The organism is Arthrobacter sp. Dra40, assembly GCF_059091905.1.
The window spans coordinates 166,049-220,864 of the sequence record NZ_JBNHHB010000001.1 but is presented as its reverse complement, the minus strand read 5'-3'; the positions used below and the strand labels follow the sequence as shown (position 1 = coordinate 220,864).

The 54,816-nt window shown below is 65.9% G+C and carries 58 protein-coding genes (1 of these 58 running past the window's edge); 33 read left to right on the top strand and 25 right to left on the bottom strand.

The features are described 5' to 3' along the window. Positions 1-45 precede the first annotated feature (45 nt). Positions 46-1,473 carry a TrkH family potassium uptake protein gene (locus tag AC5RWT_RS01145; protein ID WP_494078781.1) on the top strand — a complete coding sequence of 476 codons (1,428 nt, stop codon included), beginning with the start codon at positions 46-48 and terminating at the stop codon, positions 1,471-1,473. A 52-nt stretch (positions 1,474-1,525) separates the two neighbouring features. Continuing rightward, positions 1,526-2,164, top strand: coding sequence for a potassium channel family protein (locus AC5RWT_RS01140; protein WP_494044886.1), 639 nt, complete (start codon positions 1,526-1,528; stop codon positions 2,162-2,164). Here AC5RWT_RS01140 and AC5RWT_RS01135 read toward each other — a convergent pair. Both AC5RWT_RS01135 and AC5RWT_RS01130 read right to left on the bottom strand, forming a co-directional pair. After that, the gene (locus AC5RWT_RS01135; protein ID WP_494078780.1) at positions 2,161-2,565 is read right to left on the bottom strand and encodes a hypothetical protein; all 405 of its coding nucleotides are present in this window, start codon (positions 2,563-2,565) and stop codon (positions 2,161-2,163) included. The genes AC5RWT_RS01140 and AC5RWT_RS01135 overlap by 4 nt on opposite strands. Positions 2,566-2,666: 101 nt before the next feature. Next, positions 2,667-3,422 (bottom strand): TetR/AcrR family transcriptional regulator, encoded by a 756-nt coding sequence (locus AC5RWT_RS01130; RefSeq protein ID WP_494078779.1) that lies wholly within the window; start codon positions 3,420-3,422, stop codon positions 2,667-2,669. A 144-nt stretch (positions 3,423-3,566) separates the two neighbouring features. On the opposite strand from AC5RWT_RS01130, the gene AC5RWT_RS01125 reads away from it, so the two are divergent. Continuing rightward, on the top strand, positions 3,567-4,526 hold the full coding sequence (locus tag AC5RWT_RS01125) for an NAD-dependent epimerase/dehydratase family protein (protein WP_494078778.1): 960 nt from the start codon (positions 3,567-3,569) through the stop codon (positions 4,524-4,526). Between the two features lie 398 nt (positions 4,527-4,924). Next, positions 4,925-6,529 carry a stealth conserved region 3 domain-containing protein gene (locus AC5RWT_RS01120; RefSeq protein WP_494078777.1) on the top strand — a complete coding sequence of 535 codons (1,605 nt, stop codon included), beginning with the start codon at positions 4,925-4,927 and terminating at the stop codon, positions 6,527-6,529. A gap of 58 nt (positions 6,530-6,587) precedes the next feature. On the opposite strand, the gene AC5RWT_RS01115 is transcribed toward AC5RWT_RS01120, so the two are convergent. Continuing rightward, entirely contained in the window at positions 6,588-7,502 is a 915-nt protein-coding gene (locus AC5RWT_RS01115) for a phosphodiesterase (protein WP_494044885.1), read from the bottom strand. Between the two features lie 113 nt (positions 7,503-7,615). Then, positions 7,616-8,275, bottom strand: a complete 660-nt coding sequence (locus AC5RWT_RS01110) for a pentapeptide repeat-containing protein (RefSeq protein WP_494078776.1) — start codon at positions 8,273-8,275, stop codon at positions 7,616-7,618. 165 nt (positions 8,276-8,440) lie between these two features. On the opposite strand from AC5RWT_RS01110, the gene AC5RWT_RS01105 reads away from it, so the two are divergent. Continuing rightward, a complete protein-coding gene (locus AC5RWT_RS01105; protein WP_494078775.1) occupies positions 8,441-9,448 on the top strand; it encodes an NAD-dependent epimerase/dehydratase family protein in 1,008 nt (335 codons plus the stop codon). Between the two features lie 406 nt (positions 9,449-9,854). Next, positions 9,855-10,580, top strand: a complete 726-nt coding sequence (locus AC5RWT_RS01100; RefSeq protein WP_494078774.1) for a FadR/GntR family transcriptional regulator — start codon at positions 9,855-9,857, stop codon at positions 10,578-10,580. A 90-nt stretch (positions 10,581-10,670) separates the two neighbouring features. Here AC5RWT_RS01100 and AC5RWT_RS01095 read toward each other — a convergent pair whose 3' ends face one another. The 4 genes from AC5RWT_RS01095 to AC5RWT_RS01080 all read right to left on the bottom strand — a co-directional run bounded on the left by AC5RWT_RS01095 (position 10,671) and on the right by AC5RWT_RS01080 (position 14,652). Then, positions 10,671-11,726, bottom strand: coding sequence for an L-idonate 5-dehydrogenase (locus AC5RWT_RS01095; RefSeq protein ID WP_494078773.1), 1,056 nt, complete (start codon positions 11,724-11,726; stop codon positions 10,671-10,673). A gap of 104 nt (positions 11,727-11,830) precedes the next feature. Further along, complete coding sequence (locus AC5RWT_RS01090; RefSeq protein WP_494078772.1) at positions 11,831-12,604, bottom strand: SDR family oxidoreductase; 774 nt, start codon at positions 12,602-12,604, stop codon at positions 11,831-11,833. A 62-nt stretch (positions 12,605-12,666) separates the two neighbouring features. Continuing rightward, complete coding sequence (locus AC5RWT_RS01085; protein ID WP_494044484.1) at positions 12,667-14,073, bottom strand: GntP family permease; 1,407 nt, start codon at positions 14,071-14,073, stop codon at positions 12,667-12,669. A gap of 48 nt (positions 14,074-14,121) precedes the next feature. After that, positions 14,122-14,652 (bottom strand): gluconokinase, encoded by a 531-nt coding sequence (locus AC5RWT_RS01080; RefSeq protein WP_494044483.1) that lies wholly within the window; start codon positions 14,650-14,652, stop codon positions 14,122-14,124. A gap of 271 nt (positions 14,653-14,923) precedes the next feature. Between AC5RWT_RS01080 and AC5RWT_RS01075 the strand changes: the two genes are divergently transcribed. Then, entirely contained in the window at positions 14,924-15,202 is a 279-nt protein-coding gene (locus AC5RWT_RS01075) for a DUF3040 domain-containing protein (protein ID WP_494044482.1), read from the top strand. Between the two features lie 480 nt (positions 15,203-15,682). Beyond that, on the top strand, positions 15,683-17,365 hold the full coding sequence (locus AC5RWT_RS01070; RefSeq protein WP_494078771.1) for a thiamine pyrophosphate-dependent enzyme: 1,683 nt from the start codon (positions 15,683-15,685) through the stop codon (positions 17,363-17,365). Between the two features lie 98 nt (positions 17,366-17,463). Here the strand turns inward: AC5RWT_RS01070 and AC5RWT_RS01065 are convergent, their stop codons facing one another. Next, positions 17,464-19,056: an HNH endonuclease gene (locus tag AC5RWT_RS01065; protein WP_494078770.1), complete on the bottom strand. Its 1,593-nt coding sequence runs from the start codon at positions 19,054-19,056 to the stop codon at positions 17,464-17,466. A gap of 628 nt (positions 19,057-19,684) precedes the next feature. Here AC5RWT_RS01065 and AC5RWT_RS01060 point away from each other — a divergent pair. The 10 genes from AC5RWT_RS01060 (at position 19,685) to AC5RWT_RS01015 (ending at position 30,596) form a co-directional block, all read left to right on the top strand. Next, positions 19,685-20,278 carry a hypothetical protein gene (locus tag AC5RWT_RS01060; protein ID WP_494078769.1) on the top strand — a complete coding sequence of 198 codons (594 nt, stop codon included), beginning with the start codon at positions 19,685-19,687 and terminating at the stop codon, positions 20,276-20,278. 83 nt (positions 20,279-20,361) lie between these two features. After that, complete coding sequence (locus AC5RWT_RS01055) at positions 20,362-20,904, top strand: RNA polymerase sigma factor (protein WP_494078768.1); 543 nt, start codon at positions 20,362-20,364, stop codon at positions 20,902-20,904. Then, complete coding sequence (locus AC5RWT_RS01050) at positions 20,901-21,713, top strand: hypothetical protein (RefSeq protein ID WP_494078767.1); 813 nt, start codon at positions 20,901-20,903, stop codon at positions 21,711-21,713. The genes AC5RWT_RS01055 and AC5RWT_RS01050 overlap by 4 nt, the downstream gene beginning before the upstream one ends. Positions 21,714-21,813: 100 nt before the next feature. Beyond that, positions 21,814-23,493 (top strand): DUF7800 domain-containing protein, encoded by a 1,680-nt coding sequence (locus tag AC5RWT_RS01045; RefSeq protein ID WP_494078766.1) that lies wholly within the window; start codon positions 21,814-21,816, stop codon positions 23,491-23,493. A gap of 50 nt (positions 23,494-23,543) precedes the next feature. Then, on the top strand, positions 23,544-25,181 hold the full coding sequence (locus tag AC5RWT_RS01040) for an ABC-F family ATP-binding cassette domain-containing protein (RefSeq protein WP_494078765.1): 1,638 nt from the start codon (positions 23,544-23,546) through the stop codon (positions 25,179-25,181). Positions 25,182-25,950: 769 nt separating this feature from the next. Further along, positions 25,951-26,253 (top strand): ArsR/SmtB family transcription factor, encoded by a 303-nt coding sequence (locus tag AC5RWT_RS01035; RefSeq protein ID WP_494078834.1) that lies wholly within the window; start codon positions 25,951-25,953, stop codon positions 26,251-26,253. After that, positions 26,250-26,735 carry an SRPBCC family protein gene (locus AC5RWT_RS01030; RefSeq protein WP_494078764.1) on the top strand — a complete coding sequence of 162 codons (486 nt, stop codon included), beginning with the start codon at positions 26,250-26,252 and terminating at the stop codon, positions 26,733-26,735. Before AC5RWT_RS01035 ends, AC5RWT_RS01030 begins: the two co-directional genes overlap by 4 nt. Positions 26,736-26,907: 172 nt before the next feature. Beyond that, entirely contained in the window at positions 26,908-27,396 is a 489-nt protein-coding gene (locus AC5RWT_RS01025; protein WP_494044473.1) for a pyridoxamine 5'-phosphate oxidase family protein, read from the top strand. Between the two features lie 47 nt (positions 27,397-27,443). Then, positions 27,444-27,983, top strand: coding sequence for a hypothetical protein (locus AC5RWT_RS01020; protein ID WP_494044472.1), 540 nt, complete (start codon positions 27,444-27,446; stop codon positions 27,981-27,983). Positions 27,984-28,232: 249 nt separating this feature from the next. Then, a complete protein-coding gene (locus AC5RWT_RS01015; protein ID WP_494078763.1) occupies positions 28,233-30,596 on the top strand; it encodes a putative bifunctional diguanylate cyclase/phosphodiesterase in 2,364 nt (787 codons plus the stop codon). Between the two features lie 22 nt (positions 30,597-30,618). On the opposite strand, the gene idi is transcribed toward AC5RWT_RS01015, so the two are convergent. Beyond that, the gene (idi, locus tag AC5RWT_RS01010; protein WP_494078762.1) at positions 30,619-31,152 is read right to left on the bottom strand and encodes an isopentenyl-diphosphate Delta-isomerase; all 534 of its coding nucleotides are present in this window, start codon (positions 31,150-31,152) and stop codon (positions 30,619-30,621) included. Positions 31,153-31,342: 190 nt separating this feature from the next. Next, positions 31,343-31,837 (bottom strand): winged helix-turn-helix transcriptional regulator, encoded by a 495-nt coding sequence (locus tag AC5RWT_RS01005; RefSeq protein WP_494044469.1) that lies wholly within the window; start codon positions 31,835-31,837, stop codon positions 31,343-31,345. Between the two features lie 72 nt (positions 31,838-31,909). Here AC5RWT_RS01005 and AC5RWT_RS01000 point away from each other — a divergent pair, with 72 nt between their 5' ends. The 3 genes from AC5RWT_RS01000 (at position 31,910) to AC5RWT_RS00990 (ending at position 34,629) form a co-directional block, all read left to right on the top strand. Further along, entirely contained in the window at positions 31,910-33,247 is a 1,338-nt protein-coding gene (locus AC5RWT_RS01000) for an MFS transporter (RefSeq protein ID WP_494044468.1), read from the top strand. Between the two features lie 96 nt (positions 33,248-33,343). Next, positions 33,344-33,721 (top strand): ArsR/SmtB family transcription factor, encoded by a 378-nt coding sequence (locus AC5RWT_RS00995; protein ID WP_494078761.1) that lies wholly within the window; start codon positions 33,344-33,346, stop codon positions 33,719-33,721. Continuing rightward, entirely contained in the window at positions 33,718-34,629 is a 912-nt protein-coding gene (locus tag AC5RWT_RS00990) for a cation diffusion facilitator family transporter (RefSeq protein ID WP_494078760.1), read from the top strand. Before AC5RWT_RS00995 ends, AC5RWT_RS00990 begins: the two co-directional genes overlap by 4 nt. A gap of 26 nt (positions 34,630-34,655) precedes the next feature. Here the strand turns inward: AC5RWT_RS00990 and AC5RWT_RS00985 are convergent, their stop codons facing one another. Then, on the bottom strand, positions 34,656-35,111 hold the full coding sequence (locus AC5RWT_RS00985; protein ID WP_494078759.1) for an Lrp/AsnC family transcriptional regulator: 456 nt from the start codon (positions 35,109-35,111) through the stop codon (positions 34,656-34,658). A gap of 116 nt (positions 35,112-35,227) precedes the next feature. Here AC5RWT_RS00985 and AC5RWT_RS00980 point away from each other — a divergent pair, with 116 nt between their 5' ends. The 4 genes from AC5RWT_RS00980 to AC5RWT_RS00965 all read left to right on the top strand — a co-directional run bounded on the left by AC5RWT_RS00980 (position 35,228) and on the right by AC5RWT_RS00965 (position 39,798). Then, positions 35,228-35,851, top strand: a complete 624-nt coding sequence (locus tag AC5RWT_RS00980; RefSeq protein ID WP_494078758.1) for a LysE family translocator — start codon at positions 35,228-35,230, stop codon at positions 35,849-35,851. 429 nt (positions 35,852-36,280) lie between these two features. Next, entirely contained in the window at positions 36,281-37,705 is a 1,425-nt protein-coding gene (locus tag AC5RWT_RS00975) for a trimethylamine monooxygenase (protein ID WP_494078757.1), read from the top strand. Positions 37,706-37,921: 216 nt separating this feature from the next. Next, a complete protein-coding gene (locus AC5RWT_RS00970) occupies positions 37,922-39,031 on the top strand; it encodes a CapA family protein (protein WP_494078756.1) in 1,110 nt (369 codons plus the stop codon). A gap of 125 nt (positions 39,032-39,156) precedes the next feature. Beyond that, the gene (locus tag AC5RWT_RS00965) at positions 39,157-39,798 is read left to right on the top strand and encodes a class I SAM-dependent methyltransferase (RefSeq protein WP_494078755.1); all 642 of its coding nucleotides are present in this window, start codon (positions 39,157-39,159) and stop codon (positions 39,796-39,798) included. Between the two features lie 37 nt (positions 39,799-39,835). Here the strand turns inward: AC5RWT_RS00965 and AC5RWT_RS00960 are convergent, their stop codons facing one another. After that, entirely contained in the window at positions 39,836-39,997 is a 162-nt protein-coding gene (locus AC5RWT_RS00960; protein ID WP_494078754.1) for a hypothetical protein, read from the bottom strand. A gap of 2 nt (positions 39,998-39,999) precedes the next feature. Further along, positions 40,000-40,224 (bottom strand): hypothetical protein, encoded by a 225-nt coding sequence (locus AC5RWT_RS00955; RefSeq protein WP_494044459.1) that lies wholly within the window; start codon positions 40,222-40,224, stop codon positions 40,000-40,002. A gap of 151 nt (positions 40,225-40,375) precedes the next feature. Here AC5RWT_RS00955 and AC5RWT_RS00950 point away from each other — a divergent pair, with 151 nt between their 5' ends. Next, positions 40,376-40,579, top strand: coding sequence for a YegP family protein (locus tag AC5RWT_RS00950; protein ID WP_494078753.1), 204 nt, complete (start codon positions 40,376-40,378; stop codon positions 40,577-40,579). A gap of 4 nt (positions 40,580-40,583) precedes the next feature. Here the strand turns inward: AC5RWT_RS00950 and AC5RWT_RS00945 are convergent, their stop codons facing one another. The 4 genes from AC5RWT_RS00945 to AC5RWT_RS00930 form a co-directional block, all read right to left on the bottom strand. Further along, the gene (locus AC5RWT_RS00945; protein ID WP_494078752.1) at positions 40,584-41,132 is read right to left on the bottom strand and encodes a dihydrofolate reductase family protein; all 549 of its coding nucleotides are present in this window, start codon (positions 41,130-41,132) and stop codon (positions 40,584-40,586) included. Between the two features lie 54 nt (positions 41,133-41,186). After that, positions 41,187-41,582, bottom strand: a complete 396-nt coding sequence (locus AC5RWT_RS00940; RefSeq protein WP_494044456.1) for a hypothetical protein — start codon at positions 41,580-41,582, stop codon at positions 41,187-41,189. Positions 41,583-41,592: 10 nt separating this feature from the next. Beyond that, positions 41,593-42,138: a J domain-containing protein gene (locus AC5RWT_RS00935; RefSeq protein ID WP_494078751.1), complete on the bottom strand. Its 546-nt coding sequence runs from the start codon at positions 42,136-42,138 to the stop codon at positions 41,593-41,595. A gap of 153 nt (positions 42,139-42,291) precedes the next feature. After that, the gene (locus tag AC5RWT_RS00930; RefSeq protein WP_494078750.1) at positions 42,292-42,714 is read right to left on the bottom strand and encodes an Hsp20/alpha crystallin family protein; all 423 of its coding nucleotides are present in this window, start codon (positions 42,712-42,714) and stop codon (positions 42,292-42,294) included. Positions 42,715-42,829: 115 nt separating this feature from the next. Between AC5RWT_RS00930 and AC5RWT_RS00925 the strand changes: the two genes are divergently transcribed. From AC5RWT_RS00925 to AC5RWT_RS00895, 7 genes are all read left to right on the top strand, one after another. Continuing rightward, positions 42,830-43,162 carry a MerR family transcriptional regulator gene (locus tag AC5RWT_RS00925; protein ID WP_494078749.1) on the top strand — a complete coding sequence of 111 codons (333 nt, stop codon included), beginning with the start codon at positions 42,830-42,832 and terminating at the stop codon, positions 43,160-43,162. Between the two features lie 135 nt (positions 43,163-43,297). Next, entirely contained in the window at positions 43,298-43,813 is a 516-nt protein-coding gene (locus tag AC5RWT_RS00920) for an HtaA domain-containing protein (RefSeq protein ID WP_494078748.1), read from the top strand. A 129-nt stretch (positions 43,814-43,942) separates the two neighbouring features. Next, positions 43,943-45,283: an MFS transporter gene (locus AC5RWT_RS00915; protein WP_494078747.1), complete on the top strand. Its 1,341-nt coding sequence runs from the start codon at positions 43,943-43,945 to the stop codon at positions 45,281-45,283. 33 nt (positions 45,284-45,316) lie between these two features. Further along, a complete protein-coding gene (locus AC5RWT_RS00910; RefSeq protein WP_494078746.1) occupies positions 45,317-46,435 on the top strand; it encodes a maleylacetate reductase in 1,119 nt (372 codons plus the stop codon). Positions 46,436-46,448: 13 nt separating this feature from the next. Next, positions 46,449-47,372, top strand: coding sequence for an intradiol ring-cleavage dioxygenase (locus AC5RWT_RS00905; RefSeq protein ID WP_494078745.1), 924 nt, complete (start codon positions 46,449-46,451; stop codon positions 47,370-47,372). Between the two features lie 58 nt (positions 47,373-47,430). After that, entirely contained in the window at positions 47,431-47,829 is a 399-nt protein-coding gene (locus AC5RWT_RS00900; protein WP_494078744.1) for a carboxymuconolactone decarboxylase family protein, read from the top strand. After that, positions 47,822-48,718, top strand: coding sequence for an NAD(P)-dependent oxidoreductase (locus tag AC5RWT_RS00895; RefSeq protein ID WP_494078743.1), 897 nt, complete (start codon positions 47,822-47,824; stop codon positions 48,716-48,718). The genes AC5RWT_RS00900 and AC5RWT_RS00895 overlap by 8 nt, the downstream gene beginning before the upstream one ends. A gap of 441 nt (positions 48,719-49,159) precedes the next feature. Here AC5RWT_RS00895 and AC5RWT_RS00890 read toward each other — a convergent pair whose 3' ends face one another. The 7 genes in view from AC5RWT_RS00890 to AC5RWT_RS00860 are tightly spaced (at most 27 nt apart) and all read right to left on the bottom strand, a layout consistent with a single transcriptional unit that may run on beyond the window. Beyond that, positions 49,160-49,531, bottom strand: coding sequence for an FmdB family zinc ribbon protein (locus AC5RWT_RS00890; RefSeq protein ID WP_494078742.1), 372 nt, complete (start codon positions 49,529-49,531; stop codon positions 49,160-49,162). Next, positions 49,531-50,358: an N-acyl homoserine lactonase family protein gene (locus AC5RWT_RS00885; protein WP_494078741.1), complete on the bottom strand. Its 828-nt coding sequence runs from the start codon at positions 50,356-50,358 to the stop codon at positions 49,531-49,533. Before AC5RWT_RS00885 ends, AC5RWT_RS00890 begins: the two co-directional genes overlap by 1 nt. Positions 50,359-50,367: 9 nt before the next feature. Next, a complete protein-coding gene (locus AC5RWT_RS00880; RefSeq protein ID WP_494078740.1) occupies positions 50,368-51,327 on the bottom strand; it encodes an alpha/beta fold hydrolase in 960 nt (319 codons plus the stop codon). 7 nt (positions 51,328-51,334) lie between these two features. Continuing rightward, complete coding sequence (locus AC5RWT_RS00875) at positions 51,335-52,534, bottom strand: cytochrome P450 (protein ID WP_494078739.1); 1,200 nt, start codon at positions 52,532-52,534, stop codon at positions 51,335-51,337. A gap of 27 nt (positions 52,535-52,561) precedes the next feature. Then, positions 52,562-53,422, bottom strand: coding sequence for an SDR family NAD(P)-dependent oxidoreductase (locus AC5RWT_RS00870; protein ID WP_494078738.1), 861 nt, complete (start codon positions 53,420-53,422; stop codon positions 52,562-52,564). Next, positions 53,416-54,624, bottom strand: coding sequence for an FAD-dependent oxidoreductase (locus tag AC5RWT_RS00865; RefSeq protein WP_494078737.1), 1,209 nt, complete (start codon positions 54,622-54,624; stop codon positions 53,416-53,418). Before AC5RWT_RS00865 ends, AC5RWT_RS00870 begins: the two co-directional genes overlap by 7 nt. A 19-nt stretch (positions 54,625-54,643) precedes the next feature. After that, on the bottom strand, positions 54,644-54,816 hold the 3' portion of the coding sequence (locus AC5RWT_RS00860; protein WP_494078736.1) for a PDR/VanB family oxidoreductase. The gene runs 811 nt beyond the window's last position; the window shows 173 of its 984 coding nt (coding positions 812-984); the start codon falls outside the window, past its right edge; it ends in the stop codon at positions 54,644-54,646.

Here is a 54,816-nt window from a genome sequence, read left to right as displayed (position 1 = left end):
ACATGAAAACGAAGCTTGGGCGCAAGCGGTGCTAATCTGGCCGCTATGCAAGCCGGGGCCGGTTGGCCGCAGAGGGTGACTTCGTCCATCCGGCACACCGTCAAGCGCGTGCCGGAAACGGCCGCATCTGCCCTCCGGCGGCTTCGGTGGGCGCCAAAGCACCCGGCGCAAGTGATCGTGCTCGGCTTCGTCGGGGCCATCCTGGCCGGTACCGGCATCCTGATGCTTCCGCTGGCCAAGCAAGGAGCAGGCGGAGCCGGATTCCTAGAGGCCCTGTTCACGGCCACGTCAGCGGTCTGCGTGACCGGGTTGGCCGTGGTCGACACCTCGGTGTTCTGGACCCCGTTCGGCCAAGTGGCCATCATGGTGCTGATCCAGTTGGGCGGCTTCGGTGTCATGTCCTTCGGCGCTCTGCTCGGCGTCCTGCTGGCCGGCAGGCTGGGACTCAGATCCCGCATTTCCGCCGCGGCGGAAACCAAAAGCGCCGGGTTCGGCGATGTCCGAGCCGTGCTGCTCGGCGTCCTGCGCATTTCCCTGCTGACCGAGGCCGCTTTGGCCGTCATCCTGATGTTCCGCTTCATCATCGGCTACGGCTACTCCCCCGGACACGCCCTCTGGGAAGGCGTTTTCCATGCGGTGTCGTCTTTCAACAACGCCGGCTTCGCCTTGTACTCGGACAACCTGATGGGGTTCGCGGGCGACCCGTGGGTCTGCCTGCCGATCGCCGCGGCGGTCATCATCGGCGGCATGGGTTTTCCCGTGCTGGTGGAGGTGTCCCGCCACTACCGCCGCCCCATCCACTGGAGCATGAACACCAAACTGGTTCTCAGCGGCACCGCCGTGCTGCTGGTGCTCGGCACGGTTTTCATCACCGCGGTCGAGTGGGGCAACCGGGCGACCCTAGGCTCCATGCCTCCCGGCGAGCGGATTCTGGCAGGCTTTTTCCAGTCGGTCATCACCCGCACCGCCGGATTCAACAGCGTGGACATCGCCGAACTCCACCCGGTGACTTGGATGGGCATGGACATCCTGATGTTCATCGGCGGCGGCCCGGCCGGGACCGCGGGCGGGCTGAAGATCACCACCTTCGCCGTGCTGTTCTTTATTCTGTACACCGAGGTACGCGGCGGCGCCGCGGTCAATATCTTCGGCAAGCGCCTCTCCCGCTCGGTGCATCGCCAGGCCATCACGGTGGTGTTGCTGGCCATCGCCGTGGTGGTCGCCGCCACCATGGCCCTGATGTTTCTGGCCCCCTTTGGCCAGGAGCGGCTGCTGTTTGAGGTGGTCTCGGCTTTCGGCACCGTGGGGCTCTCCACCGGCATCACCGCCGCCCTTCCGCCGGCCGGCCAGGGCATCCTGATCGCGCTGATGTTCATCGGCCGGCTTGGTCCGGTGACGCTGGCGTCTGCCCTCGCCCTGCGGCAACGCCCCATCCTGTACGAATACCCCAAGGAAAGGCCGCTCATTGGCTAGGACCCACTCCCTCTTCCCGCGCCCCAACGAGCGCAGCCGTGAAGTGCAGGCGATGGCCGTTATTGGGCTCGGCCGCTTCGGCGGAGCCGTGGCCCGTGAACTCGAAAGCCAAGGCACCCAGGTCCTCGGCATCGACAACGACGAGGACAAGGTGCAGGCTTTCAACGGTCTGCTCACGCATGTGGTCCGCGCCGACTCGACCAAGGAAGAAGTCCTGCGTCAGCTCTCCGTACATGAATTCGACCGGGTGGTGGTGGGCATCGGCACGGACATCGAGGCCAGCATCCTGACCGCCTCCAGATTGCTGAAGTTCGTCACGCCCATCATCTGGGCCAAGGCGATCAGCGAGCCACACGCGGAGATCCTCGAGCAACTCGGCGTCCAGCACGTGGTCCGTCCGGAAAACGATATGGGCAGGCGCATCGCGCATCTGGTCCGCGGCGCCATGCTGGACTACGTGGAGTTCGAAGACAACTTCGTGATGATCCGCACCTCGCCACCGTCCATCGCCCAAGACCGGCCGCTCGAGGTGCTGCAGTTGCGCTCGAAGTTCAACATCACCGTGGTGGCGGTCAAGCGCCGCGGCGGCGTGTGGGAGCACACCACCGGGCAGACCGTGCTGTACGACGACGACCAGATCATCGTGCAGGGCAGCAAGGACAAGGCGGAGGCTTTCAGCGCCCTCGTCTAGCCGGCAAGCACCATGGCAAGCAACCCGACCACGGCGGACAGGACGCCAACCGCAGTAAGGATCTTGCCCAGCAGCAGCACAATCCTGCCCGGCGGCTCCGGTTCGGACACCTGCCACCGGTCGGGCCGGCGAGCGTCGTAATAGACCAGCACGTCCGATCCGGCCGCCACGTCGGCGCTTGTTCCGGCAGGGAAAACACCTTCCAGGAACCCGTGGCGGGTATCGAACCAGCGCACGCCCCGGCGGCGTCCGTCGTCGAACGCCACGCCGTCGGCGCTGTGCCACCGGATCCCGGCCAGCCGCAGCACCGCGGCCACCAACAGCAGCAGCACGCCCGGAACCAGCGCAGCCCACGTCAGCACTTCGGTGACCAATCCGACGGACGTGGCAAGATCTGGCATGGACAGATCGTATGCCACGCTGCGGATTCTCCGGGGAAAATTTTGCTGAACATTGCACGGCCTTCAGCCCCTCACGACGACGGCGGAGCTGTCGCCGAGACCTATGGCAAACCGAGGATGCCGGCGAACACATCCAGATGGTGCTCAAACAGCAACCCGGGATCGGTGTAGGTTTCCCGCCCGTATTGGCCGAACACCTCGAAGTTCACGGCACCGAAGAGCGATGTCCAGACCAGCGTGCCGCGGGCCACCAGCGCGTCGGGAGCCGCCAGGCCAAACTCGCGCCGGATGGCGGCCAGATCACGGTGGAGCGGCCGGGGCAAAGCCGTTTCATGCTCCGCGGAGTCTTGCGGCCGCGGCTCCTGCGGCACCGACTGTTGTCCGGTGCCCTCCCGATCCGCCGTGAGCGCACCCGCGCGGTAAGCATCGTCGATAAGCCGCACCAGCGCGACGACCACCCGGATGCCGGGACCGGTGGTGCGCTCGGCCGGGGCCTGGTAACCGGGTACCGGGGACCCGAACAACAGGGCGTAGCGGGCCGGTTCGCGCAGGCCCCACTCCCGCACCGCCCTGCACAAGGCTCGGAACCTGGCGCCGGCGTCGCGGTCCCCCGCAGCCGCGACCGCCTGCTCCACGGCCTCGCCCAGTTCGTTGTATGCCTCCACCACCAGCAGGGTCAGCAACTCGTCCCGGCTGCCGACGTAGCGATAGACCGCCGAGGACACCACGCCAAGTTCGCGGGCCACGGCGCGCAGCGACAACGCCGCGGCGCCGACCTGGCTCAACTGTTCCCTGCCGATCCGGACAATGTCGTTGATGGTTTGCTCGCGGGCGCGTTCGCGCGGGGTGCCTGCCATGCTCCGATCCTGCCGCACGGGCGAGAGCAGCGTCAACTTTCGAGAGCACTGCTCTTGACAGCAGGGCACGCCGCGGTCCACAGTAGTTTCCGAGAGCAGTGCTCTCGCAATGTTGAGACAACCGACTACGGACAGGAAATCACCATGAGCAACCTCTACATCGTCACCGGAGCCGGTCCGGTAGGCACCACCATCGCCGAGCAACTGGCCCGGCAGGGCCACCGCGTGCGGATCCTGACCCGTTCCGGCAGCGGGCCGGACCACCCGCTGGTGGAGCGCCGGTCCGTTGATGTGTCCCGGCCGGAGAAGTTGGACGAACTCTTCGCCGGCGCTGCCGCGGTCTTCCACTGCATCCACGGCAGCGCCTACAGCGCCGCGGCGTGGCAGGCCGAACTGCCGGCGGCCGAGCAGACTGTGCTGGCCGCGGCCGGACGGGCCGGAGCGGTTGTGGTCTTCCCGGAAAGCCTCTACTCCTACGACCGGCCGGATCAGGTGATGACCGAAGACAGCCCGCGCCGGGCCGACCGCGGCAAACGGGGCGTGCGCACCGCGCTGCTGGCCGGCCGGGCTTCGTCGGCCACGCCGACCGTGAGCGTGGTGGCCTCGGACTTCTTCGGCCCGCATGTGTTCAAGGCGCACGCCGGCGAGCGCATGGTGCCGCTGGTGCTGTCCGGGAAGAAGATCCGGGTGCTGGGCAATCCGGACCTGCCGCACTCCTTCACCTACGTTCCGGACCTGGCCGCGGCGATGATTGCCGCCGCCAGCAATCGGAAGGTATGGAATACGGTGCTGCATGCCCCGACCCTTCCGGCCGTCACGCAGCGCGGCATCGTCGAGGCCTATGCCCGGGCCGCCGGGACTCCGGCTCCCAAGGTCGGCTCCATTCCGGGTTGGCTGCTGCGCGGCCTGGGCCCCGTTTCCGCCGGGATGCGCGAACTGGCGGAGATGACGTACCAGTTCGAGCGACCGTTCGTGATGTCCTCGGCGCAGAGCGAAGAACGGCTGGGGCTCCGGCCGACTCCGCTGGCGGTGGCAGCAGCGGAAACCGTGAGCTGGTGGCGGGACCGCCTGGCGTCCCGGCAGGATGCCGTATCTGCCGCCTGAGCCGGCCCTCCGCCGTCGTGCTTTCAGCGGGTGGAGATGGTCCGCAGGTCCAGTTGCCGCAGCACGCGGTCAACGACTTCCGTGGGAGCTTGTGGCCAGCCCGTGCCGGTGAGAAAGTGATTCCATGCCCACCGATTTCGCCCCCGTGAGCCGTGAGCTCAGCGCAACCTTGCTGCTGCCCGGCGAGGCCCGGTCCACCCGGCCGGCATCGGCCACGTCCCGTGCCGCGGGCATGCCAAACTCGATGTACCGTCACAGTATGGGTCCCCACTGACACACAGTGCGGCGCCGCCGTCCCAGCGGCACCGCCTGTAGGCCCGCCACCCACGTCCCACCATCGGTGGCACCAGCCCCACAGCCGGCTGGCGCCGCCAGCTTCCGGAGGTTTAATGACCAGCATGCCTGCACCACAGGACGCGTTCTACGCCGAGCCCGAACCCGACCTCGCACCCGAGGCGGCCGTCGAGATCACCTCTACCGCCGCCGTCGTGCGCCTCACCGAGCGCCCCGATGTGGTCAGGGTCAAGGGCGTTTACGCACTGGTCAACACCTCCCTCACGCCGCACCAGGCGATGGTGGAGGACTTGTTGTTTGTCCGCAGGGTCCTTGACCAAGCGCAGGTTCCCTACCTGCTGGTGCGCGGCAACGACGCCCGTCCGGTGGTGGCGGTGAACTGGGAACAGCGCGATAAGCTGCGCGCAGCCTTAGTGGCGGCCTGCGCGGACGAACCGTTCTATTCGCTGACCATGGACGCGAAGAAGAAGACCGCCCGGCTGGTGGCCGACGGTGAGCTCGCCGACGGCGACCAGACACGTGCCATTCGGCTATACCGGCCGCGGATCGAGCCCAACGGCGGGCTGCGGTACGGCCAGGGCACCGGTGTGCAGGTGGAGCTGTGGCGCTGGGACAACGGGCTGATCCACCTGCCGATCGAAAACTCGCTGACCCGGCGCACGCTGCCGGTCGCGGAGGCCGTCCGCGGCGAAGTGGAACGCTACGGGCACCGCTGGCCGACGATCGAGAACATGTTCGCCGACCATGCCACGGACATCGACTTCGAGATCGACATCGTCTTTTCCTGGGTGGACGGGAACAACCGCGAGTACCAGCAGTACCGGAACAGCTTCATGGAGAACGCGGTGCTGGGCGAAGGCGACGACGCCGATGCGCGCTTCCGCCAGATCGACGAGCTGCGGTACGCGCTGCGCTCCGTTTACATGTTCGCGCCGTGGATCCGGCGCATCTTCATCTGCACCGACTCGCCGCTGCCGGACTGGCTGGACGCGGAGCACCCGGACATTCAGGTGGTGCGCAGCGAGGAGCACTTCCGTGACCCGTCCGTGCTGCCGGTCTTCAACTCGCAGGCGATCGAGGCGCAGCTGCAGCACATCGAGGGCCTGGGCGAGCACTTCCTCTACTCCAACGACGACATGTTCTTTGGCCGTCCGGTGGGCCCGGACATGTTCTTCTCCCCCGGCGGGATCACCAAGTTCGTGGAGGCCGACACCCGGATTGGGCTCGGCGACAACCACTTGGACCGCTCTGGTTTCGAGAACGCGGCCCGGGTGAACCGCAAACTGCTGCATGATCGCTTTGGCCGGATCACCACCCGGCATCTGGAGCACTGTGCGGCGCCGCTGCGCAAATCCGTGCTGCTGGAGATGGAGGAAGAATTCGCGGGCGAGTTCAAGTCCACCGCGGCCAGCCGGTTCCGCGCCAAGGACAACATCTCGGTGACCAACTCGCTGTACCACTACTACGCCCTGCTGACCGGCCGGGCGGTGACGAACCCGGGCGCCGAGGTCATGTACGTGGACACCACCATGTACTCCGGCCTGAAGAAACTGGAGAAGCTGCTGCAGAAGCGCAACCGGGACTTCTTCTGCCTCAACGACGGCAGCTTCCCGGAGGTCCCGGCCGAGGAACGCCAGCGCGTGGTCACCGACTTCTTGGCCCGCTATTTCCCCTTCCGCGCGCCGTGGGAGAAAGCGCCGGCCGCCTAGACGGCGGCTCCGCCTCCGACGTCGGGGTGGGCCTCGTCCGGCGCCGCGGTTTCGCCGGTCAGTGGTGGGCGTGGATCCGGCCCGGCCGCACGGCGTCGGGAATGACGACGCCGGCTTCCTCCAACCGCTGCCGGGTCTGGGCCGCGGTGACCTGCCGGCCGACCGGCAGCCCTCCGCGGGCCGGAACCACGGAATGGACCACCGTGTCCTCGTAGACGTGGACCATGTTGTAGGCCTGCGCGGCATCGCGGCCGCGGGTGCTGCCGGCGTCGGCGGCCAGGTCCTGGGTGTAACAGGTTGCCGAGGCGACGGACACCGGGATGCCGGCGAACATGGCGGTGGTGGAATAGTGCAGGTGGCCGGCGATGATCCCGTTCACGTCGGTGCCGCGCAGCACCTCGGCCAGTTCGGCCTGGCCGCGCAGCTCCACCAGCACCGAAAGGTCCTGCACGCTGGGCACCGGCGGGTGGTGCATGGCCAGGATGGTTCCGTGCGGTGCGGGTTCGGCCAGTTCGTCGGCCAGCCACTGCAGCTGCTCGTCCTCCAGTCGGCCGTAATGTGCACCCGGAACGGTCGAATCCAGCGTTATCACGCGCAGGCCGTTGACGTCGTACACCCGGTCCAGCGGTGCGGCGCCGGCGGGCTCGTCCAGCAGCATGGTCTTCAGCCCGGAGCGGTCGTCGTGGTTGCCCATCGCCCAGATCACTTGAGCGCCGAGGTTCACTGCCGCCGGTTCGACGATTCTCCGCAGTCTGGCGTAGGCCTCCGGCTCGCCTTTATCCGCCAGATCGCCGGTAAAGACCAACGCTTCGGGCCGGGAACCGGAGTCTTGCAGATCCTCGAAGATCTGCCCCAGTCTTGCCTCGCTGTCCACCGCCCCGTAGAGCCGGCCGTCGCCGCCCACCAAATGGGTGTCGCTGATGTGAAGTAAGAAGTGGTTGGGCCGTGGATGCTCGGCCTGACGGAGGTCCATCATCTACCTTCTGCTGCTCGCCGGACGTGTGCTGTCCGGTCCACTACAAACCATACAAACAGAAAAACGCTGAACTGTGGGTGAATTTGACGCGGCAATTACGTATATTCGGGCTAATTTACTTCCACGATGCCAAAATGGGCCGCGAACAACGGAGCAAGTTGACTGATCTGGAACGGTGTCATGGCCGCCCCACGCAGGCCTTCCAACCCGGCCAGTTCCTGCAATTCCAAGCCCCGCAGATCAACATGCTTCAGCTTCGCCGCGGTCAGGTCCAGCCGCCGCACCCGGGTGTCGGCAAAAGCCAACCGGTGGGCCGCCGCACCGCCGAGATCCAGTTCGTCCAGGATGCAGCCGGTAAACAGCACGTCCTGCAGTTCGGCACCGCGCAGGTTCACATAGCCCAGTTTGCAATTGCGGAACTCTACCGAGTCCCACTCCGACTCGTACACCTCGGCTGAACCGAACCGTGACCCGTTAATCACCACCCGTCGGAACTGCGAGCGAGGCGCGCTGAACACCGGTGCGTTCAAGCGCTCGATCGCTACGTCCACGAAGCCGGCGGACCGCAGGTCGGCACCGTCGACCGAGACATCTTCAAACGTGCACTCCGTGAACGAGACACCGGCCAACCGCCGGCCGTCCAGCTCAGCGCCGACAAAGCTCATGCCTGCCACGCGACCCTCCGGCGCCAAGGCCGACGCATCGCCGTCGGTCAGGTGCCCCAGGTCCGGGCCATCGATACGCGGTGTGAAATCGGCGGTCCTAGCCATCTTCGGAGCATATCGGAGAAGACCCTGGCCGGGGGTTGGCGGGAGGTCGGCAGCGGAGGCCGCCGGGACACCGTCGCGCGTGACCAACCGCCAATTCGAGCGCCGTTCTCTGCGCTGGGTGGAGAACAGGTGCGCTTGCCGCCAAACACGTGTTCGATGGGCACCATGCAGATTCTCATCCTGGGCGGCACCGCCTGGTTAGGACACGAAATCGCCGCCGAAGCACTGCGCCGCGGCCACCAGGTCAGCTGCCTGGCCCGCGGGAGCTCCGGATCGGTTCCGGCCGGAGCACGGCTGGTCCGGGCCGACCGCGATGCCCCCGACGGCCTCGACGCCGTCGCGGAACAGCACTGGGACGCCGTGCTGGATGTCTCCCGCCAACCTGGCCAGGTCCGCCGCGCCGTGGCCGCACTGGCCGGCACGGCGGAGCATTTCACCTTCGTATCCTCCTGCAGCGTCTACGCCGACCATGGGATCCCTGGCGCCGACGAGACCGCCGGGTTGCTGCCGTCCCTGGCGTCGGACGTGATGACCTCCCCAGACGTGTACGGCCAGGCGAAGGTCGCCTGCGAGAACGCGGTCCGGGACGCGTTCGGCCCCGACCGCAGCCTGATCGTCCGGCCGGGCCTGATTGCCGGCCCGGGCGACATCACCGACCGGACCGGCTATTGGCCGCTGCGTTTCGCCCGGCCCGTGGCCGACGACGGCTCCGTCCTCGTGCCCGACGCGCCGGGCCTGGACGCCCAGGTCATCGACGCCCGCGACCTCGCCGCCTGGCTGGTCGCCGCAGTGGAACAGCAGCTGACCGGGGAGTTCAACGCCGTGGGCGACGTTCTCGCCTTGGCCGAACATTTGGAGATCGCCCGAGGCGTTGCGGGCCATGACGGTCCGGTCTTCGTGTTGGACCAGGAAGAGCTGGCGGCAGCCGACGTGAACCCCTGGGCTGGCCCCCGGTCCCTGCCGCTCTGGTTGCCGCTGCCCGACTTCGCCGGCTTCATGTCCCGCAGCAACGTAGCTGCCAAAGCGGCCGGCTTGGCCTTGCGCCCGCTGGCGGAGACGCTGGCCGACACGCTGGAATGGGAACTGGCGGCCGGTCCCGACCGGCCGCGCAACGCCGGACTGACAGCGGACGAAGAGCGCCGGCTGCTGACCATCGCGCACCCTCGCAGCTGAGGCGACAACCCTTGAGACGGCCCGGCCGCGGTTGTAGCGTGGCAGGACAGCAGGCCGACAGGCCCGCCGCTTCCCAAGGAGGCTGCCGTGACGATTCCCCCACCGCCGGATCCGAAGCCCGATCCGAACGAGCCCCGACCCAACCCGCCGTTCCCGCCGGAACCGAATCCGGATCCCATGGCGCCGCCGGAGCCAAATCCGGATCCCTTTTCGCCGCCGGACCCCGGGCCCGGCCCCTTCCCCGACCCGGGGCCGATGGTTCCGCCGCGCGGGCCTTAGGGTTTTGGCCAGCTGCGCCGAAGAACCACGGCTCCACGCTGCTGCCCGCGGCAACATCCGGCAATACAGCGGACGCAAACGACGGACCGCCATAGAATGAGCGGGTGACCGCTACCTTTCGGCCCGCATGAGTTCGCGCCTGCACAGCCTCGTCATCGAGACCCTCGGCAAGCGTATTGTTTCCGGGGAACTGACGGCCGGTGCCACCACGCATGCCGAGCACTTCGAGTCCGAGCTCGGGGTCTCGCGCTCCGTGATGCGCGAGGCCGTACGCGTGCTGCAATCACTGGGCTTGGTGGAGTCGGTCAAGCGGATCGGAATCCGCGTGCTGCCGCCCGAGCGGTGGAACAAGTTCGACCCGTCCGTCATCCGCTGGCGGCTGGCCGCTGAAGGCAAGGGCGTCCAATTGCGCTCGCTCACCGAGCTGCGCTCCGCCGTCGAACCCGCTGCCGCCGAACTGGCAGCACAGCACTCCCCGGAGGAGATGTCCGCAGAGCTCATGGCCATCGCCGCAAAGATGCGCGCGGTGGGCCGGGCCGGCGATCTGCAGCACTTCCTGGAGCTGGACGTCCAGTACCACGCGCTGGTCTTGGCGGCCTCCGGCAACGAGATGTTCGCGCAGATGCACTCGATGATCGCCGAAGTCCTGCGAGGCCGCACCGATTACGGGCTGATGCCCACGCATCCGCACGAAGAAGCGCTGCAGCTGCACGTGGACGTCGCGAACGCTATCCAGTCCGGCCGGCCCGAAGCTGCCCGCCAGGCGATGGACCAGATCATGCGCCGGACCATCGAGGAAGTCCGCAGCGTCTGGGAAGACGAGCCCCGGCTGTTCGAAGAGGCCGACGCCTAGACCGAGCCAGGCCCGCCCCTAGGGCGAGCCAGGTCTGCCCCTGCCCAGCCCGGCCGGGATCCGGGTCAGGGGATCCCGGCCGTCCCGCGGCTACTCCGCGTCGTTGAAGCGCAGCAGCACCTTGCCGCTCTGCGACGAGTCGCGCGCCATCCCGAACGCCTCCAGCGCGTCGGCCGCGGCGTATTCATGAGTCATCACCGGATCCGCATAGAGCGATCCGTCGGCCAGTGCTGCGATGACCTCGTCGATCTCGTCGTTGAAGCGGAAGGAACCCACCAGCTCCAGCTCGCGGGTGATGGCCAGCGAAATCAGCGCCGGCTGCTCTCCCGACGGCAGCAGCCCCACCATCACCACGCGGCCGCCGCGGGCAGCGCCGCGCACCGCCGAGGCCAGGCCGTAATGGTTGCCGGACGATTCCAGGCAGACGTCCGCCTCGACCGCGGCGATCGCCTCGGCGTCGGTGGCCAGCAGCGTCCGGCTCGCGCCGACTTCGCGCGCGATCTCCAGCGGCTTCTCGTGCATGTCGACGGCGACGATCTCGGCCGCGCCGGCCCGCTTCAGCACGGCGATGATCAGCGCACCGATCGGGCCGGAGCCGATCACCAGCACCCGCTTGCCGGCCACGTCCCCGGCCCGCGAAACCGCATGCCAGGCCACGCTGGCCGGCTCCACCAAGGCGGCCCGGCGCAGCGGCAGGTTTTCCGGCAGCTCGCGCAGCATCCGGGTGGGCAAATTGATGTAGCGCGCGAACGCTCCCTCGGTGTGCGGGAAACGCGCGGCGCTGCCCAGGTAGGTGCAGCCCGGGGACAGGTTGGGTCGGTCCGACGGGTACTTGGACCCGTCCCCCGGGCCGGGCGTGGCCGGGTGCACGGCCACCGCGGTGCCCACTGCCGGGCCGCTGCCGTCGGCCGCGGCTGCCACCACGGTGCCCACCGCTTCGTGGCCCAGAAGCATCGGCGCTTTCAGGATGGATTCGCCGGCCGCGCCGTGCTGCCAGTAGTGCAGGTCGGAGCCGCAGATCCCGCCGTACGCAATTTCCACCACTGCCTCGTCCGGCTGGGCGGGCGCCACCGCCACCGGTTCAACCCGGAGGTCTCCGGCCGCGTGGGCCACAACGCCGAGGGACTGGGTGGGAAGGGTTGTCATGGGAACTGCCTTTCACTCTGAAAAAGTACGACGGCGGTGCGCCGCCTTGGGTGCCCGGGTCCCGCCCGCCTCGGCGCCGCGTCCCAGGCGTGAACCGGTCCGGGTCAGACCACGGTGGTCATGCCGCCGTCGATAAAGACCACCTGGCCGTTGACAAAGTTGGACGCGTCGGACGCCAGCCAGATGGCAGGTCCCACGATGTCCTCCACCGTGCCCCAGCGGTGTGCCGGGGTCCGGCCCAAGATCCAGCTGTTGAACGCCTCGTCGTCAACCAGATTCTGGGTCATCTCGGTGTGGATGTAACCCGGGGCGATCGCGTTGATCTGCAGCCCCTGGGCCGCCCACTCCGCGGTCATCGCCCGGGTCAAGTTGCGGATGCCGCCCTTGGAGGCGGTGTATGGAGCAATCGTCGGACGGGCCAGGTCGGTCTGCACGGAAGCGATGTTGATGATCTTGCCCGCGCCGCGTTCGATCATGTGCCGAGCGGCCTCGCGGCCCACCAGGAAGGCGCTGGTCAGGTTGGTGCGCAGCACGCGTTCCCAGTCGTCCACCTCCAGGTCCAGCATCGGCACCCGGTGCTGGACGCCGGCATTGTTGACCAACACCCACAGAGGTCCCACTTCGCGCTCGACCCAAGCCACGCCGTCGGCCGCTGCCTGCGCATTGGTGACGTCAAAGGCGCGGGCGAAGATCTTCTCCGCGCCGAACTCCGCCGCCAGTTCCGCCCTCGTGCCTTCCAGCCGTTCCTCGTCCAGCCCGTTGAGCACCACGACGGCGCCGGCGGCGGCCAGCCCTCGGGCAATGGCCTTGCCGATGCCACGGCTGGAGCCGGTCACCAGGGCTACCCGGGAGGAAATATCGAACAGGTTCACAGTCATCTAACTCTCCAAATGCGGACGGGACGGCCGCAGCCGCCCCGTCCACGATGTTCAGGTTTGTACTAGAACGACGAGGCGATCAGGAAGATGGCCAGCGCCAGCACGAAGCCGACGACGCCCACCAGCGCCTGTCCCACGGTCCAGGTCTTCAGCGTGGTCTTAGTGTCCATCTGGAAGAACCGGCTGACCAGCCAGAAGCCCGAGTCGTTCACGTGGCCGGCGAAGACCGAACCCGCGGCCAGCGCCAGCACGATGGCTGCCAGTTCCACCGGATTGAATTCCGGGTTGCCCATTACTACCGGCTGGACCAGCGCGGCGGCAGTGGTCAGGGCCACCGTGGCGGAGCCTTGTGCCACGCGGACGACGGCTGCGATGACGAAGCCGGCCACGATGATCGGCAGACCGATCGCGTCCAGCGAGTCGGCAATCGCGTTGCCGATGCCACTGGAACGCAGCACCCCGCCGAACATGCCACCGGCGCCGGTGATCAGGATGATGGAACAGACCGGGCCTAGCGCGCTGTCAACGACAGTCTCGATCAGGCTGCGTTCCTTGCCCTGCCGGCTGCCCAGCAGCCACATGGCCAGGAGCACCGTGATCAGCAGCGCGACCGGGGTCTCGCCCAGCATGCGGAGCACCTGAACCCAGGTGTCATCCAGCGAAACCACTTCCGCGGTGGCCAGCATGTTCAGGCCGGTGTTCATGAAGATCAGCAGCAGCGGCAGCAGCAGCAGGAAGAAGATGGTGCCGAGCTTCGGTGCGGAGCGGAATTCGGATTCCACCGAACCCTTCGGTGCATCCAGAATGTCCGGCACGGCGATGTTAAACCGGCGGCCCAGGAAGTGGCCGAAGAGGTAGCCGACCACGTACCAGGTGGGGATGGCGATCACGAGGCCCAGGATCAAGACCAGTCCGACGTCGGCGCCCAGCAGGCCGGTGGCGGCCACGGGGCCCGGGTGCGGCGGCACAAAGATGTGCATGACCGAGAAGGCGGTTGCTGCGGGGAACGCATAGGTCAGCAGCGATCCACCGAGGCGGCGTGCCACGGTGAAGATGATCGGCAGCATGACCACCAGGCCGGCGTCGAAGAAGATCGGGAAGCCGAACAGCAGCGATGCCACGGACAGCGCCAGCGGCGCCCGCTTCTCGCCGAACTTGTTGATCAACGCCTTGGTCATGACATCCGCGCCGCCGGAAACCTCCAGCATGCGGCCGAGCATGGCGCCCAGGCCGACTAGCAGGGCCACGCTGGCCAGTGTTCCGCCGAAACCGCCCAGGAGGGTCGGCATGATCTCTCCGGCGGGAATGCCGGTGGCGATGGCGGTGAGGAGGCTGACGATAATCAGCGACAGGAAAGCGTGCACCCGGAACCGCATGATCAGCACCAGCAGCAGCGCGATGGCTGCCACGGCGACGAGCAAGAGGCCGGGCGTGCTCAACGTCCAGTTGAGCTCGAGTTCGGTCATCATTGTCCTTTGTTATTTCGGATGGTTATCCGATTAGTTATGTGTTGAGCTTTAGGCGCCGGTGGAACCGGCTGTTTCCTGCAGATAGTTCTCCACCCGCACGGCGATCTCGTCCGGCGATTCGGTGACGGGAACATCCATCCCCGCCTCGTCCTCGCCGAGCGGTTCCAGGGTCTGGAACTGTGAATCCAGCAAGGTCGGCGGCATGTATTCGTGGTCGCGTCCGCTGATCCGAGCGGCGATCAGTTCGCGGCTGCCGGTGAGGTGGATGAACCTGGTCCCGGGTGCGAAGGAGCGGATGAGGTCGCGGTAGCTGCGCTTCAACGAAGAGCACGCAACCACGGCAGTGGTTCCTTCGGCCAGCTTGTCAGCCATGACCTGCCCGATCGCGGACAGCCACGGGTGCCGGTCAGCGTCAGTCAGGGGGTGCCCGGAGGCCATCTTTTCCTTGTTGGCGGCGCTGTGCAGATCATCGCCGTCGATGAATTCCAGACCAAGATGCTTGGCGACGGCGGCGCCCACCGTGGATTTGCCGCATCCCTGGACACCCATGACCACCAGCGGGGGATATTGCAGAGACATGGGACATAACTCCTCAGACGCATCATTACATCTGATTTGGTGACTAATCTCTCGCCAATAAATCAGATTTATCCGAAACAAAGTATCACTGGCCGACAGGCCCCGGCAAAACACGAACCCTTTGCGAGAACGGAATATCTGCCGGACCGTAACGAATCGGCCCCCGCTTGCTCCGGCCCGTACCGCAGACTGCGTTGCGGGGCTAGATTGGTCTATACACGGTGTCCGGCGCGGCACCATCTGCGGCGCCGCGGGGCCCTAGGAGGCCGGAATGTCCTTATCGGATGAAGAACAGCAGCGCCTGGACAAGCTGGGGCATCAGCTAGAGAACGACGATCCCCGCCTCGCCCGCTCCCTGTCTGCCCGCGGCGTCATGGTCTTCGGGCACGTCATTAGCGCCGGAACCCTGTGGGCCGTTGCCGGCGCCCTCCTGTTGTTTATCGGAGTCGCGGGAAATTCACTGCTGCTGGCCATGCTGGGACTCATCGCCCTCGCGGCGGGCGCCATCCGCGGCGTCGTCGGCTTCGCGTCCCGGCACCGCCACCTCTGAACGCCTCGGCCGGACATCCTAATCCGCGACGGGTTGGATTAGTCTGCCCGTGCGACCTCATGAGCCTCGGGCGCTCGTGCCCAGCACGCTACGGTGTCCGATGAGCTTGCACACCGTGTCTGGCCGAGCACTGCGACGGGCTCCGGCCGATCACTGCCGCCGGCTCTGGCCAATCAACCATGACCGCGCTCCAGTCGTTGGCGACCAACCGCTGCTCAAACCGGAGAAGCCGCGTCTTTTCGCGCCGTTTCCCGCGCCCGCAATCCCCCAGCCCAGCACGGAGACTCACCGTGCCCGGCGGGAGAACCTGAGTCCGCTAATGCGAACCACGTCACGTTCGTTACCTCGCCGTGTCACAGGGACGGTGGCATAACACACCTCATCATGTACTTTTGCTCAAGCGCATTCGTCGTGGACCGTGCACCCGCACGAGAAGAATGCAACGGTTGAGTTCGATTCAAAGGTGAAAGAGGTCTCCCTGTGACACAGGTTCAAAAGGAAGCGGTCGCAGTCGCAGCTGAGCAGCAGCCCGGCCGCAAGTCGGCAGGACATGTCATCGTCGACTCACTGATTGCGCACGGCGTCGAACGAACCTACGTCGTTCCCGGTGAGAGCTACCTGGAAGTGTTGGACGGCCTCCACAATTCCACCATTGACACGATTGTTTGCCGCCACGAAGGCGGCGCGGCCTACATGGCCGAGGCTGACGGAAAAATGAACCAGCGGCCGGGCATCGCCATGGTCACCCGCGGGCCCGGTGCCGCGAACGCGCACGTAGGCCTGCACACCGCCTGGCAGGACTCCACCCCCATGGTGCTGTTCGTGGGCCTGATCCCCTTCGAGCACCGCGACCGCGAAGCCTTCCAGGAATTCGACATCAAGGCTTGGTTCGACACCGGCGCCAAGCGCGTCATGGTCCTGGACCACCCCGAACGCGCCTCCGAAATCGTCGCCGAAGCGATGTTCGCGGCCACCAGCGGCCGCCCGGGCCCCGTCGTCGTCGGCCTTCCGGAAGATGTCATTCGCGAAGAAACCGATGCCACGCTGCACCCGGTCATTCCCGTTGCCCAGGGCGGTATGACGGTCACCGACTGGAAGGCTCTGCAGGCTGCCCTGAAGGAAGCCGAAAAGCCGCTGTTCGTCGTCGGCGGCAATGACTGGACCCAGGAAGGCGCCAGCGCCCTGACCACCTGGCTCGAAGAGCACAACATCGCAGCCGCCGTTGAGTGGCGCTGCGAGGGCACCATTCCCTTCGACTCCCCCTCCTACGTCGGTCCGATCGGTTACGGCCGGCCGAAGCCCACCTACGACCTGCTCGAAGAAACAGACCTGCTAATCTTCGTCGGCACAGTGCCGGGCGACGTCATCACCGACGGCTTTCTGGTCCGCCAAGACTGGTCCAAGAAGAACTTCCTGGTCACCATCGACCCGTCGCTGCGCGGACGTTCCGGCCCCGTCTCCCACCAGATCGTGGCCAAGCCCGACGTGTTTGTCCGCGACCTAGTCATGATGGACCTGCCGCTGAAGGAAGAGTGGAAAGACTTCACCCAGCGCATGCGCGGCGAGCAGGAGAAGTTTGCTGCCCTGCCGCCGGCCGAGCCGACCGACGGGCCGGCCCGGATGGACACCATGATGGCCAATCTGGTCAGCGGCCTGCCGCGCGACGCCATGATCACACTGGGCGCCGGCGAGCACACCAACTGGGCGCACCGCTACTTCCCCACCCATGACTACGCCTCCATGCTCTCCGCACGGAACGGGTCGATGGGCTACTCCGTTCCCTCCGCCATCGCTGCATCGCTGGCCTACCCCGGCCGCCGCGTGGTGACCATCGCCGGCGACGGCGAGTTCCTCATGAACGGCCAGGAACTGGCGACCGCCGCCCAGTACGGCGCCACTCCCTTGGTCATCGTCATGGACAACCAGGAATACGGCACCATCCGCACCCACCAGGAACGTTGGTACCCCGAGCGCATCTCCGGTACCCAGCTGAAGAACCCGGACTTCGCCCTGATGGCACAGGCCTTCGGCGGCTTCGGTGTGAAGGTGGAGCGCGATACCGACGTGCCCGCAGCCCTCGAAGCTGCCCTGAAAGCCATTGATGAGGACAAGACCTTCGCCCTGATCCACCTGGTGGTTGAGCAGCGGGTCAAGGCCTACTGATTCTGAGCGGATATCCGCAAGCCGGTGGCTGGGACGTCTTGTCCCGGCCACCGGCATTTTCTCGTTCCCGGTGAATTTCGCTCAGGTTATCCTCTGGCTTACAAAGTGTGCGGCCGGCGCATCAATCGTGCCCGGCGTCGACTTTGCGCCCTTCGCCGTTCCCTCTTGCCCTTGACGCCAGCGACGTGCCCGGCTTCGGTCTCCCGCGCTTCCCAGGCTTCCCGCGCCTGGCCCTCGGGCTGATCCGAGGGCGCCCGGCCATACCATTCCTGCTCGGCCACGGGTGTGCCGGGCAGTGGCGGTCTGTTGGTCGTGTAGACGTGGCCGGTCGGGGTGGTGGTCGCGACGCTGAGCGTGGGACCGCCGACGGTTCTGGCGGACCAGACTTCGGCTTCATGGGCGTAGTTGCAGTCTTCACAAAGACCGCGCCCATTGGTCAGCGTGGTCTCCCCGCCTTCCGACCACGCGACGATGTGGTCAATATGCCGAATCGGCGCGTCGCACCACGGGCCGGTGCAGGATGCGTCACGGGCCACGATCATCCGGCGCATCCCGTCCGGGAACTTCCGCGCCTTCGAATCCATCCCCAGCAACTGCCCCGTCCCCGGAGCCGTGAAGAGGCGCCGAACCCAGACGTCCTCCACTCCGCCGACCCTGAGAGTCTTCATTCTCACCTGACGGGCTTCTTCGCGCGCGGTCTTCCAGCCCTGCTCAGTTCCCGCTGGCGGTGCCTTCTGGTCGGCGCCGGGCGGCCCGGCTTTCGCCGGCGGGTTGTACGGGAGCCGGATGAGGTCGCGGGCATACTGGGCCGGGACGATCCCGTACCCGGTCAGCCAGGCGGGTTCGCTGTCGCCCTGCAGCAGCGTCCGGTCTGTCATCACCAGCTGTATTTCGGTGCGGGCCGGATCTGCAGTTGAGGCGCCGGTGAGGCGTTCAAACACCGTGTCCGCCATCGCCTGGCCTCGGGACCTAGGGTCCCCGGCGTTGCGCAACCGGTCAGCTTCTCGGTTCAATGCGGCCATCACTGCAACCCCTCGGACTACGGGCAACAAGGTGCGAACCGAGACCATGGTGTCGGGTTCGGGCCGCGAGGAAACGTGTCGATCGGCTTCGGCCTTCGCGGCGCGGTTCACCACCGAGTGCGGGTCCAAGCGGTAGGCCATCCGCTTCGCCTCCGCCGTCAGGGCTTTGTCACCCAGCCCGTTCAGGCGTGCCGGGTTCCCGGCCAAGCCTGCGTCCACTTGTGCACGGTCCTGGCGCCTCAGGCACATGGTTTCGCTGACCAGTATCGAGGCACGCCGCTCATTCAAATGTCCCGTTTCCAAGGCTTTGAGGGTGTGCGGCATCTCATTGACCAGGGCCTTGGCTACGCCCAACAGGAGCCCGCCGCGGTGCGGAGATTGCCGCCTGGCCAACCCGATCTGCTTCGCGATGCCGCGGCCGCACCGGTCCTTCGGCACCCCGGCTGCTGCCCGCCGCGCACGGATAGAGGCATCCAGCGCAGCCGAGTCCTTCGCCTGCGCGGCGGCTGCGGCGTCCTTGAGGTTCTCCAAGGCCGTGATCCGGTCAATCCGTTCCGCATCCGAAACGTAAAGGTCGAGACTGGCCAAGGAACGGGCAAAGGCGTTGATCCCTTCCGCATTAACGGCGGGCGGCCCCTCGGGTACTGCGGGTGCTGCGGGATCAAACATCTCGGCGTCACAATCGTCAGCATGCCCCCAGGGCACGACATCAAACACGAGCGGTCGTGGAACAGAGTCCACAGACGCCACCGGGAAACACGAAAACCGGTGGCCAACGTATGGTGCTGAACTGCTACTGAAAACAGGCTATCCGCCGGCACTGACAGTCTCGGAGTCAGCGGAACTGCTACTCAATAAGCCTATGGATTGCTTCGGCTAGTTTCCGAAGCGAGTTCACGGATGTGGCCAAACGACGCTTCGACACAGGTTGTGGAGGACTGGACAGCGTTTGGCGGGGGCTCAGGACTGGACAGCGTTTGGCGGGGCTCAGGACTGGACAGCGTTGGCTTGGTTGGCTTGGGCTGAGCCATTCGTCAACGAGGGCTGGCGCGTGGGCCGTGCACTACGGCTGGAGCATGATCCTGCGCCGCCAGCCTCTACAACAGAGCCGCAACAGATCCGGGCTCAGCGTTCAAGGTGGGCACCGCCGTCGTCATCAGGCCGAGGCCGGGGTAGAAACCCGTCAAAAAATAATCACCGAAGCGTAACCTTTCACCTCACTGGCTCGATTAGACAGGTGTACGGGCGCGCTGCGGGCTTTCGCCAGCCGTGCGCCAAGCACCAATCGAGGAGATCCATGACGAGTCGTTTCCGTACCCTGAGCCTGCCCGCCAAGGGAGCCGCCTTGGCCGCCATCATCGCCGTTGGCGGAGCCGGCGCTGCCGTTGCCGCACCCGCGCTGACCGCCGGGGACACCACGAGCGCCATCACCACTCCCGCCGTTCCGGCCTCGCCCGCTGTTCCGGCTGCTGACGGCGAGCAGGCCGTGCCGGCCATCCCGGCCACCCCCGCAGTGCCGGCCGCCAAGTCTGCTGCCGCCAAGTCTGCTGCCGCCGTTGAGGCCGACGCAGGCGTGAGCGCAGAGGGCACCGAGGCTGATGCAACGGCCGGCGCCGGTGCAGCGGCGGAGGCCGGAACCGAAGAAGCTGGCGCAGCCGCTGAGCTCCGCTCCGGTGCCGTGGTGACCCCCGCCGTCCCGGCAACCCCGGCCATTCCTGGCGTGAACGGCGAGCCCGCTGTTCCGGCCGTCCCGGCTGTACCGGCCATTCCGGAACTGCCGGAATCCGCCAACGCCGGCGCCCAGGCCAGGATCGACGCCCGCACCGAGGCGGCAGAAGCCCGCGCCGAACTCCGCGGTGAAGCTACCGTCAAGATCGACGCCGGACAGTAATTTCTCACGGTGTCGGGTGCGGTGGCTACACTGAAGCCGCCGCACCCGATGCCCGCAGTTTGAAGGACCTTAGTTTGCTTCGCATGCTCTCCGACGAAGTTGTTTCTGCAGCGCAGTCAGGACAGGGTGAGGCCTTCAGCGACATCTACGCGGCGCTGGCGCCCGGGGTCAACGGGTACCTGAAAGTGCGCGGCCTGGAGGACCATGAAGGCGCGGTGCAGGAAGTGTTCCTCGCGCTCTTCTCGCGGATCGGATCTGTGCGGGGTGGCTTCAACGGACTGCGCACGCTGGCCTTTTCCATCGCCCACGCCCGCTACGTGGACGACGTCCGGCGCCGTGCCCGCCAACCGCAGCTGTCGCCCTATGATCCCGACGCCGATCGGCGGGCGGTGGAATCGGCCGAGACGGCCCTGCTGGAGACGCTGGGCGAGAGCGACATCGGCCGCCACCTCAAAGAGCTCAAACCCGACCAACAGGAAGTGCTGCTGCTTCGCGTGGTGGCGGATCTGTCGCTGGAACAGGTCGCCGAAATCATGGGCAGGAGCACCGGCTCGATCAAGCAATTGCAGCGGCGTGCCCTGTTGAAACTGAAATCCATTGTGGAAAGGAAGGAGGCCCTGCTGTGAAACACCTTGAGATTTCCGACGACGATGCGGTCCGCCGGTTGCTGGATGAAGCTGAAGTGGCCCCTTCCGATGAGCTCGAATCCTCCCTGCTGGCACTCCGCTCTGCCGGCAAAGCCACATCGGCGCCTGAACCGTCCCCGGAGCTGATGGTCTTCATGACGACGACGACGCCGGCAAAGGCGCCGGTCATCCCGCTGCGGCGGCCCCGCCACGTTCGCGGCGCCCTGATGGTTGCGGCCGTACTGGCCGGGACCGGCCTTGGCGTCTCCGGCGTGGCGGCTGCCAACCCCGATTTCCGGACTGCAGCAGACCGGGCCGTTCAGAACGTGGTCGGTTTCTTCGCGCCGTCCGCGGCCGGTAAAGCCGAGGCGCCCGACCACGCCGAGCAAGGCGTTCCCGCCGGCATCCCCGCCGCCCCGGGCCATGAAGATCTGAACGACGGCGGCCCCAACACCGGCACCGGCTCGGATTCAGACGCCCCAGCTGATTCAGACGCAGATCCCGCCACGGACACAGCTAATTCGGAGACTCCGGGACATTCCCTGGCTCCCGGGCAGCAACCCGGAACCCCGGGCGGCAACCAATCCGTCAACAGCAATCCGAACCGGGCGGAACGCGATCCCGCCCCGCCCTTCCGCGGTCTCCTGCCGGGAGCCCCGCCACTCGACGGCACGCTGCCCGATCCGACCACGCCGGACCGGCCAAAAGACAATTCCGGCAAGGGCTTGCCGCTGGAGGACGGCAGCCTGCCCTCGCCCGATCCGGCCCGGATCCCCGAGCTGCCGGTGGCGCCGGAACCGCAACGCTAACCGGCCGGCCAGCCGCATTTTGCTCTTCCGGCACACTGCGGATAATGGCAGAGTGTCGCCCAAAGGAACACCGATTCTGTCGGAGCAGGCAGGAGGATTCATGGCTTCATCGCCGCTGGTACTCGGCCCGATGCTGCGTTATGTGGATGAGACCACGGCCAGCATCTGGGTGGAGACCCGGGAAGCCGCCCGCGTCGCCGTCGTTGTTGCGGGCCGTTCGTGGCAGGCACGGACCTTCGCCGTCCACGGCCACCACTACGCGCTGGTCGAGGTCGACGGGTTGGAGCCCGGGAGCGCCACGCCGTACCGGCTTGAGGTCGACGGCGTTCAGGCGTGGCCGGAGCCGGACTCGCCGTACCCGGCTCCCGTGATCCGCACCCTCGCACCGGGGCGTTCGCTCAGCCTGGCGTTCGGATCCTGCCGCACCAGCACCGAGCACGACGCGGCGGGCAACCGGAAACATGGCGTGGACGCGATGCGGGCCTATGCGCTGGATCGTGCAGCCGCCGGCCAAACCGGGGATGGCCCAGGGGACAACTCCGGTTGGCCGGACCTGGTCCTCTTCCTCGGTGACCAGGTCTATGCGGACTCCACCACCGAGGCGATGCAGGAGTTCATCCGGTCGCGGCGCGATATCAAGGAGCCGCCGGGTAAGGAGCTCAAAGACTTCGAGGAGTACGCCCATCTCTACATGCTGGCGTGGTCGGACGGCGCCAACCGCTGGCTGCTGTCCACCGTGCCCAGCGCCATGATCTTCGATGACCATGACATCCACGACGACTGGAACGCCTCGCTGTCCTGGCGGCTGCAGATGGAGGCAACGTCGTGGTGGCACGGCCGGATCGTTTCCGGATTGACGTCCTATTGGGTCTACCAGCACCTGGGTAATCTGTCCCCGGAGCAGCGTGCCCAGGACGAACTGTGGCAGCGGGTGGCCAACCACACGGGTGACGGCGATCTGGACCTGACCGCCGCACTGGAGTCGTTCGCTGAGCGTGCGGACCAGGACCCGGAGACCTACCGGTGGAGCTTCACGCGCGATATCGGCGGAACCCGGCTGGTGGTGGTGGACTCGCGCGCGGCCCGTGAACTGGAGCCGGAGCGGCGCGCGTTGCTGGACCAGGAGGAGATGGCCTGGCTGGACGGCCAGCTGCAGGGCGGCTTCAAGCACCTGCTGATCGGAACTTCGTTGCCTTTCCTGCTCCCCCAGGGCCTGCACCATATCGAGTCCTGGAACGAGGCGCTGAGCGAGGGAGCCTGGGGCAAACTCCCGGCTGCCGTCGGCGAGCAGCTTCGGCAGGCCGTGGACCTGGAGCACTGGGCGGCCTTCCAAGACAGCTTCCGGAAAGTGGCAGAGATGGTGCAGGAGGTGGCCGACGGCGGACGCGGCCCAGCGCCGGAGACCGTAACCTTCCTCTCGGGCGACGTCCACTTCTCCTACGTGTCCGAGGTCCAGCGGTCCTCGGGCAGCCGGATCGTCCAGGCGGTCTGCTCCCCCGTCCGCAACCCCCTGCCACGGTTCCTGCGCTACTTCACCGCCTTCATGTCCTACGGCGTGGCCGCCCCGGTCGGTGCGCTGGTGGCTCGGGGCGCCAAAGTCCCGAAACCGCCGTTCGACTGGAAGGGCCTCAAGCGTCCTTGGTTCGACAACAATCTGGCCAGCCTCGAGGATTCCGGCGATGGCCTGAGGATCCGCTGGGAAACCGGCGTGGTGGAGGACGGCGACCACTTCCACCCCCGGCTGCAAGAGGTGGCCGCAGTGACCATCGCCCCGCGCTGACCCGACCGCGATGACCCGACCCACCGCCGTCGCTCTTTAGACTGGTAGGCATGACTTCAACGCTGGTGGCCAAAGACCTCTCGGGCGGCCACGGCCACCGCGCCCTGTTCGCCAACCTGAACCTGACCGTTGCCCCCGGCGATGTGGTGGGTGTGGTCGGTGCCAATGGCGCCGGCAAAACCACACTGCTGCGCATCCTGGCCGGCGTCGATGCGCCGCTGGCCGGATCGGTGAGCACCGCGCCGTCGGATGCATTCATCGGCTGGCTGCCGCAGGAACATGAGCGGATTCCCGGCGAGACCATCGCCGCGTACATTGGCCGGCGCACCGGGGCAACGGAAGCCACCGAAGCCATGGAGTCCGCCGCCGAAGCGCTGGGCTCCGGCTCCAAGCAGGCCGACGACGCCTACGCCGCCGCACTGGACCATTGGATGGCCAGCGGCGCCGCGGACCTGGAGGACCGGATTCCGCCGGTGCTCGCCGAGCTTGGCCTGGATGTGGGCCCGGACGCCGCCATGACCAGCCTCTCCGGCGGCCAGGCCGCGCGGGCCGCTCTGGCGGCCTTGCTGCTGAGCCGGTTCGACGTGGTGCTGCTGGACGAGCCCACGAATGACCTGGACCTGGCCGGCCTCACCCGGCTGGAGTCCTTCGTCCAGGGACTGCGCGGCGGCGTGGTGCTGGTGTCCCACGACCGCGAATTCCTGGCCCGCTGCGTCACCACCGTGGTGGAACTCGATCTGGCCCAGAACAAAGTGGCGGTGTACGACGGCGGCTACGACGCCTTTTTGGAGGAGCGGGCCGTGGCCCGCCGGCACGCCCGCGAAGCCTACGACGAGTTCTCGGACAAGAAGGCGGACCTCGTGGCCCGGGCGCGCACCCAGCGCGAATGGAGCTCGCAGGGCGTCCGCAACGCCATGAAGAAGAACCCGGACAATGACAAGATTCGCCGCAGGGCCAGCACGGAATCGTCCGAGAAGCAGGGCCAGAAGGTCCGCCAGATGGAGTCCCGGATTGCCCGGCTGGACGAGGTGGAGGAGCCGCGCAAGGAGTGGCAGCTGCAGTTCAGCATCGGCGCCGCCCCGCGTTCCAGTTCCGTGGTCGCCACGCTGAACCAGGCCACCGTCCGCCGCGACGGTTTCACACTCGGCCCGGTTTCGCTGCAGGTCAACGCCGGCGAGCGCATCGGCATCACCGGCCCCAACGGCGCGGGCAAGTCCACCCTGCTGCGCCTGCTGCTGGAACATCAGGAGCCCGACGACGGCGCTGCCGCTTTGGGTGCCAGCGTCGCCATCGGCGAGATCGACCAAGCGCGCGGCCAGCTCGCGGAAGACCAGCCGCTGGGCGCCGCCTTCGAAGCGCTGGTGCCGGAGTACAGCCAGGCCGAGGTCCGCACCCTGCTGGCGAAGTTCGGGCTCAAGGCGGACCAGGTCTCCAGCGCGGTCGGCGCCCTCTCGCCCGGCGAGCGCACCCGTGCCGCCCTCGCCCTGCTGCAGGCCCGCGGGGTAAACCTGCTGGTCCTCGACGAGCCCACCAACCACCTGGACCTTCCCGCCATCGAACAGCTGGAGCAGGCGCTGGACGGCTATGACGGCACCCTGCTGTTGGTCTCCCATGACCGCCGCCTGTTGGAGAACGTCCGGCTGGACACCCGCTGGGACGTCGACGCCGGCCAGGTCACCGTCCGCTGACCGCGCTGGCCCCATGGCGGCGCTGAGGCAGCCAAGGAAAATTCCGCCGTCGTACCCCTTGACCAGTCCGCCTGACCGCACGCCTTCTGCCTGCTTCCCGCCCCCCTGAAAATTCCCCATTGTGCACCGGCAAATCCGCGCCTACCCTGATGCCAAGGGCAGGAGCTCGCCATGGAAGTCACCCTCTTGGTTATCGACGTCGTACTCGCCTTCGCCCCTTTTGTGGTGCTGGTGTTCGGCCCCGAGCGGCGGGTAGAGAGACCCGTTTCACCGCGCCGTCGCTCCGCTTCCGGCTTGGCAACTTACCGACGGGCCAGAAAGAATGCAGCCCCGGAAGTGGCCGGCCTTCCGCTCCTCCCGCCTACGACGGGTATCAGCGGAGAAACCGGAACGCCAGTGCGGCTGCGGCCAGCCCGGCGGCCCACTGGACTGAGGTTCCACGGGGCTTCCAAACGTCGCTCCCTGGGACCATGATGAGGGCTCCGCGGTGCCCGGCGGGCGGGATCGCCTCTGATTCTGCTCCAGCCATTCATATCAGGACCGCGGCTCGTCGTCGGCTGCGGGGTTGGGCCCCTATTCCGTCGTAGACGATGCAGCTCACGGTGGCCCTCCGCACGACCTATTGCCAGGACCGGGGCAGCACTCCCCTTCACCCCTTGACCACGCCTACGACGCGGAGTAGATTCCTATTCAACCGAAAGGTTGATCAAGGGAAGAGTTGAATACCGTGACAGATCGCAGCGACGAGGCACTCCTGGACCGGGCCTTCATGGCCCTGGCCGATCCGGCCCGCCGCCGCATCATCGCCCGGCTCAGCAGCGGACCGGCAACGGTCAACGAACTGGCCGAGCCCTTCGAGATCACCAAGCAGGCGGTCTCGAAGCACATCCAGGTCCTCGAGCAGGCGGAACTGGTCACCCGCACCCGGGATGCCCAGCGCCGGCCCGTCCACCTGAACGCCACACGGCTCGAAACGCTCACGGCGTGGATCGACCAGTACAGGCTGGTTCGCGAGGCGCAGTACCGCGGGCTGGATGCCGTGCTCAACCACCTATCCAAGGACAAAACATGAGCAACGCACTCAAGGTCACCGTCCCGGACGGCGTCCCGTTCATCGAGACCGAACGCGAGTTCGACTTTCCGGTCGCCGAGGTCTTCCGCGCCCACAAGGACCCGGAGCTGATCAAGCAGTGGCTGGGCCCACGGGGCATGAAGATGGACATCGACCACTACGATTTCCGCTCCGGCGGCAGCTATCGATACCTGCACACCGGCCCCGACGGGGTGCAATACGCCTTCACCGGCGTCTTCCACACGGTCCGTGAGAACGAGTTCGCCGTCCAGACCTTCGAATTTGGCGGCTATCCGGATGTTGTCAGCATCGAGTTCATGACGTTCGAGGACCTCGGCAAGGGACGCTGCAAGCTGATCGGCCACTCCGTCTACCCCACGCTCGAGGCACGCGACGGCATGGCCCAATCCGGGATGGAAGGCGGCATGAGCGAGGGCTACGAGCGGCTGGACGAGCTGCTCGCCGGCGTCCGGACCGCTTAAAAGCACGGGAAAAATCAACTCGATGAAGGGGTCGGAGCCCGCTGGCTCAGACCCCTTCGTCATGCCCTCCGTCACGCCCTTCCGCCGGGTAGTCTTCAGCATCCACCATTGGCGTCCCCGAGATTAGAAAGTATGCTGAGGATTCCCTGCACCCGACACGAAAGGTGGTTCCATGGCCAACGATGATGAAGGACGCAAGGAAGTCGCCAAGATCCTGAAGGGCGCGGACATCTGCGTCCTCACCACGGTCAATGCCAGCGGCCAGCTGTTCAGCCGCCCGTTGGCGCTGCAGGAAGCCGAGTTCGACGGCGACCTGTGGTTCGTGACGCAGGATCCCTCGCCCAAAGCCGACGAAATCCGCGGCAACCCCCACGTCAATGTTTCGGTCAGTGGCTCGGACGGTTATCTGTCCATCTCGGGCACGGCAAAGATCGTTCGCGACCAGACGAAAATTGACGACCTGTGGGGTCCCTCGCTGGAACCGTGGTTCGAGCATGGCAAGGACGACCCGGCGGTTGCGTTGATTCACGTCGAGGCGCACACAGCCGAATACTGGAGGCCGGATTCCCCCAAGGTGGTCACGCTGTTCAAGCTGGCCAAAGGAATGGTCACCGGCAAGAAAGCTGACGACGTCGGCAAGAACGACGTCGTCGACCTTTAGTGCGGTTCCTGCCGCATGGCACCCACCACACCCTCAAGGAGTCAGCAATGTCCGGAAATCTCTTGGCCCGTTCTGTGCACGACCTTACTGCCGCCGCCTGGTTCGGCGGTTCGCTCATGGGCGCCGTGGGCCTGAATGGGGCGGCCGCTGCCGCCAAGGACCCGCGCGAGCGCACCCGACTGTCCAGCGCCGGCTGGATGAAATGGGCGCCGGTTCAAACCGCTGCTTTCGCAGCACACCTCGCTTCCGGCGTGCCCTTGGTGATGGGCAACAAGGGCAGAATGCTCAAGCAGGAAGGCGTCATGCGGTACACCGTCATCAAGACGGCTGTAACCCTGGCCGGCGCGGCCGTCACCCTTTACGCCGGCATGCTGGGCAAGAAGGTGGAACGGCTGTCTGAGGAGGGAGCTCAGGGGGCCACTGAGCCCTCCCCCTCGGCGTCGCCGGAGCTGAAGTCCGCGCAGACGCAGCTCAAAGTGCTGCAGTGGACCATCCCGGCCTTCGCCGGCACGGTCATTGCGCTGGGCGCCAAGCACGGTGAGATGCAGCGGCCGACCTCCTTTCTCGGGGGCCTGATGAAGCACTGACCGAATCGGGTCAACTCCTGAAGGCCGGCCGGATCTCCGGCCGGCCTTCAGGCAGAAAACGGCCGATGATCTTCGCACTGAGTCCATTGGAGAAAAGTGGCTGCTTCCGGGGCCGTGCGACAGCCATTTTCAGCCAGAGGATGGTCAACTCGATTGGCTCGCGGTGCCGACCACTCCTTGCGGCCCCGCGAACACCAGCAACGGCGCGGAGAGTCAACGCCGATAGCGTGCGTATCACAGCTACCATTGGTGAAACGAAAGCATCAGACGGCAGAAGTGGGGGAACGGGATGCCGGCAGCATCATGACGGCCACCAAAGCGGCGTCCGCTTTGTCGTGGGCTGCCATCGCCGGCATCTCCGCCGCGGGCCTGCTGGTGCTGCTGCAGGTCCTTGCCGCCTCGTTCGTCGCGCCGCCCCGCCTCGGCCTGGTGGCCGCTGTTTCGGTGATGGTCCTGATACTGGCCTGGCACCTGCGCGTGGATACACCGCTGATGCGGCGCCAGACCACTGCGGCGATGACCGCCGTCGTGGTTGTCTGCAACGACCTGACCGCGCCACTGCACCAGACCGTGGCGGTGGTGGGAGTCGGGCTGCTGGCCACCCGGGTGGTGTTCCGGCGGTTCCGCTGGGCCGATTTGTATTGGTTCATCAGCCGCCTGCTCGCCGCCGCCCTTCTGGTGGCGGTGTTCCAAGCTGCTCTGGCTGCCGGCTTTATCTGGCCCGTGGCGCTGCTGGCCGGCTGGCTGGCCTTCTTCCTCACGGCGATTGCGGTCGAGGGTGCCTTCTCCACCTCGTCGAGACGGCGCAGCACGTTCCGCAACGGCATCGGCTGGCCGCCGGCGCTCGGCACGCTGGCCATCAACCTTCTGCTGTGCCTGGCCGGGCAGCACGCCGCCCAGCAGTTCCACCGCGAAGGCGCCCAGGCGTTCTTCCTGGTCTTCGCCTCCGTCTTGGCGCTGGCCGTGACCGGCTGGTTGCGCAACCGCGACCTGCGCCGCCGGCTTACCGGGTTGGTGGACGCCTCGCTGGAGCTGCCCTGGATCCCGGACGAGCTCGACAAAACCCTGCTCGCCGCCGCCAGCGCCTCCGTGCGGGCGGACAAGGTGGCGCTGCAGCCCGAGGCTCCGGTGGACAAGGAGATTGGCGTCCGGATGCGCCGCTGGGACGACGGCGACAACTATCTGGTGGCCTCCCGGAACGGCGAGGCCCAGTTCACCGAAGAAGACGAACAGGTGCTCGACGCGCTGGCGCACGTGGGCAGCATTATGGTCCGGCACGACGAGCTGGTGCACGAGTTACGGCTGCAGGCGGACACGGATGCCTTGACCGGGTTGGGCAACCGGCGCACCCTCTGGCACCGGCTGGCCGAAATCAATAGCGGCCGCGGGCCCGGCGAGGCCATCGCCGTCGTCTATCTTGATCTGGACGAGTTCAAGTCCGTCAACGACCAACACGGCCACGACGTGGGCGACCTGCTGCTGACCGCCACCGCGCAGCGCATCCGCTCGGAAATCCGTCAGGCAGACGTGGCCGCACGCATCGGCGGCGACGAATTCGTCGTCGTGCTCCGCGACGTTGGAACCGAGGCGGACGCCCGCGCCGCCGCCGAGCGCATTGCTGCCGCGATCGCCCGGCCGCTCACCGCCCGCGGCAGCACACTGCAGGTCCGGGCCAGCATCGGCGTGGCCTACTCCGGCCGCCCGGCGAAGGACATCGAGGAGCTGCTGCGGAACGCCGACGCCTGCATGTACGGCGCCAAGCGCCTGCAGCAGCAGTTGCGTGAGACCGCCGGCTCCGGTTTCGAAACCAGCCTGGCCGTAGCCGTGGAGCGCGGTATCCGCCGGCACCGGCTGCGGGTGGCGCTGCAGCCCATCATCGCCCTGGATCTGGACGCGATTGTGGGCTTCGAGACGCTGGCCCGCTACGAAGACGAGGAACTAGGCAACATTCCGCCGGACCAACTGGTGGTGGAAGCGAACCGGCTAGGCCTGCTGAACGAGCTGACCATCCAGGTGATCGACGGCGCGGCCGCCGCGATGGCCCGGGTGTGCGCGATCAGCGACCTGCGCTCCATCTCCATTAACGTGGAGCTGGGCCAACTCACCCCCGGATCCACGGTGGTGGATCGGCTGCGGCGGATGCGCGCCGACGGGCCGGAGCTGAACGTCATCATTGAGTTGACTGAGAACTCGCTGGACACCATGACCGAGGAGTGCCGGATCATGCTGGCACAACTTCGCAGCGAGGGCTTCAAGATCGCCGTGGACGACTTCGGCTCCGGCTACTCCTCCATGAACTCGCTGACCGAGTTCGCCTTCGACATCGTCAAGGTGGACCGCGCGCTGGTCAGCGGGCACGACGGCAGCGCCCGGAACATCGTGGTCAGCCACCTCATCGCCATGTTCACCGCGCTAAAGGCAGACGTGGTGATCGAGGGCATCGAGACCGCGGAGGCCGTGGAATGGCTGGCCGGCTGCCCGGACCTGAACGTACAGGGCTTCTACTTCGGCCGGCCGATGTGGCCGGACGAGCTCATCGCCCGCTTGGAGACCTTCGGCAAGGCTGCGCGCCCAGCGTCGGTCCGGGATTACCGCCCAGCCATGGTTGACTAACGACGGCGGAGCTCACCAAACGTCAGCCCGTCAGCTGATCCAAGGCCTGGAGTTGCAGAACGATCCAGGGGCTGAAGGCCCAAGGGGCAGCGGTTGCGGCTATCTGCAGGTCCGACGGGAGCACCCAGCGGTACTCGGCCACTTCGTCATCCCTCGGGTCGGGTTCGCCCACTGCCAGCGCGGTGTAGACCGGGCAGAACTCGTTTTCGACGATTCCGGAAGCGTCCACGGCCCGGTAGCGGAAGTCCGGCAGCACCAGCTCTAGGTCTTCGAGTTCCAGCCCCAGCTCGTAGCGCACGCGGCGCCGCACGGCGTCGGCCATGTCCTCCCCCGGAGCAGGATGTCCGCAGGCGGAGTTGGTCCACACGCCGGGCCATGTCAGTTTGCCCATGGCGCGCCGGGTGACCAACACCCGACCCTCGGCGTCGGAGATATGGCAGGAAAACGCCAGATGCAGCGGCGTCTCCCCCGTATGGACTTCGGCCTTGTCGGCGACGCCGGAGGGCTTCAGGTTCTCGTCCAGCAGTACAACCTGCTCGGCGTCGTTGATCGTCATGTCTGTCCACCAGCTGCAGGCCGCTGCTTGGAGCGCGCACAGCGGTCAATCGTCTTCATGTCCGCCATCTTACGGGCGCTGCGAACGGACCCGAAGCCGGGTTGGACCGCCTCCACCCGTTCCGGGAGCACTCCCATCGGGACTCGCCGTCGCCGACATCAGTCGCCGACATCAGTGCATTCCGCTCAGTTCACACGAGCACGCCGGCCGGTTGCAGCTTGTCCCGGGCGTTCTTCCACGGCTTCACCCACACCATCTCTTCCGGTACCAGGACTCCGCCGCAGACGCTGCAGATCTGCGCTTGGGTGGTTTCGTTGCCGCAGGCCTCGTGGATCATGCTCATGTGTCCCCCTCCGGCAGGCATCTCGGTGTGCCGTTCACCCCAGAGGGCGAGCTGCTGCAGCACCGGCAACAGTGCTGCCGCGGCCTCGGTGGCGGCGTACCCCTGACGGGCGCGGCCGCCGTCTTGGTAGTCGACGCGGACCAGTAGGCCGGCATCCACCATCGAGCGGAGCCGGCGACTGAGCACGGCCTCGGAAATGCGCAGATTCTCCCGCAGCGACTCGAACCGGCCGCGGCCATGGAGGACGTCGCGAACGATCAACAGGACCCAAGGATCACCCAAGACGTCGAGCGAGCGCCGGATCGGACACAGCTCGTCAGACCAATCGGATCGAAGCGGCATGTTGTTCCCTTCCTGTCCATTCGCCGGTTACACTTCTGCTGACAGTATAGCTTCCTTCAAGAAAGTCAGCACATGTCGCGTCCCCTGCCCGGCCCAGCCCACCCGCTCAACCGCTTCCACATCCACCCGGCATGGTGGGTGGCCGCGGTCGCGTTCTTCGCACTCCTCAGTGCGGCTGGCTTCAGAGCGGCGCCGGGTGCGCTGATGATGCCGCTGCACCACGAGTTCGGGTGGTCAACGAGTTCAATGTCGCTGGCGGTGAGCGTCAATCTCCTGCTGTACGGGTTGACCGCCCCATTCGCCGCCGCATTGATGGACCGGTTCGGGATCCGGCGCGTGGTCGCGACGGCTCTGACAATGGTGGCGTTGGGGGCCGGTGCCAGCGTATTCATGACCGCTTCGTGGCAGTTGCTGGTCTTCTGGGGGTTGCTGATCGGCTTGGGCACCGGCTCTATGGCGTTAGTGTTCGCCGCCACCATAGCCAACAGATGGTTCGTCCGGCGCCGTGGCTTGGTCATGGGCGCCCTCACCGCGGGCTCCGCGACTGGACAGCTCGTCTTCCTTCCGCCCGTGGCCGCCCTGGCCGAAGGAGTGGGGTGGCGCGCCGCGTCCCTGCTGGTTGCCGCCGCGGCGCTCATAGCTGTCCCTGCCGTCTGCCTGGTGATGCGCGATTACCCCGAAGACCGCGGCGCACTTCCCTTCGGCGCCGACCCAGCGTCATACGTACGTCCGGCACGTGCCGTCGGCGGCGCGTCCCGGCGGGCGTTCGAGGGCCTCGCCTACGCGGCCCGGCAACGCTCGTTCTGGGCTCTGGCGATTGCGTTCGCGATCTGCGGCGCAACCACGAACGGCCTCATCGGCATCCATTTCATCCCCTCCGCGCACGACCACGGCATGCCCACGACCACGGCCGCCGGCCTGCTGGCCGTCGTCGGCATTTTCGACATAGCCGGCACCGTCGCCTCCGGGTGGCTCACGGACAAGTTCGACCCTCGCAAACTCCTTGTCGCCTACTATGTGTTCCGCGGAGCCGGTCTACTGATGCTTCCCTGGCTCTTGGCGGAAGCGGTGCATCCCAGCATGATTTTGTTCATCGTGGTCTACGGCCTCGACTGGGTCGCAACCGTCCCACCCACCGCCGCGCTGTGCCGGGAGATCTTCGGCGACCGCGGCACCATAGTCTTCGGCTGGGTGTTCGCCTCACACCAGATCGGCGCTGCGGCCGCCGCGCTGGGGGCAGGCGTGATCCGCGATGTCTTCGGCACCTACACCTACGCGTGGTGGGGCGGCGCCGCCATGTGCGTCCTTGCCGCCGTCCTCTCTATCGCCGTCAAGCGCACCCGCCATCACACGCGAATTACCGCGCTGGCCGCTGACGAGAAGGAAATTATCCCAGAGCTTCGACGGTAGAGCCGAATTGCTGCGGCGTCGGCTGTTGCGCTCGCGCGCCGAATGCTCCCCCCGCGAAAAGGTGAGGATACTTCCGCCAAGCGATATCATCGCCATATGACGATACAGCGGGAGCGGACAACCGACCGGCCGGGCGATTTGGCGCCGGCGGCTGCTTTGTTCCACAGCCTGTCTGACCCCACCCGACTGACCATCTTGCAGCACCTGACCACCGGTGAGCACAAGGTTCGCGACCTGACCGAGCATCTGGGACTGGCCCAGTCCACCGTCAGCGCACATCTTGCGTGCCTGAACGACTGCGGCCTGGTCACCTCGCGCCCGGTGGGACGGGCTTCGCTGTACTCGCTAACCACCGAGCCCGAACTGCTGGCAGCCCTGTCTGCCGCGGAGCGTTTGCTGGAAGCGACGGGCTACGCCGTCGAGCTGTGCCCCACTGTTGCCGGAAGCCGTTCCGGGACGGAGGCATCCGCATGAGCGGTCACCACCATCATGCCGGACCGACCCACCGCGGCCGACTGGTCATAGCCTTCGCCATCACCGCCTCCATCCTGGTCGCGATGGTGGTCGGCGCCTTCGTGACCGGGAGCCTTGCGCTGCTGGTGGACGCTGGACACATGCTGACCGACGCCGGCGGCCTCCTGATCGCCCTGATGGCCGCGTCGCTCATGATGCGGCCGCACACGCCGCGCCGGACCTGGGGCTACCTCCGGATGGAAGTGCTGGCGGCGGGGGCGCAGGCCGCGATCCTGCTGGCGGTGGGCATCTACGCGCTGGTGGAGGGCATCCAGCGGCTGTTCGCCCCGCCGGAAGTCAACGCGGACGGCCTGCTGATTTTCGGCATCATCGGCCTGCTGGGAAATATCGCGTCCATGTTGGTGCTCAGCGCCGGCCGGAATGCCAACCTCAACCTGCGGGCGGCCTTCCTCGAAGTGGTCAATGATGCCCTCGGCTCGGTGGCCGTGATCGCCAGCGCCGTCGTCATCGCCGCCACCGGGTGGACCCAGGCGGATGCCTTGGCCGCCATGCTGATCGCGCTGCTGATTGTGCCGCGGACCATCAAGATCCTGCGGGAAGCCGGCAGCATCCTGCTGGAAACCGCGCCGAAGGGCCTCGATTTGGAGGACGTCCGCCAGCACATCCTGGAAGTGCCACACGTACTGGCCGTGCACGACCTGCACGCGTCGCGGATCTCCTCCAACATCCCGGTACTTAGCGCGCATGTGGTGATCGAGGATTCCTGCTTCGTGGACGGCCACGCCCCTCAGGTCCTGGACCAGCTCCAGCAGTGCGTCGCCGAGCACTTCGTGGTCAGCGTGGAGCACTCCACATTCCAGCTGGAGCCCGCCGGACATCTGGAACACGAGCACCCGGCCCACGACTAATCGGGACTGCCGGCACCGGTTGCCCGCTACGGGATGGGCACCGTGCCGATCGGGCCGAAGCGCTTCATCACCATGGTCGAAGTGAGCCGCTGGACGCCGGGCAGGCCGCCGAGCGCGGTGTCATAGAGCACTTGGTAGGCGGCCAGATCGTGCGTCAGAACCCGCAGCATGTAGTCGATCTCGCCGAACAGCCGTTGGGCGTCGACGATGTTGGGCACCGCGGTGACGGCCGCCTCAAAGGCGGCGATGGTCTCCAGATCGGTCCGTCCCAAAGTCACGAAGAGAATTGCCTCAAAGTGGAGCCCAACGGCTTCCGGGGAAACGACGGCGCGGTAGCGTTCGATCGCTCCCGACTGTTCGAGGTCCTTCAGCCTCCGATGGCACGAGGAGAGGCTGAGCCCCACCCTGTTGGCGAGGTCGGTGGCACTCATCCGCCCGTCTTCTTGGAGTAGTGAAAGAATCTCCCGACTTAATGCATCCACGCCGGTAATTGTTCCACAAAAACCGGCATCTCGGCAGGAGAAGCGCAGAACATTTCACCTGTTTCGGCGTAGCATTTACGGCTGTTGGGAAAGGTCGCAGGGAAAGAAGTAGCTCCATGGATATGTCGCTGGTCCTCCAGTTTTGGGTGGTGGCGCTGCTGCTAGCGCTCACACCGGGGGCGGACTGGGCGTACGCCATCGGCGCTGGCCTGCGGGCACCCTCGGTAGCCCCGTCGGTTCTGGGAATGGCGTTCGGCTATGCGGTGGTGGTCTGCATCATCGCCGTTGGAGCGGGCGCCTTGGTCACCCAGTACCCGATGTCGCTCACCGTGCTGACCATCGCCGGCTCGGCCTACTTGATCTATTTGGGCGTGAACACTCTCGTCAGCAAGGCCGGGCAGGTTACCGCCAGCGACGCTCCCCTCGGGCATGCCCCGGCCGCCCAGTTTTTCCGCGGCGCCGGCGTCAGCGGGATCAACCCCAAGGGACTGCTCCTGCTGCTGGCGCTGCTGCCGCAGTTCACCTCGCCCGCCGGCTGGCCTTCGGCAGCGCAGATGCTCTTCCTGGGCGGACTGCATGTGGTCAACTGCCTCTACATCTACTTCGCCGTCGCGCTGCTGGCCCGTCGCATCCTGCGCTCACAGCCCCGCGCCAGTGCCATCGTCGCCCGCGCCTCCGGCGTGATCATGGTGCTAATCGGGCTGGGCATATTGGTGGAAAAGGCAGCCGAACTGCTCTGAAGCGGTCGCACAAACCACGCAGTAGCGGCGACGTCGCACCACTGCAAAAACCCCGCCGCAGTAGCTGACTCCGTGCAGGATTGGCGCCGCCAGCACGCGCCGGTCCGGGAGCACTGACAGCACTGTTGAGGAGCGCTTAATCGCGGCGGTATTTTGACTTAATCTCGCTTAGGTGTTGACATGGACGGCAGGCCTACCGGTGTTATTGGATCTTCGGTGGGCCGCTCCGAATCGCTCGTGCAGGCCCCCTCGCCTGCCCGCGGACACGGTGCCCGTCTCCCTCTCGGGATTGATTGCTCAGGGCCCGGCGCGTCTCTCGCGCCGCCAGTGTTATACCGCCGCGCACCATGCGCCTTGCACCGCCACCGGTGCGCCGATACGGCCGTTCTGTGGATTCGGAGCGTCGAACCTGACGGACAGATCCACTGGATGAGGAGATGCATTTATATGCGAGTCGGAATCATTGGCGCAGGACCCAGCGGCATGGCACAGTTGCGCGCGTTCGAATCAGCCCGGCAAAAGGGAGCCGAAATCCCGGACATTGTGTGCTTTGAGAAGCAGTCCGATTGGGGCGGACAGTGGAACAGCAGCTGGCGCACCGGTCTGGATGCCTCCGGCGAGCCCGTGCACAGCAGCATGTACCGGCACCTGTGGTCCAACGGCCCCAAGGAGTGCCTGGAGTTCAGCGACTACACCTTCGACGAGCACTTCGGCCGTCCCATTTCGTCCTTCCCGCCGCGCGAAGTCCTGTTCGACTACATTGCCGGGCGGGTCCAGAAGTCCGACGTCCGCAAGTACGTCCGGTTCAACACCGTGGCCCGCTGGGTCGACTACAACGAAGACAGCCAGGAGTTCACGGTCACGGTTGAGGACCTCGCAGCGCAGCGAACCGAAACCCATGTGTTCGACAAGCTCGTGGTCTCCACCGGACACTTCTCCTACCCGAACGTTCCGGCGTTCGACGGTATCAACAGCTTCCCCGGCGAAGTCCTCCACGCCCACGACTTCCGCGGCGCCGAGCGGTTCGCCGGCAAGGACCTGCTGCTGATCGGCAGCAGCTACTCCGCCGAGGACATCGGCATGCAGGCCCACAAGATGGGCGCCAAGTCCGTCACCTTCAGCTACCGCAGCGGCCCGATGGGCTTCGACTGGCCGGAGTCCGCCGTCGAACGCCCGCTGGTAACCCGCTTCGAGGGCCGGACCGCGCACTTCAGCGACGGCACCACCGGTGAGTTCGACGCCGTGATCCTCTGCACCGGCTACCTGCACAAGTACCCGTTCCTGCCCACCGACCTGTCGCTGCAGTCACCGAACCTGCTCTATCCGGGCAACCTCTACAAGGGCGTGGTCTGGCAGCAGAACACCAACCTGTTCTACCTGGGCGCGCAGGACCAGTACTACACCTTCAACATGTTCGACGCGCAGGCATGGTTCGCCCGCGACGTGATGCTGGGCCGGATCGAGCTGCCCTCGCTCGAGGAGCGCGAAGCGGACATCCAGTCCTGGCTGGACCGCCAGGCCGCGCTGCCCGACCACAACGCCGAGGCCGATTTCCAGACCGACTACCTGCGCGAACTGATCGCGCTGACGGACTACCCCGAGTTCGATCTGGACACCGTCTCCGCCCTGTTCAAGCAGTGGATGAAGGACAAGGAAGAGAACATCCTCGGCTACCGGGACGGCATTCACCGTTCCGTCATGACCGGCACCATGGCCGCGCGGCACCACACCCGCTGGATCAACGCGATGGATGACAGCTTGGCCCGCTACCTCCACGGCCCCTCCGAAAACATGGACACCGGAGCCCTGGCTGCCCTGACCGGAGACGCCGAGCAGGCCACCTCCCGGCGGTAGAGCCAACCTCGCACCGCGTACGACGGCGGGTGGCACGGGAGCGCTGCCTCCCTCGCCACCCGCCGTCGTCACCACGGCTGTCCGCAGTTTCGCGTCCGGTCACCCGCCGCCGTCGCCACGAGCACCCGGGACAATCCGCACCCAGCTTCCCCTTGCTGTCAGCGGCCGTCCTCGCAGGGCTACAGTGGAGCCAGCCGTCAGAATCGAGTGGCAGCGATGGCTTCCAGCACGATCACCCTGTTCCTGGCCGGCGACGTGATGACCGGCCGAGGCGTGGACCAAATCCTGCCGCATCCCGGCCCGGCCAAGCTGCGCGAAGGTTACATACGCGACGCCCACGACTACGTGGCTCTGGCCGAAGCAGCCAACGGCCACATCCCCCAACCGGCGGACCCGGCCTGGCCCTGGGGCGATGCGCTGGCGATCATCGGCGAGGCCGGCCCGGATGTGCGCGTGGTCAACCTCGAAACCAGCGTCACCGGCGACGGCCGCTTCGCCCCGGACAAGGGCATCCACTACCGCATGCATCCGGACAACATCGGCTGCCTCACCGCCGCCGGTCTGGACGTCTGCGTGCTGGCCAACAACCATGTGCTGGACTTCGGCGTTGCCGGCCTGACCGAGACCGTGGAGGCGTTGCACGCCGCCGGCCTCCGCACCGCCGGCGCAGGCCGCAATGCCGCGCAGGCCTGGCAGCCCGCGCAGGTGGACACCGGTCACGGGCGGGTGCTGGTGTTCTCCGCAGGGCTGGCGTCCAGCGGCATTTCGCCTGCGAACGCCGCCGGCCCGCACCGTCCCGGGCTGGCCTTCCTGCCGGATCTGTCCGGAGACACCGCCGCACGGTTCGTTGGCCATGTCCAGGCAATCAAACGCGACGGCGATCTGGCCGTGGCCTCGCTGCACTGGGGCACCAACTGGGGCTACGAAGTTCCCAGCGGGCACGTCCGCTTCGCCCGCTGGCTGGTCGACGGCGGGGTCGATGTGGTGCACGGGCACTCGTCCCACCATCCGCGCCCGCTCGAGATTTACCGCGGCAGGCCCATCCTCTACGGCTGCGGCGACCTGATCAACGACTATGAGGGAATCGGCGGCTACCAGCAGTTCCGCGACGACCTGCGGCTGCTCTACTTCGCCACGCTTGACGCCCACTCCCGGAACCTGCTCGAGCTGCGCCTGGTGCCGGTACGGGCCCGGCGGCTGCGCCTGGAACGGGCTGCCGCGGACGACGGCGAGTGGCTCCGTCGCGTCCTCGGTGACGCCAGCGCCGGGTTCGGCACCCGGATCAGCATGGTCGGCGACGGCTGCCTGGCCGCCGGATTGCCGTAAGGCCGGCCCTCACCCCTCCCCCGCAGACCACACACACCGGTCCCCGGTCACGATCCCGCGCACTCGTCCGCTGCGGTACCGTGGTGCGCAGGTTGCCCTTCCCGAACGAGGACAGGACCACGCCCATGGGACTGAGAAGCGCGCTGTTCGCGGCGCAGTATGACGCAGCCATGCGCCACGCCGAGCATGAGGAACTCGCCAAGCGCCGTGCAACGCTGCTGTCCGGCTTGGGCGGGATGGTGTACGACGTCGGTGCCGGCACCGGAGCGAACCTGCGGCACTTCCCGCCGTCCTCCCAAGTGACGGCGGTGGAACCCGATCCGAACATGCGCAAGCGGCTGCAGGCCAATCTTGGGTCGGCCGCCGGCAACGTCCGAGTGGTGGATGCCGGCGCCGAAGCGCTGCCGGCCGACGACGCCAGCGTGGACGCCGTCGTCTTCACCCTGGTGCTCTGCAGCGTCCCCGACCAGGCCGCAGCCCTCGCCGAAAGCAAGCGCGTGCTCAAGCCAGACGGAAAGCTGCTGTTCCTGGAGCATGTCCGCGGCACCGGAACGCACGCCACGTTCCAGGACATGCTGCGGCCCGTGTGGTCCTTCGCGGCGCAGGGCTGCCAGCTCAACCGGAACACCGTAGCCGCCATCTCGGCCGCAGGGTTCAACGTGACCGTGCGGGACGAGTTTGCGGTGGGGCCGGCGTGGCTTCCCGTGAACCCGATGGTGATGGGCACGGCAACGCCGGCCATGGGCACGGCAACGCCCGAAGGCTGAAGCGCCTCCGGGCGGGTGGAACCGTGCCATGTGCCGGTCAGTAACCGTAGCCGCCGGATTCCTTGGCGTTCTCCGCCGCGGCCTTGCCGTCTACCTCCGTGGAATCCGGGCCGGCCCCCGACTGCGGAGGATCCGGCTGCTCTTGCTTGTCCTCGTCGGCCTCCGGCTCTCGGGGCTCTTCGTCGTTTCCGGTGGTCATGTTTATCCGAATCCTCCCAGCTTGTCCTTCAGTCCGCCGAGCTTCTCCCCCAGGCCGCCGGGCAGTTTGCTGAGCAAGGCGTCGACGTCGATGCCCAGGCTGGACAACAGGCCCGAGTCCCTCTCCGTGTCCACCTTCTCGGGCAGTTCGGAATCGGCCTTGGCGGCTTGGTCCTGGTTGCCCTGCTGTTTGAGGATGTCGATAATCTGCTGCTTGTCGATCTGCATGGTGTTCTCCGATCCACGTTGATTGTCAGCGCACTTTCCACTCTCCTCACTCGGCCAAAGTGTGGCAAGCCCCGAGACGTGGCCGGTTCCCGGTGGCATACTGTTTGGACGCCACAGTGCCGTGGCTGCCCCGGGGACAGGAGCCCAAGATATGGCTGGACATTTCGAAGTGATTGATGCGCCCGACGGCGGATACCGGGTCAGGATGCTGGACGCCGACGGAGCGCTCATGGCCGTATCGGTGACCTTTCCGTCCATCCGGGCCGCCAGGAAAGGCATCGAACTCGCCCGCGAAATCGCCGGCACCGGGCGCGTGATCGACCGGTCGAGCGCCGCCGAGCAGTCTGACTCTTAGCTGGCTACCTTCTCGGCTCGTACCGCATCGCCACTGCCCCCGAGCCGAACTCCAGCCGGCTCACGAGCTTCAAATCGACCGGCTTCGATAGTCCGGCGAACAACGTCGGACCGTGGCCCGCGAGCCTGGGATGCACCACGAACTCGTACTCATCGATCAGCCCCAGCTCGGCCAGCGCTTGCGGGAGCCTCACGCCTCCTACGAATAGTCCTTTGCCCTGCTCCTGCTTGAGCTGCCGGACGGCCGTGGCCAGATCCCCGCGCACGAGTTCCGCGTTCCAATCGACCTGCTCCAGAGTGCTGGACACGACGTACTTCTTCGCCGCGTTGATCGTCTGGGCGAAGGGTTCCATCCACTCCGGCCTCGCTCCCGTCTGCGTCTGCGGCCGCCACGCCGCCTCCATCATTTCGTAGGTCACCCGGCCAAAGAGTAGGGCATCGGCCTGCTCGAGGTTCCCTACGTGGTGACGATGCAAGTCTTCGTCCGCGGGGATTACGCGGTGATCGCAGCACCCGTCCACAGTGACGTTGATGGAGTATCGAAGCGGCCGCATCCCGCAAGAGTACCGCCGAGCCGCTGGCAGCGGACCCCTCGGTCCGCGGCGCCGTTAGGTGCGGCCGCTTTCCGGGCCGAAGAGGAACTCCTCCGCGTGGGCCACGGCTTTCTTGAACGAGTCGTTGCGCAGTTCCAGCTGTTCGGGTCCGCCCTTCAGGCTCTCCGTGTACTCGGTGAACCCCGGGCGCAGCACCCAGATCCCGCCGGCCGGCGGCAGGTAGAAGACGGCGAAGGACCGGTGTTCGGAGTCGTCTTCCCAGACCGGGACCACTGCTGCGGCCGCTCCGGTGTCCACGTTGATCCACTGGGCCCGAGGCCGCGGCTGGCCCTCCTCGAAAACGCTGGGGTCTAGGAACGGAGCAGTTCCCGGCCCCCACCGCTCCTCGAACCGTTCGTGGAACACCGGAAACAGGTGATGGTCGTAGCGGCGCCAACTGGTAGCAGGCATTTATCCTCCTTCAACGGTCAAAAACGATCCAACGGCCGTAGGCCCATGAGGACGACGGCGGCCGCTCACCCAATCGGACTGCGTCTGGCGGGATGGGGTCATCGAACCCCAGGTAGACCGGGCGGCCGGAGGGAACGGGAGGGCTGGGGTGCGGACGCCGCTGCGCCCCCGGTCGTGTGGGCTCGCCCGCCCCGGGTTCGCCGCGTCGTTCGCGATCGGCGGGCTTCGGCTCTCCGGGCTCCGCGGCCCCGGGCGCGCCGGACTCCCCGGGCTCGTTGTGATGCCGGACCTTTGGGCGCCGGGAGCTGTGCCGGTCGTAGTCCGCGCGCCGCTCGGCGTCGCCCAGCACCATGTAAGCGTGCAGGATGGCCGCCGTCGTCCGTCCCTCCGTGTCCGTCCCCGCGCTGGTCTCCGTTTCGCTCGGAGCCGCTCCGCCGCCGTCGGGGTTGAGGTCCGGATGATGGCTGCGGAGCAGGGCCCGGTAGGCGCGGCGAATATCCCCGCTGCTGGCGTCCGGGGCGACCTGCAGAACGGCATAGAGATCGGACTCGTTCACGTTCACCCTCCTTCCGGCCCATCGTGGCGCGGTAAAAGCTCCGAGGATCTGCGGATCAAACAGTTGCAAGCGGCGCGGCAAGCAGTGCTATGAAAGCGGCGCGGCCGGCGGCTCCGCCGCGGAGGGACGGAGCCGCCGGCCCGGCCTGACGGATCAGGCGTCGATCATCTGCTTCCCCTCACCGCCGCTGATCTCGATCTTGCGCGGCTTGGCCTGCTCGCGGATGGGGATCCGCAGGGCCAGAACGCCGGCCTCGTAACTGGCCGTGACGTTGTCCGTATCCAGCGTGTCACCCAGGATCAGCTGGCGGCTAAACGTCCCAGCCGCCCGTTCGGCAGCCACGACGTCCTTGCCGTCGTCGATCTTGGACTTGCGCTCCGCGCCAATCGTGAGGACGTTCCGTTCCACGTCGAGGTCGATGGTGGACGGATCGACGCCGGGCAGATCCAGCTCGACCACGAACTCATCGCCCTCGCGCCACGCGTCCATCGGCATGGCAGCAGGCCGTGCCTGGTTTCCGAAGACCTGCTGGGTCAAGCGGTCCAGCTCACGGAACGGATCAGTTCGCATCAACATTGCAGCAGCCTCCTTAGTCTTATTCTCTTGTTGCCCGCTCAGTTAATCTGTTCCTTTGGGCACAGATATTATGACTCCGTACTAGAATGTTTTCAAGTCCGAAGTGGGAGGAATTTTGGCGGCAGAGAACAAGCAGCCCAGGGCGGACCAAGGGGTGTACGGCATCTCCGTGGTCAGCGACCTGGTGGGCGTGGGCGAGCAGACCCTGCGCCTCTATGAGCGGCGCGGACTGGTAGAACCGGAGCGGACCGAAGGCGGCACCCGCCGGTACAGCCGGGACGACGTGGACCGACTCCGCCGCATCGGCGAACTGGTGGACGACGGCGTGAATCTGGCCGGCGTGGGCAAGGTGCTGGCGCTCGAAGAGGACAACGCCGCGCTGCAGCGCCAACTCCAGGCGGGCAAGAAGCGCGCTGCCCGCAAAGAGCAGCAGGCGCAGGGCCAGTAAACCCGGCCTGGCCGCGTCATCGGCCGGAGAGGCAGAAGCACTGCGGGCCAACTCCTTCATTACTAGAAGGCGCGGCTACGTCGTCTCCCATAGACTCTGGACGAAACCAAGCAATCCCAAGACAGGACTCTCTACGTGACTACCGACCCTGCAGCTCATGCCCATTTGCCTCCCAGCGGCTTGACGTGGGGCATCAAACGGAGCTTCATCCGGTACATCTCCGGCCTGCCTGACGCCGCCGTGTCCGCTACAGAAGGAGCAACGATCGTCGAGTCGAGCCTCTTCAATTTCCTTCCTGACGGCGGTGCTTTCAACGGCGAGGCGGGCACCGGCGCCTTGCGCTTCCGCGGCGATGTCAGGATGACAGGTCATTCCGGGATGATGTTCGTCCAGATCCTCGACCCTTGGCTTGAGTTCACCGCCAAGGGCGCAATCCTCTCCACTCTCGCGAGCAATGAAGACGGAACCGGGAAACAACGCGTGACCTTGGGAACCCTGCAGCCGGGTGCGCCTGAGCAAGTCGGCGGGGCCTTCGTCTGGCAGGGTGTCAACGTCGCCCTCTCCCCCCAGAGCGCGGAACTCTTCAATGGGCAGTATCCGGCAGGACAGTCGATGGATCCGCTCTTCGTGAAGGTTGAGTCCCAGTCATAGCTTTGTCGTATAGGTGAGCCCCTCGACTTACTTGTAGCGTATGCTCCACCCCTCCTAGTATCGCAGTGACCTGCCGCACATTCCGCGCCCAGGCTCGTCATCAGACAACTGTCTTCAAGGAGGAAGTACGTGTCGCTCCCCACACAGCCTCAGGCGCAGCGCTCGGCACTGCGCCGTGTCGCCGCCGCCAGCCTCGCCGGAAATGCAATCGAGTACTACGACTTTTCCATCTACGGTCTAGCGGCAGCCCTCGTCTTCCCGCAATTGTTTTTCCCGGACAACGACCCGTTCATCGCCACCTTGGCCACCTTCGGAACTCTGGCAGTCGGTTACATTTCCCGGCCGCTGGGCGCCGTTGTCTTCGGCCACTTCGGCGACAAGATCGGCCGCAAACCGATGCTCGTCTTCACCCTGCTGCTGATGGGCGTGGCTACGCTGGCCATCGGTCTGCTGCCGACGTTCGAGCAGGTGGGTCTCTGGGCGGCTGTCATGCTGACGGGCCTGCGTTTCGTTCAGGGCATTGCATTCGGCGGAGAATGGGGCGGCGCCATCCTCATGGCATTCGAGTACGCTCCCGAGAACCGGCGCGGCTTGTATGCCGCGATTCCGCAGGTGGGGCCCGCCACCGGCGCGCTGCTGGGCAACGCAGTGTTCCTGCTGGTGACCCTGATGCCGCAGGAACAGCTGATGACATGGGGATGGCGGCTTCCGTTCCTGTTCAGCTTCGTGTTGGTGATCGTGGGGATGTTCATCCGCCTGAAGATCGCTGAATCCCCGGAGTTTCAGGCCACTAAAGCCAAGGGACGCGATGTCAAGGTCCCGGTTGCATCCGTCCTGCGCAACAACTTGAAGGCGGTGCTGCTGGTCGGGGGAGGCTTCCTCGGGTTCGGCGCTTTCTCCGTCGTCGTGATGACCTACTTGGTGCGCTACAGCCAGAATGACATGGGCATCCCGGCCTCCACCATGCTGACTTTCACCATGATTTCCTTTGCCATCCAGATCCCCATGATCTTGCTTTCGGGACACTTGTCCGACCGGCACGGCCGGCGCGCCCTGACTATCCTTGGTTCTCTGGCCGCCATCGCCTCCATCTTCTTCATGTTCTGGGCAGTTGCCAGTGCACAACCGCTGCTCATCGGCGTTGCATACGCAGTGGGCTTCGGCTGGCTCTACACCATCTGTTACGGCATGCAGCCAGCCCTTTTCGCCGATGCTTTTCCGGCTGAAGTCCGCTTTACGGGCATGTCCTTGGGCTACCAGTTGGCCAACGTTGTAGGTTCCGGCTTCACCCCCATGATCGCCACCTGGCTGCTGCACTCCACCGGCAACATCTACGCGGTGCCGGTATTCGTTGCCGCAACGCTGGTCATTTCGATGATCTGCCTGCTCCGTCTCGCGGTGCTGGCCAAGGTTCGCAAAGCCACAGAGGGCTCCGGCCTGCCGGACAGCGAACCCGTCGCCGCCCGCTAGGCCCCCCAACCTATTTCCGCTCGAAAGGAAACCATGCATTTCGAACACAACTCTCTGGCCCAGCGGGTGCTCTTCGGGGCCGGCCGTGCCGCCGAGAATGTGGCCCAGGAAGTTGCCCGGCACGAGGCCCGCAACATCATGTGCATCTCCTCCGAATTTGAACTCCGCTTTGCTGAAACAGCTCTCGCCGCTGTCGATGTGAAGCTATGGCATTCAGAGGTCATCCAGCACGTCCCCATTGAAACGGCGAACAAAGCCCGCGAGGCCGCGAAGGCGGCAGGCATCGATCTCATAGTCTGCGTCGGCGGTGGGTCCACCACGGGCCTGGCCAAGGCCGTTGCGCTGACCACAGGCATCCCCATTGTCGCGGTACCCACCACCTATGCCGGGTCTGAAGCCACGAATGTATGGGGTCTGACGGAGGGCGCCACCAAGACAACCGGCGTTGATGACGCAGTGCTTCCGGTCGCCGTGGTGTACGACGCCGAGCTGACCCTCAGCCTGCCTGTCGCCCTTTCCGTCTCCTCCGGCCTGAATGCCCTGGCGCACTGCGTGGACTCGTTGTGGGCGCCGCGAGCCGATCCGATTAACCAGGCGCTGGCAGCAGAGGGCGTCCGCGCACTGGCAGATGGGCTGCCGCGGATCGTGGAGAACCCGTCCGGGTTGGAGGGCCGGGAAACCGCTCTCTACGGCGCTTATCTCTCAGCCGTCGCGTTCGCCTCCGCAGGATCCGGACTGCATCACAAGATCTGCCATGTGCTCGGGGGAACTTTCAACCTTCCCCACGCTGAAACGCACGCCACCGTCCTGCCCTACGTGCTGGCGTTCAATGCTCCTGCAGCACCCGACGCCGCAGCACGGCTTTCAGCTGCCCTACAGTCCGGCTTGCCGGAGGCGGCGTCCGTCGACGGTCTCAACCCTGCGGAGCAAGCCGTGGAACTGCTCAACGCCCTGCGCACCAAGCTGGACGCACCCTTGGCCCTGAGCGACTACGGCTTCAGCGAACGGGACATTCCAGAAGCAGTTAACCGGATTGTGAAGGCAGCACCGCCGTCGAATCCGGCCGAGGTGACGGAAGCTGCGATGGCCGAACTGCTGCAGGCCGCCCTTGAAGGAACCGTCCCCGCTGTGCGGATCCCCTCCAACGCCTAGGAAAGGAGCAGCCATGATGCCGGAACGTACCGAAGTCCAGGGTGCGCAGCTCTCCCCGCAGCAGGAAGCCGTTGAGGAGCGCCTGACCGCCAATGTGTTGGCGTCGTTCGAAAACTGCACCGACCCTCGCCTGAAGCATTTGATGCAGTCGCTGGTGAGGCATTTGCACGCTTTCATCCGCGACGTGCGCTTGACTGAGGAAGAGTGGAACAAGTCAATCGGTTTCCTCACCGACGTCGGGCGTATCACCGATGACAAACGCCAGGAATTCATCCTGCTCTCCGACGTCCTCGGTGCTTCAATGCAGACCATCAACGTCAATAACGAAGCCTTCGGTGACGCCACCGAGGCGACGGTCTTCGGGCCCTTCTTCGTCGATGACGCCCCGGAGATCCCGATCGGCGGCGACATCGCCGGCGGCGCCCCGGGCCAGCCCTGCTGGGTCGAGGGCACAGTCACGGATACCGACGGCAAACCCGTTCCCGGCGCACGGATCGAGGTCTGGGAAGCCGACGAAGACGGGTTCTACGACGTGCAGTACTCGGACGAACGGGTAGCCGGGCGCGCGCACCTGTTCGCGGACGAAGAGGGCAGGTACAACTTTTGGGGCCTGACTCCCACGCCTTACCCCATCCCGCACGATGGGCCGGTGGGCAGCATGCTCGAGGCCACCGGGCGCTCGCCGATGCGTGCTTCCCATCTGCATTTCATGGTGACCGCCGAGGGTATGCGCACCTTGGTGACGCATATTTTCGTGACCGGCGATGATCTCCTGAAGTACGACACGGTTTTCGGCGTCAAGCAGTCCCTGGTTAAGAACTTCGACGAACAACCCGTCGGCACACCGACGCCGGACGGACGGGATCTCGGCGGCAGGGCTTGGGCCAGGACCCGCTTCGACATCGTCCTGCCGCCGCAAGGCCTCAAAACTCACTGACCGATTTCGGCCCCTAAGCCGGTTCCCTTCCGAAAGGTCCGGCAACGAAAGGAACATGATGGACAAGCAGCACACGCACGAGGAGACGTTGGCCGAAGGCCTGGAAATCCGCAAAGAGGTTCTCGGCGCTGCACACGTGGAGAAGTCCATGGCGAGCGTGAGCGAGTTTGCACGACCTATCCAGGAACTCGTCACCGAATACTGCTGGGGAGCCACCTGGTCGCGCCCCGGTTTGGAACGCCGCGACCGCAGCCTGATCAACCTTGCCATGCTCACCGCGTTAAACCGCGGACACGAGCTTTCCGTACACGTCAAGGGTGCCATCAACAACGGTGTCACTGCGGAGGAAATCCGGGAGGTGCTGCTGCAAACGGCGATTTACGTTGGTGTGCCCGCTGCCTTGGAGTCCTTCCGCATCGCCGAAGCCACGCTGAAGGAGATGAGCGTTAGTGTCTGAACTGACCAGACCCCGCATCGGCTTCATCGGCCTGGGGAATATGGGCACGCCCATGTCGCGACGGTTGGTCGAAAGCGGTTATACGGTGACCGGCACCGACCTCGCCGAGGAAAACCGCAGGCGGCTGGCTGCAGCCGGTGGGATCGCGGTGGAGACCGCGATCCAGGTCGCGGACGCCTCCGACGTCCTGATTTTGATGCTCCCGAATTCCAACATCGTTGAATCGGTCCTGCTGAACGACGGCGTGGCCGCTGCCTTGCCGGCAACGGCCACCATTGTGGATATGAGCTCCTCGGAGCCGCTTCGCACGCGGGCGCTGTCTGAGCGGCTCGCCGCCGACGGCGCGGCTCGCCTGGTGGATGCCCCGGTTTCCGGCGGCGTGGGCGGCGCGGAAAAGGGGACGCTGATCATCATGGCCGGAGGCGACGGCGAGATCGTCGAGAATCTCTCTCCGGTGCTGTCGGTTCTAGGAAAGGTCCGCCACACCGGACCGGTGGGCTCGGGCCACGCGCTGAAGGCGCTCAACAATCTGCTGTCCGCCACCCACCTGCTGGCCACGTCGGAGGCTATGGTGGCCGGCCAGGAGTTCGGTTTGGATCCCCAGACGATGCTGGACGTCTTCAACGGCTCTAGCGGCCGCAGCGGTTCCACCGAGAACAAGTGGCCGAACTTTGTGCTGCCCGGCGGCTATGACTCTGGGTTCGGTCTCGGGCTCATGCTCAAGGACATGCGCATAGCCACGCAGTTGGCCGCGGATATCAACAAGCCATCCCGGCTGGGCGAACAGGCGGTGGCACTGTGGGGGAAAGCTGCCGACGAACTCGACGGCACTGCCGACCATACCCGGATCGCCCAGTGGGCCGGGCACGGTTCAGGCTCCGCAGCCTAAGCCTGGCTTCCAAGAGGCCATAACGTAGAAAGGGTGCCTCCCGGTCATCAAGCCGGGGAGGCACCCTTTCTACATTTACCTTGGACGACGGGCTGCGGAGCCGCATGATCTTTTTTCCGTCAACGCTGCCAATGAGGATGTCGTCTACGACTTCCAAGGCCGTGGTGGGATTAGTGAATCCGGCGGGATTGCCGGCGGCAATCCTTTCTGCGCTGAAGTCAACGGTATCGATCTCCACCACCTCGTAGCCGGGAGCGGGGACCACTCTTCCGGTTTGAAAACCCCTGAAAGTTTCAAAGTCCTCGATGTCCTGCCCGGTCGCCAGCAAGGTTCCCCGGGCCGTCCAGCGGAGGTTGTCGGGCATGAAGTCCAGCTCCAGAGTCTCCGGCTGTCCTCCGCCGTCCATGTCGAACCGTCTCACGTCCCTGCTTCCCCAGCCGGCTACCCGTGGCTGATGACCTGGTGCAGCTTGGCCGGCCCCTCGGCCTCGAATTCCCGGGTCTGGCGTTTGGTCTCCGCTTCGTAGGTGTCCACGTCGCCTCGATGCCGGGCGATCAGTCGCTTGCGGGCGGCTGGAGCCACATGGCAGAGCCCGGGAACATCTGGGTTATCGCGGCAGTCGACGCTGCCGGCTGCCGGCGCAACGGCACGCAGGCTCTCGCCGCTCAGTGCGAGTCCTTTGCTGGTGTACCGGCGACGGGCTTCGCCCTCGCAGGCCGGGCATGCCATTATTGGAGGCGCCGGTGACCGCACGAAGAGCTCGATATCTGATCGACATTCGGTGCAGCGGTAGTCAAACAGCAGGCGTCCCATCAGACGATTTCCTGCAACGGCCCGCCGAAGTCTTCCCAGTCGCGCGGATCATGCGCGATCCAGAGGTGTGCTTCTTCGGTGTCCTGCAGCCGCTTGAGCTTGGCGATGGAGGCCCGTTCCTCGTCATAATCCCAGTCGGAGGGATCGACTTCGTTCCATTCGACGGCCTCGCGCAGGTGCACGGTGTCGCCAGTGAGGATGATGTTCTGGGAGGGCAGCCGGACCAGGGCACTCAATTCGCCCGGTGTGTGACCGGGAGTGTGGTGCATGACGATGGACCCGTCGCCGAAAAGATCCTGGCTGGGAGCCTGAACCGTGTTCCAATCGAAATCCTTGACCTCGTCAGAGAAGTCAGAGGGATTGAAGAGGTGGGAGGTGGACGGGCCATGGCCCGCCTGCCACTGAAGCTCCCCTGGACCGGCATAGAACTTCGCCTGTGGAAACAGGTAGAGGCCGCCGGCATGGTCCGCGTGGGTGTGCGAGAGAATCACATGCGTGATGTCCTCGGGGCGAAATCCAAGTTTTGCCAGTTGCCGATCTATGCGCTGCTCCGGATTGCCGATGATCATGTCGCGTTCCGGCCGGCCTTCGGCATAGACGAGTCCTGGATCTTCGCAAACCAGCGGGTTCATGCTCGTGTCGAACAAGACCAGACCCTGCTGATGTTCGATGAGGTAGGCCGGCAACGGAATCCGGACGGTGCCTTCCGCGCCGACCACCAGATGGGCCGCGTCAATGTCCATCTTCGGGGAATCGAGTCCCCACATGCGCTGGTTCGTCCCCGGCGTCCGTGATTGCTGTGTCGACAGTTGCGTAGCTTGCGTCATTGCGTGCTCCTAGCTGAGGTTGATCCCGGACAGCCATTTGAGGACCGGTTCCAGGATGTCTTGCGTGTTGCTTTCAAAAATGAGTCCGTGCCCGTTCCCGCCGATCCCGACATCCCCCAGCCGGAGGTGGGAAACATCGGCCCCGGCACCCTCAAGGAAAGAGACCGTTTCGGCATCGTTGCCGGCACGGCCGGAGGCTTCTCCGGAGACCACCAGCACCGGCAGCCCGTCCAGTGGTTTCGTGCCGGCTTCGGATGGAAAGGGCACGGCAGCGACACCGTGGGCAAGGCGCCCGCGCGGACCGAGGTCTTGGAACGGCGGGCCGATGGGTTCCATTGAGACGACGGCGCGGATGCGTCCGGGGGATCTGGCCGCCGCCAGCCAACCCCCGGCTGCGCCGGCCGAGTGGGTGGCGAGCACTGCTGGGCCGGTGCGTTCGAGCAGGTCACCGATCCGCCGTGCATCCAGCTCCTGTCCCAGCGGCGTGTCCAGGAGCATGCCGGCAGAGGACGCCACCAGGGCATCCAGCTCCGCCCCGCCGGGCTTCCGCCCCCACGACCATGCGGTGTTACCCGCCGCCGTTCCTTCCGGCACGAAGACCTTGGCGGCGCCGGCATAATCCGGAAATCCAGTCCGTGCGCCAAGACGCTCCGGATCGTACGGCGAGCGGCCGTGGCCCGGCCTGTCCAGCAGATAGACGGGAAAGCCTGCCTCGACCAGCCTGGGTGCCCAGCCCGGTGCCTCCGAAGAGACCCCGAGCCAGTCTGTGGATTGCCCGCCGCCGCCGTGCACCAAGACCCAAGGGACCTGGTCCGTTCCCTCCGCCTGGGCTTCCCACTGCACCCATGAAGGCCCCAACTGCCAGGCGCGGTCGCCGGATTCCTGCACGTCACCCGGGAGGAAGAACCCGCCGGTCCGCACCGTCCGTGCCAAAGCATCGTGGTGCGGCACGGCGGTTCGTTCAGCCATGGCGGTCCTAAGTCTGTGCCGGCACCAGGCGTACGGGCACGTAGTCGTGTCCGAAAGCCTGGTAGTTCACGGTTTTGCGGGGCTCGCCGACCAGCTCAATCTTCTCGATCCGCTCGACCATGGCCCGCAGCAGCGTCCGGGCTTCCAGCCGTGCCACCTGATTGCCGGCACAGGTGTGGATGCCGAAGCCGAAAGACAAGTGCCCTCCCTTGAGGTCGCGGTCAACGAGGAACTCGTTCGGCGCATCGTACTGGCGCGGGTCGCGGCCGGCGCCGAGCCACATGGTCAGGATCTTCGCGCCCTCCGGGATGCGGACGCCGCCCAGAACGGTTTCCTTGACGGCATGGCGTCCCCCATAGCGGGACGCCGGGTAGTAGCGGATGGCTTCTTCCCACGCGTTATCCACCAGTTCAGGGTTGGCCCGCAGCTTCTCCCACTCCCCCGGGTTGTCCGCAAACGCACGGATCATGGAGGCGATGGATGCCGTGGTGGTGTCGAAACCGGCCGCAAAAATGGATTTGAGGATCTGCTGCGCGGTGTGCTCGGAAATCTTGCCCTCGTCTGCCATGGAATAGAGCTGCCAGCCGATTCCGCCCTCGCGCTGCAACTCACGGGCGGTATTCTTCTCGACCCATTCCATCGCCTCGGCGCCATTGGACAGCTTCTCGGCCTGCAGGTCGCTCGGCGGACCGAAAACATTGAACACGGCGTCGCCAAACTTGAGCAGCAGCTCGCGTCCTTCTTCGGGCAGGCCCAGCACGTCCGGGAAGACCTTAAGGACATACTTCACGGAGAGATCATCGTAGGCGTTGATCTCGGCCGGCCCGTTAGCGAGCATTCCGTCGATCAGCGCTTCGGCCTCCGACTTAAAATACGCGGACATCTTGGCCAGGTTCTCCGCGTCGAAAACCTTGAATACGGCCGATTTGGATGCGGTGTGTTCCGGCGGATCTTCCAGGATCAATGTGCGAGGCCGGAAGGGCGATGGTGCATAGAACGGGCGATCGGTGGACGAGAAGGTCCGCCAGTCCCGCAGCGCCTTTTGAATTTCCGCGAACCGTGTGATCGCGTAGTAGCCGTATTTCTCCATGAAGACCACGGGAGCGATCTCGCGTTGTTCGCCGTCGTACTTGTGAACATTATGGAGGGACTCGAGAGCGAAGGCATCGTAGTCGGAGACAGGCGCCTCGATGATGGTTTCAGTCATGATGGGTTCCTTTGGGAGGTTCTGCGGTTATGATCCGGCTTGGCGGGCCACCGGAGGAATGCCTGTGGTCATCCAGTCGAGGCGGCGTTGCACTCCGGCCTGCGCCATCTCCGGGTGCGTTAGGACAAAGAAATCGTTGCTGCGGATCGCTTCAAGAACCATGTCGGCCACCTCCGCCGGTTCAAGTCCGACTTCCGCCGTGGTGGAAGCCAACCTCTCCATGACAGCCAACCGGCCCGGTTCCGTCGCTGCCGGCACATCGGCCGGACGGTTGCGTTCGGCATCCGTCATGCGCGTCTTGACAGGTCCCGGTGCCAGCAGCGAAACACCTACCTTGCTGCCGGCTGTGCGCAATTCAATTTCGAGTGATTCGCTCATGCCGAGCACCGCGAACTTGGAGGCGCAGTAGGGAGTCATGGTCGCGGTTCCGGAGTTAAACGCCGCTACGGACGCCGTGTTGACTATGTGTCCGCCACCGTTGGCTTCGAGGATCGGCAGGAACACACGGCAGCCGTTGAGCACACCGAAGAAGTTAACGTCCATCACCCAGCGCCAGGCCTCTTCGGGAATGCTCAGGAAGCTTCCACCGGTCTCCACGCCGGCGTTATTGCAAACGACGTCGATCCGGCCGAAGGCTTCCAGCGTCGCCGCAGCGAGTGCTTCCATGTCCGCTATCTTGCGGACGTCCGTCCGGACACCGATCACTGTTCCCAATCCGGACAGTTCCCGGACGGCGCTGTCCAGCGCGGACTGTTCGACGTCCGCGATAGCCACGGCCATTCCCTCCCGGAGGAAGCGCTGGGCCATGGCGAACCCGATACCGCTGGCCCCACCGGTCACAACGGCGGTTCTTCCGGTGAGGTCCTTGATGCCGGGCACCGTTACCACGCTCCAATCAGAGAGGGGGTTTCGAGAGACTTGGGGAACATGAGTCGCTTGACCACATAGTCCTCGTCGGTGGTGAGCCGGCGGAGCTCCTCCATGTCCTGCTCCAGCCGCACCGGATCCGAGGAGTGGTACACCATGCGCTTGTTGTTGCTTGCGGCCGGATTGACCACGTCCACAAAGACCCGACGGCGTTCACGGGCATAGTCGTCCAGCACGCTCTCCCTCGCTTCCCCGTTGACGACGGCGGCAAGTGCCTCCGAGAGAACGTAGGTGTCGAACAGTCCGCTGGTCAGACCCAGTCCTCCGGTCGGGTTGGTGGCGTGGGCCGCATCGCCGGCGAGCAGAACTCGTCCCGATCGCAGGGTTGCCGCGGCACGCTGGTGCATGCTGTAAGGCGAGTAGGCCTCTACCACGACGTTCTCTGGGTCCTGGACGATAGAGGCGAAGAAACCGGGCATCCGGTCCTCGACTTCGTCAACCGGCAGGGACGCGTCCTCGCAGTACGTGTAACGCCAGAGCCCGGTGTCGCCGCTGTTGTCGATCTTCGAGATGATCGCGCCGAAACGATCGTCAATCAGCATGGTGGTCTGTCCATAGCCCGCTGACTCAAACGGGTAGCGGATATTCGTGGCCACAAAACGCTCGGGCCAGGTGAAGCCCTCGAACTCGATGTTCTGGCTTTCCCGGACTGCGCTGCGTGCTCCGTCCGCGCCGATCAGCCAGGATCCAGTGAAGCGAGCCTCGCCCTCGCCGGTTGTGAAAGTGGCTGTGACCTTCTCGGCGTCCTGCTCAAGGCCCACGAATTGGTGCCCCCAGTGCATCTGGGCGTGCGGATGCTTGGCCAGATGCTCAAGCGCCAACTCGGCCAGCACATTCTGTCCCATATGCAGATTGTGCGGGTGCTTGACCCTACCCTCCAGCGACCGCAGACCATAACGGACTTCTTCGCCGGTCTTGTGCACCTTATAGGTGTAGTCCTGCTTCAGGAATCCACGTTGCACAGCGTCCTCGTAGAGGCCCAGCCGTTCCAGGCCATCCAGCACCGACCAGTGGTACACCATGGCCCGGGGGGTCTGTGCGATGGCTTCGCCGCGCTCGAAGACATGCACGGGCACTCCGGCCCGTGCCAGGCCTAAGGCATTGAGGATCCCAACCGGGCCGCCACCGACAACGAGGACTGGCTCTTGTTCTTTTTCGCTCATCTTGTGTCTCCGGCCTTGGCTAAAGTTCGAGTTCGAGGACGTCGGACTTGGCGCGGGAAACGCAGATCATCATCATCTCGTTCGCCTCCTTCTCCTCGTCCGTGAGAATGGAATCGCGGTGGTCGGCTTGGCCGCACAGAATGCGGGTTTCGCAGGTGCCGCAGGTACCTTCCATGCAGGAGAAAATCACCG

Excerpts from the sequence above, each read along its gene's own strand:
- AC5RWT_RS01135 (WP_494078780.1), bottom strand. The coding sequence starts at position 2,565 with ATGCCAGATCTTGCCACGTCCGTCGGATTGGTCACCGAAGTGCTGACG.
- AC5RWT_RS00940 (WP_494044456.1), bottom strand. The coding sequence starts at position 41,582 with ATGCCTGCTACCAGTTGGCGCCGCTACGACCATCACCTGTTTCCGGTG.
- AC5RWT_RS01140 (WP_494044886.1), top strand. The coding sequence starts at position 1,526 with ATGGCCGTTATTGGGCTCGGCCGCTTCGGCGGAGCCGTGGCCCGTGAA.
- AC5RWT_RS00995 (WP_494078761.1), top strand. The coding sequence starts at position 33,344 with ATGACGATACAGCGGGAGCGGACAACCGACCGGCCGGGCGATTTGGCG.
- AC5RWT_RS01045 (WP_494078766.1), top strand. The coding sequence starts at position 21,814 with ATGGCTTCATCGCCGCTGGTACTCGGCCCGATGCTGCGTTATGTGGAT.
- AC5RWT_RS00955 (WP_494044459.1), bottom strand. The coding sequence starts at position 40,224 with ATGCAGATCGACAAGCAGCAGATTATCGACATCCTCAAACAGCAGGGC.
- AC5RWT_RS01000 (WP_494044468.1), top strand. The coding sequence starts at position 31,910 with ATGTCGCGTCCCCTGCCCGGCCCAGCCCACCCGCTCAACCGCTTCCAC.
- AC5RWT_RS01030 (WP_494078764.1), top strand. The coding sequence starts at position 26,250 with ATGAGCAACGCACTCAAGGTCACCGTCCCGGACGGCGTCCCGTTCATC.
- AC5RWT_RS01040 (WP_494078765.1), top strand. The coding sequence starts at position 23,544 with ATGACTTCAACGCTGGTGGCCAAAGACCTCTCGGGCGGCCACGGCCAC.
- AC5RWT_RS01085 (WP_494044484.1), bottom strand. The coding sequence starts at position 14,073 with ATGATGACCGAACTCGAGCTCAACTGGACGTTGAGCACGCCCGGCCTC.
- AC5RWT_RS01115 (WP_494044885.1), bottom strand. The coding sequence starts at position 7,502 with ATGGACCTCCGTCAGGCCGAGCATCCACGGCCCAACCACTTCTTACTT.
- AC5RWT_RS00890 (WP_494078742.1), bottom strand. The coding sequence starts at position 49,531 with ATGGGACGCCTGCTGTTTGACTACCGCTGCACCGAATGTCGATCAGAT.
- AC5RWT_RS01065 (WP_494078770.1), bottom strand. The coding sequence starts at position 19,056 with ATGTTTGATCCCGCAGCACCCGCAGTACCCGAGGGGCCGCCCGCCGTT.
- AC5RWT_RS01125 (WP_494078778.1), top strand. The coding sequence starts at position 3,567 with ATGAGCAACCTCTACATCGTCACCGGAGCCGGTCCGGTAGGCACCACC.
- AC5RWT_RS01005 (WP_494044469.1), bottom strand. The coding sequence starts at position 31,837 with ATGCCGCTTCGATCCGATTGGTCTGACGAGCTGTGTCCGATCCGGCGC.
- AC5RWT_RS00930 (WP_494078750.1), bottom strand. The coding sequence starts at position 42,714 with ATGTTGATGCGAACTGATCCGTTCCGTGAGCTGGACCGCTTGACCCAG.
- AC5RWT_RS01060 (WP_494078769.1), top strand. The coding sequence starts at position 19,685 with ATGACGAGTCGTTTCCGTACCCTGAGCCTGCCCGCCAAGGGAGCCGCC.
- AC5RWT_RS01095 (WP_494078773.1), bottom strand. The coding sequence starts at position 11,726 with ATGACAACCCTTCCCACCCAGTCCCTCGGCGTTGTGGCCCACGCGGCC.
- AC5RWT_RS01145 (WP_494078781.1), top strand. The coding sequence starts at position 46 with ATGCAAGCCGGGGCCGGTTGGCCGCAGAGGGTGACTTCGTCCATCCGG.
- idi (WP_494078762.1), bottom strand. The coding sequence starts at position 31,152 with ATGACGATCAACGACGCCGAGCAGGTTGTACTGCTGGACGAGAACCTG.
- AC5RWT_RS00945 (WP_494078752.1), bottom strand. The coding sequence starts at position 41,132 with ATGCGGCCGCTTCGATACTCCATCAACGTCACTGTGGACGGGTGCTGC.
- AC5RWT_RS00960 (WP_494078754.1), bottom strand. The coding sequence starts at position 39,997 with ATGACCACCGGAAACGACGAAGAGCCCCGAGAGCCGGAGGCCGACGAG.
- AC5RWT_RS00975 (WP_494078757.1), top strand. The coding sequence starts at position 36,281 with ATGAGGAGATGCATTTATATGCGAGTCGGAATCATTGGCGCAGGACCC.
- AC5RWT_RS00880 (WP_494078740.1), bottom strand. The coding sequence starts at position 51,327 with ATGGCTGAACGAACCGCCGTGCCGCACCACGATGCTTTGGCACGGACG.
- AC5RWT_RS00905 (WP_494078745.1), top strand. The coding sequence starts at position 46,449 with ATGATGCCGGAACGTACCGAAGTCCAGGGTGCGCAGCTCTCCCCGCAG.
- AC5RWT_RS00885 (WP_494078741.1), bottom strand. The coding sequence starts at position 50,358 with ATGACGCAAGCTACGCAACTGTCGACACAGCAATCACGGACGCCGGGG.
- AC5RWT_RS01130 (WP_494078779.1), bottom strand. The coding sequence starts at position 3,422 with ATGGCAGGCACCCCGCGCGAACGCGCCCGCGAGCAAACCATCAACGAC.
- AC5RWT_RS01055 (WP_494078768.1), top strand. The coding sequence starts at position 20,362 with ATGCTCTCCGACGAAGTTGTTTCTGCAGCGCAGTCAGGACAGGGTGAG.
- AC5RWT_RS00950 (WP_494078753.1), top strand. The coding sequence starts at position 40,376 with ATGGCTGGACATTTCGAAGTGATTGATGCGCCCGACGGCGGATACCGG.
- AC5RWT_RS00900 (WP_494078744.1), top strand. The coding sequence starts at position 47,431 with ATGGACAAGCAGCACACGCACGAGGAGACGTTGGCCGAAGGCCTGGAA.
- AC5RWT_RS01020 (WP_494044472.1), top strand. The coding sequence starts at position 27,444 with ATGTCCGGAAATCTCTTGGCCCGTTCTGTGCACGACCTTACTGCCGCC.
- AC5RWT_RS00980 (WP_494078758.1), top strand. The coding sequence starts at position 35,228 with ATGGATATGTCGCTGGTCCTCCAGTTTTGGGTGGTGGCGCTGCTGCTA.
- AC5RWT_RS00910 (WP_494078746.1), top strand. The coding sequence starts at position 45,317 with ATGCATTTCGAACACAACTCTCTGGCCCAGCGGGTGCTCTTCGGGGCC.
- AC5RWT_RS00875 (WP_494078739.1), bottom strand. The coding sequence starts at position 52,534 with ATGACTGAAACCATCATCGAGGCGCCTGTCTCCGACTACGATGCCTTC.
- AC5RWT_RS00965 (WP_494078755.1), top strand. The coding sequence starts at position 39,157 with ATGGGACTGAGAAGCGCGCTGTTCGCGGCGCAGTATGACGCAGCCATG.
- AC5RWT_RS00865 (WP_494078737.1), bottom strand. The coding sequence starts at position 54,624 with ATGAGCGAAAAAGAACAAGAGCCAGTCCTCGTTGTCGGTGGCGGCCCG.
- AC5RWT_RS01120 (WP_494078777.1), top strand. The coding sequence starts at position 4,925 with ATGCCTGCACCACAGGACGCGTTCTACGCCGAGCCCGAACCCGACCTC.
- AC5RWT_RS01080 (WP_494044483.1), bottom strand. The coding sequence starts at position 14,652 with ATGTCTCTGCAATATCCCCCGCTGGTGGTCATGGGTGTCCAGGGATGC.
- AC5RWT_RS01090 (WP_494078772.1), bottom strand. The coding sequence starts at position 12,604 with ATGACTGTGAACCTGTTCGATATTTCCTCCCGGGTAGCCCTGGTGACC.
- AC5RWT_RS01075 (WP_494044482.1), top strand. The coding sequence starts at position 14,924 with ATGTCCTTATCGGATGAAGAACAGCAGCGCCTGGACAAGCTGGGGCAT.
- AC5RWT_RS01105 (WP_494078775.1), top strand. The coding sequence starts at position 8,441 with ATGCAGATTCTCATCCTGGGCGGCACCGCCTGGTTAGGACACGAAATC.
- AC5RWT_RS01110 (WP_494078776.1), bottom strand. The coding sequence starts at position 8,275 with ATGGCTAGGACCGCCGATTTCACACCGCGTATCGATGGCCCGGACCTG.
- AC5RWT_RS01025 (WP_494044473.1), top strand. The coding sequence starts at position 26,908 with ATGGCCAACGATGATGAAGGACGCAAGGAAGTCGCCAAGATCCTGAAG.
- AC5RWT_RS01100 (WP_494078774.1), top strand. The coding sequence starts at position 9,855 with ATGAGTTCGCGCCTGCACAGCCTCGTCATCGAGACCCTCGGCAAGCGT.
- AC5RWT_RS00990 (WP_494078760.1), top strand. The coding sequence starts at position 33,718 with ATGAGCGGTCACCACCATCATGCCGGACCGACCCACCGCGGCCGACTG.
- AC5RWT_RS01035 (WP_494078834.1), top strand. The coding sequence starts at position 25,951 with ATGGCCCTGGCCGATCCGGCCCGCCGCCGCATCATCGCCCGGCTCAGC.
- AC5RWT_RS00970 (WP_494078756.1), top strand. The coding sequence starts at position 37,922 with ATGGCTTCCAGCACGATCACCCTGTTCCTGGCCGGCGACGTGATGACC.